Below are 51,359 nucleotides of genomic sequence, written 5' to 3'. Positions count from 1 at the left end.
GGTGAAACTACTCTTAAACACTTGATAGCAGATGCCAAAACGATGGCGAGGGAGGCCGACAGCGTTGCTCAAAGCAAAGCCGAAGCTCGGGAACTAGCCATTCGTAACTAGAGCACCTTGATTGCAATTGCAATTCGAAAAATTGCAATTGCAATGCCCGACCGAACGTCACCTGACACGCTGATTCCCGTCTAAACCAGTATCGGGAATCACTATGAATGCTACCCCTGTTGTTGCAAGCGCATCGGGCCTCGAGCTTAGCCCCGCAGATAGGCTCATCAGAATGCCTGATGTAGAGGCTATGACGGGGCTCGCTCGCCCTACCGTATACAAGCGTCTCAAGGACGACCCAACGTTTCCTAAACCAGTCCCTCTGAGCAACAGTAAGTCCCGTGGAGCACCAGTCGGCTGGGTATTCGCGGAGGTTCAGGCCTGGGTGCGCCAGCGCATCGCATTGCGCGAGGTGGCCGCCTAATGAGCAAAAAAAAGGCCGACCAACAGGCCAGCCACGAAAATATCCAAGTACATGATACCAGCGGCAGCGCACAACGCATCCGTCTTCTCGCGCACCTGCGCCAGCATGGTTCGATCAACACCTTTCAGGCCATCACACTGCTGAACATCCTGCGCCCGGGGGCGCGCATCGCCGAACTTCGGGCCAAGGGTCACAATATCGTCACCCACCTCAGCACGCTAAAGGACGACCACGGCCGCGAGCACCAGAACGTGGCCACCTACTTCTTGAGCGCTGGCCCTGCTCAGAAGGTGGCAGCATGACGGCCAGGATCATTCCGTTCGATTACCAGGGCCACGCCGTGCGCTTCGACGTAGACGGATGGCTGCATGCCACCGAGATCGCAGAGCGGTTCGGCAAGGAGCCACATGAGTGGCTGCGCCTACCCGACACGGCCGCCTACCTGGCAGCCATTTCTAAAACCGGGAAATTCCCGGAATTGGTCAGGACCAAGCGCGGCCGCTACGGCGGCACTTGGCTTCACCCGAAGCTGGCGGTTGTCTTTGCCCGGTGGCTCTCTGTGGACTTTGCCGTCTGGTGTGACGAGCAGATCGATGCCCTGCTGCGCGGTGGTCAAGGCAACTGGCAGCAGGCCCGCCTGCAGTCCGCGGTTGGCTATCGCGGGTTGTGTGACGCCCTGGCCATCTCCTGTGAGGAGCATGGCAAAACGCCGCAGCGCCACCACTTCATCAACGAAGCCCGGTTGATCAACCAAGTGATCACAGGGCAGTTCGCCGGCCGTAATCGTGACCAGCTCAGCGCTGAGGAGCTTCTGTTGGTCTCGCTCATCGAGATCCGCGACGTGCTGCTGATCGGCCAGGGGAAAGACTTCGAAGCCCGTAAAAAGGCTCTGCTGAGCTACGTCCAGAGCCTGCGCGCTAAACACCTCAGGAGTGAAGTCGCATGATGCTGGCGCTCAAGACAGAAGATGACCGGTCGATATTTTCTATTGCAGGCAGTCGTGTTGCTCGGTATGGTTTGCCCGTCGCTGCAAATTCAGCGGCCGGGCGTAGGAACCCGATGAGCAAAAGGCGCAACAGCGCCCAGATCACTACTGCCGGCGTTTTTTTTCGCCTGCAGTTCCGTGTTATGGCGGCTGTGTGCGGGCAGGCTTCGGCCTGGCCGGGTTCCTTTTGCCCCGGTATTCCTACCCCGTGCACAGCTGCCACCCAATCCCGTAGGAAGGATCGTGGCAGCTCCTCGACAGCAGAAGGAGCTCCACCCATGCACGCCCTCAATCCGTCCGCAATTTCCCCAGAACATCAGAAAGCCTACTGCTCGCGTCTGTTGAAGACGTTACTGCGCTATTCCTCCGCCATCGAGCTGGGCCGTATCACTGCAACTCTTGAGGGCGAAGTCAGCAAGACGCTGGCCACGCGATTCGTCCCTGGTCTCAACGATGCAAGCTATGACGTTTATCGCAGCTTCTGGCTGAAGGGTGGTGCCAAATGAGTATTCCTGCCCGCCTCCGCGCCCTTACTCACCGCCGTATGGCCCTGAGCGCCCTCCGTGCAAATTCGTCCCTTTCCGTCCGCCTCGCACGCTACAGCCATCACGTAGAGATTGCCCGCGCCCTTGAAGCGCAAGGTGGTGCCAGATGACTCATGCTCTCCGCGCAGCCGGTGCCGTTCCAGGCTTTATCGAATGCCGAGTCGTGATCAACGTACCGGGCCAGAAGCCATTTCGTCTTCCAGCAATTATTGGCCGCAGCTCAGCCTCCGCCATAGCCAGCTTGCTGCATTCAGATTTCCCCGACGCTTCAATCAGCATTCAAGAGCGTTGCCAATGCTCTTTGGACGGTCTGGATGAAGCCTTGCGTGTATCGGATGACGTCAGAGCCATGCTGGTGGAGTGCCAACACCAATCGCGCCCAGGTGCCGCGCTGCTGAAGCACTTCAAGAACGCGGCTTGTGTCGGGGGTGTCCAATGAGCTGCTTCCCAAACGCTGCAATCCTTGAAGGTGAGGTGCTACCTAAAGCGGTCCTCGACGCCCACGCAATGAGTTCAATGAACTTTGCCCGCGAAGAGTTCGACAGGCTGGAGCGCATCCTCTTGCCGCTGCTAGACCCGCTGCTGTGTCGGGAGGAAAACACCATCGCCTCTGACGTTGCCCGCCACCTTGAGCAGATCCGCATCTTCAGCGCCAACTTCTGCTGGAAGCACCGCCACTTGGGCGCCTCGTATGGCGTCGTAGGCAAGTGCGCTGACATGGACGGGAGGGCTACCGCATGAATCCCCCTATCCAGATGCCCGACGACACCCACGACGATCTGCGCGAGGTGCAAGGCATCCTTGTACTGCTGAGCCTGGCGCTTGCCGTCATTGCCTCGCCCGCCACCCCCGTCATCGTGGCCCGTGTCACCGCCGCGATAGCGCAGCACACCGCCATGGCCTGGGCCGAAATGCTGGAAGGTGTGATCGCTGAGAAAGGGGGTGACCTGTGAATGCCGTGATTAAAGCTCCCATCGTTTGTCGCGACGATTTCACGTTCACAAGCCGGGACGATTGCGGGCGGATGGTCAACTGGCCGCGCAACAACCCCGGTGTGGCCGCTGACTGGGAAAAGGGCATCGCCTTTTTCGACAGTGAAATTGCCGAACTGGCGGCCAACGATGAGACCGCAGCATATGAGGCCATCAGGTTTGCTATTGCTGGCATGGGCGGGCGTACGACCAATCTAGAGCTGGGCTTTGCAGACGCCGTGGCCAGGGCTGCCGCACTGGGCCTGCGAGTAGTACGCAACGGCGCCGAACGCTTCACGCCTAAAGACTTCGACGGGGAGTAACACCATGAAAATTCAAAACGGTGCTTCAGCGCCGATGGGATCGGCTTGCCTGAAGAAAGCTGCCGAGCTGTTTTACGTGACTCACCCCAAGGCTTCTAGGGCTGTGCTTGGGCCATTCCTCAGCCAGGCCGATGCCGAGTGCGGGCGCGTAGTTTTGCGTAGCGCTGACGCCATGGTGACGGCTTGCCTCGTCGATTCGCTGGACGAACTGACCTACTGGCACGCGGTGAACAATGGCCAGGTCTGCCGGGCATTCAATGGCGCTGATCGGGAGGGCGTGAGCCATGACTAAGGTCACGCCTATTCGCCGCAAGGGTGCCGGTGGTCCACCTACTGCTGGCGCTCACATCGACAGCGGCAGCTATGCGCTGCTGGTGGAAACCCTGATTGGCTTTTTGGAACTGCGCATTGTCGAGGATGATGCTGGCCGTCACTGCCCTGAGCTAGAGCGCCTGACCCAGCAACTGGAACGGCTCGCCCAGCGTTTCACTCCGCCGCAGGGGGCCGCATGACCGACGCCACGATCCTTTTCCGTGAAGCGCTCCAGTCGGTCTATGGGCTGCTCGACTGGCTGCCCCTGGGCGATGGCGACATTCACCGCTTCCACGTCCCCGGCGACAAGTCTGGCACCCTAAACGGCTGGTACTGCCTGTTTGCCGATGGCATCGCGTCGGGTGCGTTCGGGAGCTGGAAGACGGGCGGCACCAGCACCTGGTGTAGCCGTGAGCCGGTGGACGCCCGCGAAGCCGAGCAGGTGCGCCAGCGCATCGAGCAGGCCCGGCGCCAGCGGGAGGCCGAACGGCAGCGGCGCCAGCTCAAAGCGGCGAATCTGGCTCACCGTTGGTGGCGTGACGCCCGCCGCGCTGATCCTGACCACCCTTACCTGGTCGCCAAGGACATTCGTTCCCATGGCCTGCGCCAGCGTGGTCACGACCTGCTGATCCCACTGTATGCCGGGGGCGTGCTAGTCAACCTGCAACGGATCGCCCCGGACGGCGAAAAGCGCTTTCTGTTCGGCGGTCGGATTAAGGGCACCTATTCGCCACTGGGACGCATCACACCGGGCAAGCCTTTGTGCATCTGCGAAGGCTGGGCCACGGGTGCCACGCTTCACGAAAGCGGCTACACCGTCGCCTGTGCGATGAACGCCGGAAACCTGAAACCGGTGGCGCTGGCGCTACGGGCCGACTACCCCGGCACAGAAATCATCGTCGCCGGCGACGACGACCGCCAGACCGAAGCTGAAGGCAAGGGCAACCCAGGGCGCACCGCCGCCCATGAAGCCGCGGCCTCGTGTGGTGGCCTGGTGACCTTCCCCGAGTGGCCAGCCGATGCGCCGCTGACCCTTTCCGACTTCAACGACCTTGCCGCCTGGAGGTGCCGCCATGCGCCCGCCTGAGAACAACGTCATCAACCTGCGCCCAGAGGCGCCCAAGGTCGAGCCTGATCGTCCGTGCTGGGGCGTGTATGAGTACTGGGTGACCAATGAGAAAGGCCGCAGGCTCAAGCCCGGCGTGTACTGGCACGGCTTCAAGCGCAGCGCCGCCGACGATGACGGCGACGACGACAAGGCCGACCGCCCGATCACTGACGAGTGGATCGCCACGCCCGTGACCGTCGCCGCTCGCACCACCAACAGCGACGACGGCAGCGAGGGACGGTTTCTGCGCCTGCTCACCGATAGCGGCCCCAAGGAATGGATCATTCCCATGGAGGTGTTCGGCGGGAGCGGAGAGGACGCCAGGCGGACGCTGTTTGGCATGGGCGTCATCATCGCTCTGAAGAAGCGCGGCCAGTTCATGGAGTACCTGCTGGACCAGCGCCCTGCCGAGGTGTTCGCCACCACCTGCCGCCCCGGCTGGCATGAGTCGGGAGCCTTTGTGCTGCCTGGACGCACCATTGGCAGCGACAAGGTGCGCTATCAGGCCAGCGCCAAGGGGCAAAACCTGTTCAGCGTGCGCGGGAGCCTGGACGGCTGGAAGGTCGAAGTGGCGGCCAAGTGCGAGGGAAACCCGGTGCTGACCCTGGCGATCGGCTGCGCCCTCGCTGGCCCGCTGCTGAGCCTAGTGGGCGTGTTGGGTGGTGGTGTTCACCTGGTGGGCGACAGCTCAAGCGGAAAATCGCTGGCGCAGCTGATCGGCTCATCTGTATGGGGCGACCCCGGCATATTCGCCGCGTCATGGGACATGACCAAGGGTGGTCTGGAGATTGAGGCGTCGAGCCGCAACGACACCATGCTGCCCCTGGACGAGATCAAGCGGGCCGACCCCAAGCGCGTACAGGAGATGGCCTACTCGCTCGCCAACGGTCAGGGCAAGGGCACCATGACCCGTGACCGGGAAGCCCGCGGGAAACTGAGCTGGCGCCTGCTCGCGCTATCCAGCGGCGAGCGCTCCCTATCTGAGCACGCGGCCATCAGCGGTAACGCCGCCCATGCTGGTGCTGAGCTGCGCATGGTGGATGTGAACGCCGGCACCCGTACACACCGCGCCTTCGACGAATTGCACGGCCTGGAAGGTGCCGACTTCCACCGCCAGCTCACTGTGGCCGTGGGAGCGAACCACGGCCATATCGGGCCGGCATTCGTGGAGAGGCTGCTGGCGAGTGATGACCGCCCCGGCCTGCTCGAGGACTTCGCCGGAATCCGCGCCCAGTTCGTCGAGGACAACGCCCAGGCCGGACGGGTGGCCGATCGCTTCGCGGTGATCGCGCTGGCGGGCGAAATGGCCATTGCCTATGGATTGCTGCCCTGGACGCCGGGCACCGCTCTGGCCGACTGCCAGTTGCTGTACAGCGAGTGGCTGAGCCGGGTGGGCGGCGGCAACGCCGAGGATCGCCAGATACTAGCGGGCATCCTCGACTTCATCGACAAGCACGGCAGCAGCCGGTTTTCGGACGTAGAAGATCAAACGCCAGACGCCAAGGTTTTCAACCGTGCCGGGTACTGGGAGGTGATCGGCACCAAGCGGCTGTACTTGTTCAACAAGTCCGCGCTGACCGAGGCAGCCCATGGGCACGGATTGGCGCGTGTAGTGAAAGCACTGGAGGGCGCTGGCGCAATCGCCAAGCACGACACCGACCGAGACAGCCGCAGGACCAAGAAATACCGCCTGCCTGCTGGTGGGTCTGCCCGCCTGTATGTGATCGACCCCGATGCCATGGACAGCGAAGGCGGTGGCCTATGACCGCCGTCACCACCCAACGCCAATGCCCGAATACACAGGAACCTAAAAACGTGGGGAACAGGGGGAACGGGGGAACAGCCAGTAAATTCGGGGGCTGTAGCCGTTCCCCCTTATTGAAGTGTTGGGGAACAGGGGGAACACAAACATGTTTTTGAATATAAGCGCCTGTGTTTTTCCTGATGCTTGGTTATCACTGTTCCCCAGTTTTTCGGGTGGGGAACACGTACCCCCGCTGAAGGCCCCGGAAATACAGGGTGTTCCCCGCGTTCCCCCGTTCCCCCGATTTTTTTTCACAGACACATTTGGGCGTTATGGCAATTCAAGCGAGGTGGCTCCATGAGCCTCCTTGCTGACCTGCTCCATCACATGCCGCCAAACGTTGCTGGCGCTGGCGAATCACCCGTGGCGAAACGTGCCCAGGATCGCCCACACCTGGTGCTGGTCGAGCCTGCGCAATTGCCGTCCAGCCCGTACACGAACGCCGCCAATGCCACACCCGAGTGGCGTCAGGCCCGTGACCGGTACATCAACCACGTTATGACCTGCCGGGGCTGCTATGCGCCTGGTGGTCGACATTGCGTGACCGGTGCCGAGCTGCGCGCCACCTACGACAACACGCCCATGGAGGTCCACCCATGAAGCCCACACAGACCATGCGCCTGTGCGATATCGCCCTGAAGCCAGGGGCCAGCGCCAGCACGCAGATCATCACCACCCGGCGCATCTGCCGCAACATCAACCGCAACCTCGATTCGGTCCGCGATGAGCAGCGTGCCATGCGCCGCCAGGCAGGCAAGCTGAAAGCGTTCTTGCCGTTCACCCGCCAGGCCATTGCCGATCTGGAGCAAGAGGCACAAGCGCACCGAGAGGATGAGCGCAGCAAGGCCGTGGCCGCGTTGGCCGGATTCGGCCAATCACTGCTGTTCGACCATGACGGGCTGGCCGGTGTCCTGGGATTCGACCGTATGTGCGACCTGCTGAGCGTGAACGCCGTGGAGCGCGAGCAGGCCAGGCGGGATGGCGTCACCAGCCTGGAAGGCCTGGTGTTCACCCATGCGCTGGAGGACAGCGCAGAACGCCGGGGGCAAGAGTGGAATGACGCGCCGCTGTTCAACGCCTGCCATGCGGCGATGGCGGACTTCATCAGCGAGTGCCCCAAGCATCTGCTGCCTGATCCCTTCGCACCCGGGGCACCGTTCGGGCCGAAGCTGCCACCCAAGCTGAGCGTGGTGTGAGCCATGACCACGCCAATGAAACAGGCGGATTCAGCCGCCAAGACGAAACAACGGGTTTCAGATGAGCAGCGGCACCTGGTGCTGGAGTTGCGCCGCCGTCACTCGCTGCGCGAAGTGGCCGAAGCGACCGGCCTGCCGCTGGGAACGGTGAAGACCCTGGTTTCACGCTCCGGGATATTCCGCGACAACGGGCAGCACCGCGCCATGTTCACCCTGCCGCAGATCAGCGCCAGCACCGAGACCCTACCGAGCGTGCCCGAGCTGCCGCCGCAGGAGGTGGTGAGCGGCGACAAGGAGGTGGATGCGGTGCTCTGGCTGCGCTCGATCATCGGCACCGGCCATAGCGCTCTGATTGAGCGAGCCATGGAGGGCGCCAAGAAGATCAATACGCCGCTCGATCTGCTCGAAAAACGGTACCGGGATTACCTGGTGGCCACCAACCCCGGCCACCCATTCGCCGCCATGTCGTCGTTCGGGTTCGCTGACCTGGAAGCCCTTGCCACGCGGGCCATCGAGAAGCATCAACTGAGGCAGGAGGGCGCCGCCCGCTTTGGTGATGACCTCCTGGCCGATACCGAGGCGGAATCGTTTTGCATCGATGCGCTGCGCGGGCTGGAGACTACCGGCCAATTTGGTGACTTCGACAAGGGCGAGGTAGCCGCCCGGTTCAACGCCCACCCTGAACTGCTGCCTCACACCCTGGCTGATTGCCTGTACGAGCTGGGCTACTGGGACCACCTCTACCGGCTGCGCAACGCCGTCGATCGGGACGCCAGCGACGGGCCGCCCGAGGCAACGGCACGGGATTGGTTTGTGTTCGGCCTGCTGGCGCAGATCCGGCCCCGCAACAAGGCCGAGGCGCTGACGGTGTTCCGCTACCTGATCGCCAGCCAGCGCGATGACATGGCGGAGTCTGAGGCAATTCTTTGCAACCTGATTGGAGCCGCGCCAAGAAACGCAACTGCGCGAAAACGTGGCGCGACATAGAGCAACACCACCGGGCACCAGCCCATGACCAGCGCCAGTGGCGCCCATGCGAAAGAGATATCCATGAACGATCAATACCAAGGAGAAAGCAATCTATGACCACGTTCCAAGAACGATTCACAGAGGCCTGCAAGGCCACCGACTTCGCCGACAATTCGAAGGCCATCAGCGGTTACGACGTGTGGGATGTTCGGTGTGTCCGTGATGGTAAGCACGTCGATATTGACGGCCCTTTCTTCACCGAGGACGAAGCACGAATTTCAGCTGATCTACTCCGAGGTACATTCCGCGGAGCTAGGGCCTATTCCTCCTGCCACTGTGCGGCATGGAATCCTGATCCGAAACGGGAGCAACTGATCCGTGATCAGGCTCGCATGTCGCGCGCTCTACTGGCTTGCCGACTCAATCTCCCGTCCCCCACTAACCCAACTCAGGAGACTATCTAATGGCCGCATTAGCAATCGAGTACACCCCGCGAACGACCATCATACTGGGCGGCTTTCTCGGGAAGAAATACGGAAGGAAGCACCCTTACCTTCTTTCCGGCCATGGCGACATCCGGGAAGCGACGAGGGCGATAGATGTGAATCATCCGGGGTTCGCTCAGGATCTCGCGAGAGCCAAAGCCAGGGGGCTTGAATTCGCAGTATTCCGAAACGGCAGGAATGTCGGCGAAGAGGAGTTTGGCCTAGGCGGCTGTCGCGAAATCAGGATTATTCCGGTGATCTGCGGAAGCAAGCGGGCGGGTGTTTTGCAGACGGTTATTGGAGCGGCGCTAATAGTAGGTGGTTTGGTGCTGCAACAACCGTGGATGATGCAAATGGGGGGAGCGGCTCTTATCGGAGGAGTGATCCAGGCGATTAGCCCGCAAAGCCAAGGGCTCAAGACTAGTGCGGCGCCCGAGAACACACCGGGCTATGCCTTCGGCAGCGCCCGAAACACCACTGCCAGCGGCAACCCCGTGCCGCTCTGTCTGGGGCGTCGGCGATGGGGCGGAGCTATCATCAGTGCTGGTATTTACGCTGAAGACCAAATGTAGCGGGTGTTCATTCGCGGCGGGAGCGTGATAATTTCATGCTCCTTTCCGCGCTAAGAATGGATGAAGCATGATGCGTCTTGCAGGATTAATTTTGGCTGCCGCTACTTCGCTGGCCGGTTGCGCCACCTCCCCGATCCCTTCTAACCAGGCTGACCCAGTACCAACTTCCAGGTTGACTGGATATCAGGTCAAGCCAACGACTGGTCATGGAACGCTAGTTGTTACCAGGGATACCGGGTTTACGGGGTCTGCATGCAATACGCTGGTTTACATCGATGGCAAACAATCTGCAGAAATTGGTTCTGGAGAGACCGCGAAGTTTTACCTGCCTGCTGGTGAGCGCATTATCGGAGTTAACTCAACGTCCTTATGCGGAGGCGGGCTTAAGGAGAGGTCGTTTGTGATGGATGCTGGCGCAACCAAAAAATATCGGATCTCTATTGATACCAGCATGAGCATGGACCTCTCGCCGACAGCGTTCTAGCCTGCCATGGCCTCCCTCTACACCGCGCCACGAAATGCGACCTCACAGTTTTGTGGCGCGGGACAGACCAAAGCGTCTGAGTCGGACCATATCGTCTGTCTCGCTGAGCTGGCGCCCAGGTTGTGGGAACGAGGCGGTAACCAGTTCTGGTAACCACGCCTGGTAACCAGTCTGGCCTGGTTACCGGGAGGCGTTACACGGCCACACCCGCGCAGGGGCAGTTCCGGCCAGGAACTAGTATTTGCTAACAGGGCCGGCACCCGGACGGCGGTACTGGGCCGTTCTCATGTGAACATTTGTCAACGGCTGTCCGGGTCGCTGGCGCGGAACAGATCGCCCAGCATCCAACCTGGTATCCACGAAATGAGCAGATCCAGCAGGGCGTGGCGGGCCTGGTTCGCGCAGCGCTTCACGCACGATCTTCGCGCAGTCGGAGTGCGTGATGCCGCGGAGGTACGCAGCCAGGTACGCATTCTGACGCTGGTGCTGGGCAAGTTCGCGCCGGTGGTTCGCACTTAGGTTCGCAACCCCCTATGCACGAACCTTCCGTGCGAACCTGAGTGGCCTGCCTGTTGAGAAATGTTGAGGTTGCCAGCCGGCGGTTTCCACCCTGGTTTCCACGGTAATGGAGCCTTGCCAGCGGCAACCGGTCCAGTGCTCCGAGCATCGAATGAGCACATGAAAACCACAATGCTCGCTGCCCAGCGCCAGCCAGCACTTTGACCACGCTTTGACGGAATGTGAGACAGGCATGATACGGAACCAGCACCGGGTGGGCGTCAGAGGCCCGGCCTATGCGGGAGGCCGTCAAAGTAAGGGCTTTTGCCGTCTCATACCCCCGACAGACCCCTGACGGATTCTAGACAGGCACTAGACGGATCAGGAAGCATCTGACGGCCGTAGCCCACATGGGGCGCCGCGTGCGGCTGAATTCAAGCCGTAGTCCCGTCAAGAGTTCTCAGCGCGGATTCTGGACAGGTTCTGGACGGATCGGCGCCAGCACCAGCAGGTAGAACTCCAGGAAACCAGCGGCTGGCTTAGCGCGCGGGCAACCCGATCATGCCTGGGCCGCTCGCCTCGTCCAGAATGGCCCGTACCCTAGACCTGCCCTTGACAGACCTTGACGGAAATTCTTGACCCTTCTTGACGGATTCGACCGCTGGCGCTTGAGCGGGATCGGCTGTGAGCCTTGCTGTACAGGGGCTGGCGATAGAACTGCCTGAACTTCGGTAGCGGTTGCCGTCAAGAAATTCGGTGGCCTCGTCAATGGTAAAATGCAATGAAACCTCTTAGCTCTATGAGGTTTGCCGCCGTCAAGCTATATCCGACAAAAGGGCTTTGACATTTAAAGCTCAGGGTGTAAATTTAGTACTCTTTCTAAGTTTATAGCTGGAGCTAATCATGGCCGCATTTCAGAACCCTTTCAAGCCGGGCGCGGGGCACATGCCTCCCTACCTCGCAGGTCGGGAGGACGAAAAAAAGGAATTCGCGCGCCTATTAGGTCAGAAGACCATCCTAGAGAACCTGGTGCTCACTGGCCTGCGCGGGACTGGTAAGACCGTTTTACTCGAAACCTTCAAACCTATGGCTCAGCAAGCTAAGTGGTTGTGGGTAGGTACCGACCTTTCTGAGAGCGCTAGCTTAAATGAAGGCAGTATCGCTACCCGGTTGCTCACGGATCTCTCGGTGGTGACATCCGGAGTAAAAGTTGGCGAGTTTCAAGTGTCTGAAGGGATTGGTTTTTCTAGAACTGAATCCATGGTGAGTCAAACTTTAAATTTTCAGACACTTCAGAGTATATATGAATCAACGCCGGGTCTTGTAGAAGACAAAGTTAAGCGAGTGCTGGAGATCGTTTGGAGTGCTATTGCTGGCTTGGGTGTTTCTGGAATAATATTTGCTTATGACGAAGCGCAAAATCTATCTGATCATGCGCAGAAAGATCAATTCCCCCTTTCTATGCTGCTGGACGTGTTTCAGTCAATACAGCGAAAAGGGATTCCCTTCATGTTGGCGCTTACGGGGCTACCAACGCTTTTCCCAAAATTGGTTGAAGCGCGGACCTACGCTGAGCGTATGTTTCGGGTGGTAATGCTCGACAAACTGAGCGAAAGTGCAGTTCAGGACGCGATTCGGATTCCGCTGCAAGAATGCCCGGTTAAGCTATCTGACCCCTCAATGCGGCAAATTGGGCAGCTTTCTGGAGGATACCCATACTTTGTTCAGTTTATATGTAGAGAAGTGTATGACGTATTCATACAGCAGATGGATAACGATGAGCAGATTGGCGTCCCCGCTGATGAAATTCTACGCAAGCTAGACAGCGATTTTTTTGTTGGACGTTGGGCACGGGCGACAGACAGACAACGTGAGTTGCTTGGTGTTATTGCTGAACTTGAGCATTGCGACGGCGAGTTTTCCGTTCAGGATGTAACAGTCAAGTCGAAGGAGATGCTAGAGAAACCGTTCAGTAGTAGCCACGTTAATCAAATGCTTTCGAGCCTGGCTGATTCTGGTTTGATTTATAAGAACCGTCACGGTAAATACTCATTTGCTGTGCCGCTTCTTGGTCAATTTATTAGGCGGCAAAAAGAATATATGTAATTTTAGTTTTATAAAAAGTTAGAGCCGGCGAAGGCGGCGCTTCGTCGGCTCTGTGTGAGCTGTTTAGAAGGAGCTCACCCTTGCAGTGCGGCTGCTCACGGAATGTTAGTCGTTTCCGTGACGTTAGCCCACTTTTCCGGCTGGTTTGCAAATCGCCTAGGCTGACCTCTAATGGCCGCCGGCTGACCAACCCGCCTATTTAGGTCAGCTCCAGTTATGGGGATTTATTTTGGCAGCTGTCAATCCTTGCCCATCAGCTATGGTTTCTCGACAGATGATCGGAGAGCCACGGATGCGAGAACTACAGATTGTTGCCGAGGTGCTCGAGCGCCTCAGTCATAACCAGGACGCGCTGAGGGCCTCAGTGGAGGAACTGACCAAGTGGGTTGGCGAGCGGGGATCGGATGCGGTTGTGGGTAACGTCAACGGCGCGCTGGCGACCATGGATGACAATATCGATGCCGTGCGACAGGGAATCGCAGAGCTGGTGGCTGCGAGCATCCGATAGCCCTGCAGAGCCGGCTGGCCAGCCTCGGCGAAACTACCAATATTGATCGACTCGACGAGTGCCCGTGTGTGGAAAACGACACGCTGTGCAGATGTTGACATGGTGGCCTGGCCCCTAAGGCGGTACAGCGCCGGGCAAGTGCGGGCGCCGCCGTCCGAGTGAACCATGTAGGCCTGGTCGCGGCGCGGGAGCAGACCCATGGTGACCTGATGCTGGCGGCGAAGATGCGCCAGACCGGGGCGGGCCAGCGGGTCTGACGAGAAAGAGGAGGAGCAACGAAAATGTGCAGGCGGCGCAGGTACAGCAGGTGACCGATCGGCCTGCCGTGAACTACCCGGATGCTGGGTAGTTATCAGATAATCCGGTGCCCAGCTCGCCACGTTGAGCACCATCACATCGAGGGCCGCGACATGTCCGTTATCGATTGCGACTACCTACCCCAACCGGAGCCGGTCCAGTTCCCGCCAGAGCTGGCGCTACTGATTGTCAGGAAGGCCGCTGCCATGGCCGAGGCATTCGAGAGCAAGGCGCTCGACCAGATGACCATGGACGCCAGCTGGGCACTTCGCGATGGAATGGAGCCGCGCAGGATCATCAGGCAGATGGGGCTGTAGATACTGGCAAACTTTCCGGTATCCGTTCAGACAAAGGGGTTGCTGTCATCGCAACGCCCGCCGGCGAGCAGACACGGTCGTTGGATGGTGAAGCGCCAAGCCACCATTCCGGGGTGCTGGTGCCCGGCTATACACCACCTCCCAAGCATCATCATGTTAGAGGCTCTTGGCATGGAGCTGCGTAGGAAGGATGATGGCCCTAAGCCATTGAGTTTGGAGGGAGCAACTGTGACATGAGGTCCGATGATGAAGAGTACAAGCTGTACGAGAAGATCTACCTCGCTGAGGCTGACCGTAAGGAGAAGTTAATCTCCAGGCTGAATCTGCCGCTCGCGCTGATCGTAGCCCTCTTGAGCTTCCTCTCTTACCTCCTTCCCAAGGCACCGGCGACAGAAACGACCGCGGGTATCTTTTTCTGGATTCTGTACCTAGGGGCAGGGATTTTCGTTGTCAGAGCGATGTGGCATTTCGCTTGGGCCTGGCGCGTCCGCTTTGATGACCTAGCCATACCGGTGGCCGAGAAGCTTGAGGCACATCGGAAGACGCTGATCGACTACTACGACGGAAGCGTTGAGCAGGCAAACAGCTTCTTTATGCAGATCATGATGGACTACTACGTCATGGGAGCGACGAGGAATGCCACCAACAACGATCGACGAAGCAACGAGCTCGACGGTTTGTCGAGGAACGTCATCTACGCTGTGATTTGGTCGTTGATCTCCTTCCTACCGATCTTTATATCAACCCACCCATAGGAGCACTTCATGTCCGAGCGAAAGCCGCCACCACCTCCGCCGCCACCAATGAGAAACATCAAGAGTGATGTGGAGCTGCCAAGGCGCGTACCTCCGCCGCCGCCACCGCCGCCGCCCTCAAGAAAAGGGTAATAACAAGCCCTCTTAGGAGGGCTCGTTCATGGTTCCCTGATCGGAGTACTTTTCGTTTTAGGTATATGTTTAGGTATACAGTGGTGGCATTCCGTCATCGAAGTTCCCGATTTTATTGGGTTGGAGGTGCCTGATTCGACTCCTGTCTCCGGCACCATCTAACTGTTCCGATACGTCTCCCCTTGTATACGGAACCCCCTGAAAAGCCCGCCAAGTGCGGGCTTTCTTGTTTCTGGCTGTCTCGTTCTGTCTCTAGGCATAGGAGTTGGCCGCATTCGTCGGGCCACACGTTTCCCCGGCGCTGATTGAGCGCACCCGAAACCGCCGCCGCGTACATCGCCGCGACTCCAGACTGAGGGGTTAAACATGACCAGTTTTCAACAGCGCCTCGCTGCGCTGACGGGGTCGGCTTGCCCGACGAAAGCCACCGAGCTGTTTTACGTGGGCCATCCGGAGACCAAGCGGGCCTTGCTGGGGCCGTTCTTGAGCCAAGCCGATGCCGAGTGCGGGCGCGTAGTTTTGCGTAGCGCTGACGCCATGGTGACGGCTTGCCTCGTCGATTCGCTGGACGAACTGACCTACTGGCACGCGGTGACCAATGGCCAGGTCTGCCGGGCCTTCGCTGGCGCTGATCGGGAGCGGGTGAGCCATGGGTAAGGTCACGCCTATTCGTCGCAAAGGTGCCGGTGGCCCACCTACTGCTGGCGCTCACATCGACAGCGCCAGCTATGCGCTGTTGGTGTAAACCCTGGTGGGCTTTCTGGAGCTGCGCCTTGCCGAGGGTGATGCGGGCCGTCACTGCCCTAAGCTGGAGCGCCTGACCAACCAACTGGAACGGCTGGCCCAGCGTTTCACACCGCCGCAGGGGGCCGCATGCCCGTCCAGAATGGCGCCAGCCTTGACCTGCCCTTGACCATCCTTGACAGAAATTCTTGACCTTTCTTGACGGATTGACCCGCTGGCGCTTGAGCAGAATCGGCTGTATGCCTTGCTGTGCAAGGGCTGGCGCTGAGTTTGGCTGACCTGTAGGAGCGGAGGCCGTCAAGAATTTCCGGGCGTGCTCGTCAAGGGAAAACCGGGCAGTCACGGACCTGACAAAGCCTGATATTCCGGGCGTGCGAAGGGGGCGACCAAAGTGACCAGGCCCATTAGCATTCGACTTGACCAGACATTCCATGACCATCACGCTGCCTTGCAATGATCGGCAGCGATCGGCCAATTTCTGCCGCTCGCCGCGACCGTGGAGCGGTCATCAGGGCGGCAGCTATATGTTTCAACTTAGCTAGTCCCGCGCGGGCTTCCCAAGCTGGCCTCATCGACAATATGCTTCGAATCCGTATGAAAGATTAAGCCACTGAGCCATGTCCATAACTCACCGCCATCCGACGACGACGACCGTCAAAAAGTTGTACGCCAACGCATATCGTTGTGCCTTCCCGAGTTGTAGGCGTCCGCTTTATAGAGTTGATCCAGAAACGGGAGACCGGACGTTGAATTCGAATGTGTCGCATATTTGCGCGCGAAGCGAGAACGGTCCGAGGTGGGACGAAAGTCAGTCGGAAGCCCGCAATCGCCACTTCGACAACTTGCTCCTGTTATGCCTGGAACATGCGTGGGAGATAGACCAGCCTGGCCGCACACACTTGTTTACACCCGAGGTGTTGCGTAAATGGAAAGCTGAACAGCTTGCGGATTTTGACGCCTTTGGTCGGCAGGGGTGGGCTCTCACTGACGACATGGCCGAAACTGCTTTACAAACTTCGATTAGCCTTACGGCGGCAGCTATCTCATTAGGGGGAGAAGGCGGCCGCGCGCCAGGTGCCGGCGGAGGTGGCGGTGGCGCCATCGGGGCGAACGCGAGAGGAGGAGATGGCGGCCCAGGTGGAAAGGTAACTGTTGAGGGGGTCTCTAATCCGACCGAGGCGATACTTGCTCTTCTCGATTTGGGGCGAACGATGCTGAACGATAAAAAAAATGGCCCAATTCCTGGCGCAGGCGGCGGAGGTGCCGGCGCGATCGGTGAGAATGCCGCTGGTGGGAAAGGTGGGGGCGGCGGCGACAGTGTAATTGCACATATCTCAGAAGAAGAAATGGCGGCGCTTCGCTCGGAAGGTTTCGAACGCATTGAATGCATAGTCCCCGAGGGAGGACAAGCCGCGAAATATCCGGGAGAACATTCGGAGGACGGCGGAGAAGCGGTAGTGAACTTCGTCACTGCCGATGGGCGAGTTCTGCGCACGATCCGAGCAGCTGGAGGAAAGGGCGCTCAATCCGCATGTGTAATCCCTGCCGGTTCTCGTCAAATTACTCCCTCGGATATCTCCGAAGGTTTTCAGGTCAGTGCAATTTTGCCCGCAGATGTCGTGTATTTCCGGGACGGGGTTTGCAGCGTGCTAGGGGGAGGCTTCACGTTCACTAGCGTCGAGACTCTTCCAGTTGATCTATCCTGGTGTTTGTTACTTAAGGTGGATTTCGGGGCTTCGGTCGGTGATACGTCCTTTGCCATATTTGTGAGCGTCGACGATCCATATGGAAAAGAGGAGCTCCGATTACCAGTGATCGTCAAGCGAGATGACTCCGGGGAGCCGGCGAGCCTCTGTTATGTGATGCTGAGATTCAACGCACAAAAGCCTGGACCTCACGCGATTCGAGTTCTGTCTGGCCCGTTTGTCTTAGCTCGGACGTCGATTGAGGTCAGACTGCCTTCAACGTGACACGTTAGGACCGCTGATCGCAGGCCGCATCGACCGGCAGAAATGGGTCGTTCTCTGCCTGTCATGTCCCAACGATGTACTGGCCAAATGCGATTCAAATGACAGGTTGGGTCGAATGCAAATAGGTGGTGAAATTAGGTGCAAATTCGCACGGAGAGCTGAATCGCCCCTGGTTTCCTAGACACTCTCCAAGCTCAAACTTGGGCGTCATGCATGCCTCTTCGCATTCTGAGCAGGACTTCCGCATTCGCTCTCGGCCACAGTATGACGACGGCGTGTTCCTCGCAAGACTTTCACTCCACCTCAACGTCAGTCCCCTACCGGCTACAGGGCGGGCATCCCTATGATCGCCTGCCCATCGTCCAACGCCACGAAATGGGTCCTAAATACCGTGGCCTTTCGAGCGCAATAACGGGACGATCTCCCCGACAAGAACCTCAGCAACCCTGATACAGGTCCTAGCGCAGGTATCCCCATGACCGACCAAGAACGCTTGTCCACCATCCAACGCTACGCCTGGACCCTCGAACTTCTCGGTGAAGCGCTCGTCCAGCATGACGAGGTGCTGGAGTGCGAGCACAACCCGCAGCTGAGCTTTCGCAACACGGCGGGTATTCATCAGGCCATCCGGATCATCAGCCAGTTGGCCAGTGAGCAGTGTGGAAAGTTGCTCAAGCCTGACGACTGATTAGCGCAGACTGGCTCCATTGGCCATGAATTTAAATAGAACCGCTCTATATCGCCATTCCCATCAAACCGCACTTTCCCAACGTTAATACACGAAATAAAAATAACAATTATCATTGACTAATGGCCATTTGACACTATTTAAAGCTGTGCCTATAAACCCATGCGGTCTTTTTTTGTTAAACAAAAACTGTTTAGGGGAAAGCGGCATGGATCAGGATTTTCACTTCTACGGTACTTACCACTCAGCACTGTGTGGCGGCTTCAACAAGGACGATGCAACTCTTATTGCCAAGGCAGCCAACTTCATCGACTTCTTCAGCGAGAGCACCTATGCCTCTTACTGGAGCCTGGTCAGCGACACCCAAAAATCTGCCAAGTACAACGTCGTGGCCAAGATGGACAACCCGCGCTACACCTACCAGGGCGGGCTGCTGGGCACGATGGGGGAGCCTGAAGATGGCCTGTGGTGCTCGTACCACTTCATCCCCGGCAACTACAACGACCCGGCCGGCACGCCCAGCCGAGAAGAAACCCATGGCGCCGAAGTGGCCAACTACCTGCCCAAGTTCATCAAGCGCGACACCTTCGGCGGCGAGCAGATACTGAGAAAGTACAACGCCAGCAAGGTGAAGGATCTGCAATACGGCAAGATGCTCAACCGGCCGCAAAGCGCACTCTCGCGCAGGCTTGTTCAAGATGCCGTGCTCTGCGCCACCGATGACGACCGGCTGGAGAAGATCATCAGCCTGGCCATCGGCGGGGCAGAGGTGTTGAAGGACAATCGCGCAGACGTGCTGCGCAGGTTCAGGCTGATCCTGCTGGGGGTCAGGGCGCATGTGATCGCCGACACCTGGGCCCACCAGGACCACTGCGGCCTCGACAACGTGATGAACACCTACTGGGATGCGGACTACGACCCGGACTCCTGGGAATGGTCCAAGATGGGCTACGGCCCACAGGCCATCTATTACATGGACGGCTCGTCGAAAAACTGGAACAGGAAAGTCCTGAAGTCATCCGACACCAAGGGCGTGCCGTTCGCGAACCCCAACTTCGAAGCGGCCCCCAGCGGTACCAGTTATCTGGGCCACGGCTGGCTCGGGCACTTCCCCGACTACAGTTTCGCCAAGTTCAGGTACAAGCCTTGCTGGTCCAACCCCAAGCAGATGGTCGAGCGCGATAACCCCAAGGAATATGAATCCGCCTGGCTCGAGTTGACCAGTTTGTTTTGCCAGGTAAAAACAGGCAGGAAGTTGCAGTTGGATGACCGCATCAAAGGCGAAATGAGCAAAGCTCGCCAGGCCATCGAGGCCCCCTGCGACCTTACCAAGGGCACTTCGGGAAGAAAGAGTTCGGAGCTCGCCTGGAAGCGCATTCTTACCGAAAAGCCAACTTCGGAAATCAATGTGGACCTGGAGCCCGACACCCATGCGGTTCTGGAGGGCATGGTCCAGATCAGTACCGAGATCCATCGCTTCGGCACCAACTACGTGAATATCCAAAGCGATCTGTACCTGTTCCAGATTGCCGCCGACTATCACTTCCAGTTCGTGAAGCACTACGTTCAGGCCAATGATATCTATCACTTCACAAGCTCGTGGTCGCGGCAGCGGAGTACGTTGTCGGATGCCATCGTGAACCTGTTCGAGTAGCGCCGGATAACGGCTATCAACCCCCCGGCGCGATGCCGGGGGCTTGCCGTTCGGCACCGTCGCGCCATCCACCCCTTGCATTCGCCCAAGGGTCAGGAATATAGTTGACTGATTACTCAGTCTTCTTAAGCGAACCTCCCTCCATGGCACGTCCCCTCAGCCCCGAAAAACGTGAAGCCTTGCTGTTGTCTGCAATGCAGGCGGTCGCCGAGCTGGGCGTGATGGCCAGCACGTCGAGCATTGCGCGGCGCGCCGGGGTTGCCGACGGCACCTTGTTCACCTACTTCAGCAGCAAGGAGGTGCTGTTCCAGGAGCTCTACCTGCACCTCAAGCAAAGCCTGGTGACGGCCATGATGTCGGACTTCCCGGCCCAGGCCGACTACCGCCAGCGCATGGAGTACATCTTCAATCGCTATGTCAGCTGGGGCCTGAACAATGCCCTGGAGCGCGTGGTGCTGGCACGGCTGTCGGCGTCGGGGCAGGTGACCGCAGAAACCCGCGCACTGGGCGCGCAGCCGTTCCAGGCCGTGTCCAGGACGATGGAGGGCGGGGTAGAGGACGGCGTGCTGATCGATGCCCCGATCAGCTTCATTTCTTCCGTGATCGAGAGTATCGCCACCACCACCATCGAACACATCGAGAAGTCCCCGGAGGAGGCCGACCGCCACCGCCAGCTGGGCTTCCATATGCTGTGGCGCGCCATTACGGCGTAAAAGCCTTGCTTTTTAACTGAGTGATTAATCACTCACAACTTGTAACAGGAGTATCTTCATGGCTGTTCAAAAGTGGTTCATTACCGGTGCTTCGGGTGGCCTGGGCCTGGCCCTTACCGAAAAGGCGCTGGCCCAGGGGCATACCGTGGTCGCCGCCGTGCGTCGTGTGGAGGCGATGCAGGCGTTGCAACAGGCGTATCCAAAGCGCCTTCATGTGGAAGCGCTCGACGTGACCGACCGCGAACAGGTACGCGCCGTTGCTGCCCGCCATCCCGATGTGGAGGTGGTGGTCAACAACGCGGGCGGGGCGGTGATCGGTGCGATGGAAGAGATGACCGACGCCGAAGTCGAGCAGCAGATCGCGCTCAACCTGATGGCGCCGATACAGGTCACCCGCGCCTTCATGGCGGCGATGCGCGCACAGCAGCGCGGTACCTTCATCCATGTCAGCAGTGTCGGCGGCCGCACCGCCTACCCGGGCGGCTCGCTGTACCACGCGGCCAAGTACGGTCTGGAAGGCTTCGCCGAAGCGGTGGCGCAAGAGCTGGCCGAGTTCGGCATCAACACCCTGATCATCGAGCCAGGTTCGATCAAGACCGGCTTCGTGGCCAACATCCGCTGGACCGAGCAGCTCGACGCCTACAAGGGCAGTGCGGTCGGCAACCTGCGCGGGTGGATCGAACAGCATGGCGAAGACACCGCCTCGGGCGACCCGCTGAAAATGGCCGACGCCATCTACACCCTCAGCCAGATGCAGAAGCCGCCGCTGCGCACCGTGCTCGGCGGGGATGCCTATGCGGCGCTGGAGGCCGGCTATGCCCGCAGCCTGGCGGACATTCAGGCACAGAAGGCGCTTGCCGAGTCGGTGATGCTGGAAGGCAAGGCCGGCTTTCGGCCCGAGTGAGCAGCCCCTCTTTTACGTTGCCCATGCGCCGCGTCGGCGCTTTGAAAAGGTTGAATGATCATGTCTGAAGTCTGGTTGATTACCGGTGCGTCCCGAGGCCTGGGGCGCGCCATTCTGGAGGCGGCGCTGCACAGCGGCGCCAAGGTGCTAGCCACTGCACGCGACATCACACGCTTCGTCGAGCTGCAGACGCAGTACGGCGCCAACCTGGCCACGTTCGAACTGGACGTGACCGACGAACAGCAGGCCAGGCACGCCGTGGCCGAGGCCGTGCGCCGTTTTGGCCGGCTGGATGTGCTGGTCAACAACGCGGGCTTCGGCCATATCCAGCCGTTCGAGCATATCCCCACCGATGATTTTCGCGCCGAGGTCGAGACCAATCTGTTCGGCGTGGTCAACCTCACCCGTGCGGCCATTCCGGTGATGCGTTCCCAGGGCCGCGGCCATATCTTTCAGGTGTCATCGGCCGGCGGTCGCATCGCAAGCCCGGGCCTGTCGGCCTATCAGGCGGCCAAATGGGCCGTGGGCGGGTTCAGCGACGTGGTCGGCAAGGAGGTCGCGCCGTTCGGCATCCAGGTGTGCACCCTGGAGCCCGGCGGCATGCGTACCGACTGGGGCCACCAGGCCCGCAGCACGCTCACCGAGCTGGCCCCGGACTACATGGCGTCGATGGCCGCGTTCAAGGCCTTGATCGAGTCCTACGTGGGCAACGAAGTGGGCGACCCCGAGCGCATTGCACAGCTGATCGTGGCGCTGGCCGCTCGTGAAGGGCTGCCGTCGCGTCTGCTGTTGGGGTCGGACGCCTTGTATGTGGTGGAGGTGGAAGAGGCCGCCCGCAGCGAAGCGATGCAGCGCTGGAAGCCGGTCAGCCTCGCGGCCGATTTCGGCACGGCACCGCCGCAATGGCCGTCGGCATGAAGCCGGCGCACCCTTCAAACTGAGCGAGGCCAGCCTACGCCATGAACATAGTGATCTTTGGTGCATCCGGCATGATCGGCAGCGGGGTGCTGCGCGAATGCCTGGCGGCGCAGGATGTGGAGTCCGTTCGCTTGATCGGGCGCTCACGCCTGAACGCCCAGCACCCCAAGCTCCGGCAGGTGGTCAGGCCGGCCTTCGCCGATAACCCGTCCACGCTGCTCGACGACGACCTGCGCGATGTGGATGCGTGTTTCTTCTGCCTGGGCGTTTCGGCGGCGGGCATGACCCAGGCGCAGTACACCCACATGACCTACCGCCTGACCCTGGCGGTGGCCCAGCGCGTGTGCGAGCTCAACCCGCATGCCACCTTCATCTACGTCTCCGGGGCGGGCGCCGACAGCAGCGAAACCAGCTCGACGATGTGGGCGCGGGTGCGCGGCATGACGGAGAACAGCCTGCTGCGCCTGCCGTTCAGGCGCGTGCACATCCTGCGCCCGGCGGTGATTCAGCCGTTGCATGGGGCCATCTCCAGAACCCGCGCGTACCGCGTGTTCTACCGGCTCACCGGCCCGCTGCTGAGCCTGGCGCGTGCGCTGTTGCCCGAAAAGGTGCTGAGCACCGAGGTCATCGGCCAGGCAATGCTGTCGATCGCCCGCCATGGTGCCACCCAGCCCGTGCTCGATTCGGCGCAGATCTACCACACGGCCTTGCGCGAAAAACCGGCCCCCAACGGCGGGTGACGCGCTGGGGAGGTTGATGGCAGGCGCTGAAAAATCCGGTTGCAGATAACATATGGATATCCGTATATTCGGTTATCCATATGTAAGGGCCGCCCACAATGATTACCCCACCCGACCTGTTCAAGAGCCTGGCCGACGAAACCCGCGCTCGCGCTGCGCTGCTGATCGCAGAGCAGGGCGAGTTGTGCGTGTGCGAGCTGATGTGCGCCCTGGGCGACAGCCAGCCCAAGATCAGCCGTCACCTGGCGCAGCTGCGTACCAGCGGCCTGTTGCTCGACCGCCGCCAGGGGCAGTGGGTCTATTACCGTCTCAACCCGCAACTGCCCGGCTGGGTGCACGACCTGCTGCAGGTGACGCTGCGCGCCAATGCCGACTGGCTCAAGGACAACACCACACGCTTGCACAACATGGACGGTCGCCCCGTTCGTGCTGCTGCCTGCTGCTGAGCCAGGAGCGCCCCGATGCTGACTGCCATCGCTGTTTTCCTGCTCACCCTGACCCTGGTCATCTGGCAACCCCGCGGCCTGGGCGTCGGCTGGAGCGCCAGCCTCGGCGCACTGCTGGCCCTGGCGCTGGGCGCGGTGTCGCTGCACGACATCCCCACGGTGTGGGCGATTGTGTGGAACGCCACCGCCACCTTCATCGCGATCATCGTCATCAGCCTGCTGCTCGACGAGGCCGGCTTCTTCGAATGGGCAGCCCTGCACGTGGCCCGCTGGGCGCGCGGCAACGGGCGCCGGCTGTTTGCCTTCATCGTGCTGCTGGGCGCTGCGGTCTCGGCGCTGTTCGCCAACGATGGCGCGGCGCTGATCCTTACCCCTATCGTCATGTCGATGCTGCTGGCGCTGCGTTTCTCCCCGGCTGCGACCCTGGCGTTCGTCATGGCCGCAGGCTTCATTGCCGACACTGCCAGCCTGCCGCTGGTGGTCTCCAACCTGGTGAACATCGTCTCGGCCGATTACTTCGGCCTGGGCTTTGGCGAATACGCAGCGGTGATGGTGCCGGTGAACCTGGTGAGTGTGGCGGCCACCTTGCTGGTGCTGTTTCTGTACTTTCGCCGCGACATACCGGGGGTGTACGAGGTACAGGCACTGAAGGCGCCGGTGCTGGCGATCCGCGACCGCGCCACCTTCCGCGTGGGCGGGGGCGTGCTGGTGGCGCTGCTGGTGGGCCTGTTCCTGCTCGAGCCGCTGGGCATCCCGATCAGCGCCGTGGCGGCGGCCTGTGCAGTGGTGCTGTTCATTGTCGCTGCGCGCGGGCATGTGATCTCCACCCGGCGCGTGCTGCGCGATGCGCCCTGGCAGATCGTGGTGTTTTCGCTGGGTATGTACCTGGTGGTGTACGGCCTGAAAAACGCCGGCCTTACCGACCTGCTCACCCAGTTGCTGGACCGTCTTGCCGCCTATGGCGTGTGGGGCGCGTCGCTGGGCACCGGGCTGCTTGCCGCAGTGCTGTCCTCGGTGATGAACAACCTGCCCAGCGTGCTGATCGGCGCGCTTTCGATTCACGCCAGCGAAGCACAGGGTGTGGTGCGCGAGGCGATGGTCTACGCCAATGTCATCGGCTGCGACCTGGGCCCCAAGATCACCCCCATCGGCAGCCTGGCCACATTGCTCTGGCTGCATGTGCTGGCGCGCAAGGGTACGCGCATCACCTGGGGCTACTACTTCAAGGTCGGCCTGCTGCTGACCGTGCCGGTGCTGTTGATCACGCTTTCGGCCCTGGCCCTGCGCCTGAGCCTTTGACCATTCTGCCTGCCAAAGGGAGTACACCACCATGCGAGTTCTGTTCATGTGCACGGCCAACAGCTGTCGCAGCATCCTCTGCGAAGCGATGTTCAATCACCTCGCCCCGGCGGGCTTCGAGGCGCTGAGCGCCGGCAGCTTCCCCAGGGGGCAGGTGTTGCCGCGCAGCCTGCTGACCCTGCAGCAGGCCGGCATCAGCACCGCGGGCCTGAGCAGCAAGGGCAACGAGGCCTTCGCGGCCAACCCGCCGGATATCGTCATCACCGTGTGCGACAAGGCCGCAGGCGAGGCGTGCCCGGCGTTTTTCGGCCCGGCGCTCAAGGCCCACTGGGGCCTGACCGACCCTTCCGAACAACCCGGCACCGACGACGAGGTGGAGGCGAACTTTCACCATGCGCTGGCGCGTATCGAGCGTCGCTGCCGGGCGTTTTTCGCGCTGCCATTCAGCCAGCTCGATGCCCACGCGCTCAAGCGTGAACTCGACCGCATTGCCACGCTCTGACCCGGAGGCCCCATGCACCACGACCTGCCCAACCTCGACCCGAGCCTGTTCGAAGGCCTGCCCACCGCCCTGCAGGCCGGCGAGCGAAAGCCGCGCATCCTGTTGCTGTACGGTTCCACCCGCGAGCGTTCCTTCAGCCGCTTGCTGACCGAGGAGGCCGCGCGCCTGCTCCAGCATTTTGGCGCCCAGACTCGCATCTTCGACCCCAGCGGCCTGCCACTGCCGGACGACGTACCGGTGGAGCACCCCAAGGTTCAGGAACTGCGTGAGCTGGTGCTGTGGTCCGAAGGCCAGGTGTGGTGTTCGCCTGAACGGCACGGCGCGATGTCGGCGGTGTTCAAGGCGCAGATCGACTGGGTGCCACTGGCCCTCGGCGCCATTCGCCCCACCCAGGGCAAGACCCTGGCCGTGATGCAGGTGTGTGGCGGCTCGCAGTCGTTCAACGTGGTCAATCAGCTGCGCGTGCTGGGGCGCTGGATGCGCATGTTCACCATCCCCAACCAGTCGTCCGTGCCCAAGGCGTACATGGAGTTCGACGAGCAGGGCCGCATGAAGCCCTCGCCGTATTACGACCGGGTGGTGGATGTGATGGAAGAGCTGGTCAAGTTCACGCTGCTGCTGCGCGACAGCCAGGCGCACCTGGTGGACCGCTATTCCGAGCGCAAGGAAACGGCGCAGGCGTTGTCCGATCGCATGCGCCAGGCGTCGATCTGACGCCAGGGCGCAACCGGTGGGCAGCCCTCAGGCAGCCCGCTCCAGCGCCCCCAGCAGGTCGACGAATTCGCGCGACAGCTTGTGCCGCGGTGCCATGTGCACCAGCGGTACCGACAGCTCGTGGGATTCGCGCATCTTCACCGAGCTGCTCAGGTACACCGGCAGCACCGGCAGGCCCTCGGCCAGCAGTTCATCAACCAGGCTCTGGTGCAGCGCGGTGCGCGCGACGAACTGGTTGGCCACCACGCCTTCCACCTGCAGTGACTCGTTGTGGTCCTGGCGCAGTTCTTCCACCTGTTCGATCACGCTGTACAGCGCCTGGCGCGAAAAGCTGTCGCAATCGAACGGAATCAGCAGGCGGTCGGCGGCCACCAGCGCGCTGAAGGTGTAGAAGTTCAGCGACGGCGGGGTGTCGATGTAGATGCGCTCGTAGTCTTCGGACAGTTCAACCAGCAGCTTGCGCAGCTTGTTGATCTTGAACTTGCTCTCCAGCTTGGGCTGCAGGTCGGCCAGGTCGGGGCTGGCGGTCACCAGGTCGAGGTTGTCGTAGCGGGTGGGGGTGATGCACACGCGCCCGCGCTTGCTGCCCGGTGCGCTGGAGAGGGTCTGCTTGAAGAAGTCGCTGATGCCGGCCGGGATGGCGTCGCCGAGCAGGCCGGTGAGGTAGTGGGTGGTGTTGGCCTGGGGGTCGAGGTCCACCAGCAGCGTCCGATACCCTTCGGTGGCGCTGACGGCGGCAAGGTTGCAGGCGATGCTGGTCTTGCCCACGCCCCCTTTCTGATTGAATACGACACGGCGCATTGAGTTTCGAGTCCTTGTCAAAGGCCCGCTGCAACAGGGCTGCAGCGGGAACAGCTTCCATACTATGACCAAAAGGTTGCAGTTTTAAGACAACTGCGGGGCGGGCACCTCAGTCGGCGAGCGGGGCAACGATGGCCTTGCGGCACACCTCGATGATTTCGTCGGCCAATGGCGCATCGTCCGGGCAGGCGCGCGACAGCATGATCGCGCCCACCGCCTGGGCAAAGCGCTCGATCATCCTGGCGCGTGCGGTGTGCGGGTCTTGATCGCCGTTTTCGGCACCTGTGTGCTCGGCCCGCTTGAGCAGGCCCTCCAGGCCGTCGGCAAAGGTCGCCTTGATTGCGGCCGGCTGGCGCGCCGCGTCGCCACACAGGGCGGCCATGGTGCAGCCGGTACTGCGTGCATCGCGGTGTTCGCGCGACAGGTAACGCTGGAAAAATTGCGCCACGTCCAGCGCTTCTTCGGCGCTGGCAGTCTTGGCCAGCCCGCAGGCAGCAGCCTCGGCCATCAGGTCGGCCTTGGAGCCGAAGTGCTTGTAGAAGCCGCCGTGGGTAAACCCTGCCGCCGCCATCAGGTCTGCCACGCCCACCCCGTCATAGCCGCGCTCGCGAAACAGTTCGGACGCGGTTTCGACGATGTGCGCGCGATTGGCCTGCGCCTGTGCCTTGGTGACCCTCATGTGCAGATTCCTCGCTACGTGTGCCGTCAGTCAGGTGCCCACTATACATTGATGTCAACCATCATCAAAACCGTTGACGGTTAAGATTATGGTCATCATCATAGCGGCTCGTTACCCACCCATCGAGAGCGCAACCCCATGACTACCCTTGCCACTGTTCTCATCACTGGTGCTTCTTCCGGTATCGGCGCTACCTACGCCGAGCGTTTTGCCCGTCGTGGCCATGACCTGGTGCTGGTAGCCCGCGACAGGCCTCGCCTCGACGTGCTGGCCAGCCGCCTGGCCCAGGCTAACGGCGTGGCCGTCGAGGTGTTGCAGGCCGACCTCACCCTGGCCCAAGACCTTGCCAGGGTCGAAACCCGCCTGCGCGAAGATGCCCGCATCGGCGTCCTCATCAACAACGCCGGGGCGGCGCAGTCGGGGGCCTTCGTCGAGCAGAGCGCCGACAGCGTCACGCGCATCATCACGCTCAACACCCTCGCGCTGGCGCGTCTGGCCCATGCCATCGCGCCACGGTTGGCGCAGGCCGGGGAGGGGGCCATCGTCAATATCGGCTCGGTGGTAGGGCTGGCACCGGAGCTGGGTATGACGGTGTATGGCGCCACCAAGGCGTTCGTGCAGTTCCTGTCGCAGGGGCTGAGCCTGGAGCTCTCGCCCAGCGGCGTATACGTGCAGGCGGTGTTGCCTGCGGCCACGCGTACCGAGATCTGGGAGCGCTCGGGCATCGACATCAACACCCTGACGCAGGTGATGGAGGTGGACCACCTGGTGGATGCGGCGCTGGTGGGGTTCGATCGCCGCGAGGGGGTGACCATCCCGCCGTTGCATGACGACGCCCGCTGGACGGCCTTCCAGGCGGCCCGCCACACCCTGATCTCTGACATCCGCCAGGCCGAAGTGGCGGCGCGCTATACCGAGCTTGCCTGAGGCGGGCGCGGGCCGGCGCGCCGATGATCGGCGCCAGTGCCCGCGCAACCTGCCGGTGGGCGAACCCACAATGATAAGTCGCTGCGCCCCTGGGGCTGGATGACCTGTTCGGGCTGGTACTGCGCCGCACCGCGCGTTACGTTAGCCAGAAACAGACGGTCTACGCCTCGCGCATCACCCACAAGGGCTGGCCCACCCGCTGGCCGATGCTGCGCTGCGAAGGGCCCTGAAGGAGCCGGCACCGATGAATCAACCCCTCACCACCCAGGCGCCCAGCGTTGCCCAGCCGTTTCGCGAAGAGGCGGCAGACGGCTTCACCCTGGGCGGCTTCACCTGGCGCCATGGCACGGCGGACCCCACGCGGGCGGTGGTCATCATCAACGCCGCCACCTCGGTGCGCTGCCGTTTCTATTCGCGTTTTGCCGACTACCTGTTCGCCCATGGCGCCGACGTGATCACCTACGACTACCGCGGCATCGGCGAATCGCGCCCTGCCGCCTTGCGGGGTTTTCAGGCCAGCTGGTCGGACTGGGGCCGGCTGGATTTCGAGGCGATGCTCCAGCGCGCCCGGCGCGAGTTCCCTGGGCAGCCCATCGATGTGGTCGGGCACAGTTTCGGCGGTTGCGCGCTGGGCCTGGCGGCGTCGGCGGCGAGCATCCGGCGGGTGGTCACGGTGGGCGCGCAGTTCGCCTACTGGCGTGACTATGCCCCGGGCAGCCGCTGGCAACTGCTGTGCAAATGGCACTTTGCAATGCCGCTGCTGACCCGCGTGTTCGGCTACTTTCCCGGCAAGCGCCTGGGCTGGATGGAGGACACCCCGGCCGGCGTGGTGCGCGACTGGGTGACACCCGCCGCTACCTATGAACAGCGGCCCAGCGGTCGCGCGCTGGGGGCGTTGGGCTTTGGTCAGGTGCAGGCCAGTATCCTGGCGATCAGCCTGACCGACGACCCGTTCGGTACGGTGCCGGCCATCGAGCGCCTGCTGGGCTACTTTACCGCCAGCGCGTGCACGCACCTGCGCATCGCCGCGCAGCAGGTCGATGCCAAGGGGGTCGGTCATTTCGCGTTCTTTCACAGCCGCTTTCAGGCGCAGCTGTGGCCCATAGCCCTGGGCTGGCTGCGCAGTGCACAACTGCCGGCGCAGGTGCCCGGGCAGGTGATCGAACCCCAGGCATGAAAAAACGGCCCAGGCGGGCCGTTCTTGTGCAGCGGTGTGGCGTCAGCCCTTGCGTTGCAGCGGCGCGCCGGCGAACGTCACGCCGGCCAGGCCGTGCTGCATCAGCGCACGGATATTGGCGTGGTCGCTGCCCTCGGGGGTGGCCAGCACCGAGCGGTAGTGCTCGCCGAACGCCAGCAGCGCGTGCTGCTCGCTCAGGCCTTCGAGCAGTGCCAGGCCCAGGGTCTTGCACGACCCTTCGTTCTGCCCGGCGGCGTTTTCCACACCGCCATTGGTGAAGGCCTGTGGCTGGTAGGTGTAGCCCTGGGCGATGAACGCCAGCGTGTCGGCGAATACATGTTCGCCACTGTCGAGTTGGCTGCGCAGGGTGTTCAGGTCAGTCATGGGGTTTTCCTTTGGCGAACGCCGCTTGCTGTTCGGCGCTGGCTTCTTTCTGGTATTGGGTTTTCCACTCGGCGTAGGGCATGCCGTAGACCACTTCGCGGGCGTCATCCAGGCTCAGGTCGATCTGGCGCTCGTCGGCGGCGGCCTTGTACCACTTGGACAGGCAGTTGCGGCAGAAGCCGGACAGGTTCATCAGGTCGATGTTCTGCACATCGGTGCGCTCGCGCAGGTGCGCTACCAGGCGGCGGAAGGCCGCCGCTTCGAGTTCGAGTTGCTGTTGCGGGTCCATGGGGGTTCCCTTCACGGTGCAGCGGCTCATCCGGCCGCGATGCGGTTCTTCAAATGGCGGCCACCGTTGATGACCACGTTGCTGCCGGTGCTGTACTGGCTGTCGAGCAAAAACATCACGGCCTCGATCAGCGGCTGGGCACCGGGTTCGAATTCAAGCAGGGCCTTCTTCAGCGCCTGCTGGCGGTACTGCTCGTCGCCGTCTTCCTTGAAGATCAGCAGGCCGGGCAGGATGGCGTTGACGCGCACGCTGGGGGCGTACTTCTCGGCGAACGACAGCACCATGTTCTGCAACGCCGCCTTGGTGGCGGCATAGCCGATATGGCTCTTGCTGCCGCGCGAGGAGGTTTCGTCGCAGATGTGGATGATGTCCGACTTGTCCAGCTTGAGCAGTTGCTCACCCAGTGCCAGGTTCAGGTGGTACGGCGCTTCCACGTGCAACTTGAACATGGTGTTCAGGTTGGCCAGGTCATCGTCGAGCCACAGCGAGGCGTTGTGGATGATCGCCCGCAGGCCGTCATAGCGGCTGCGCAGGTGGTCGATCAGGGCCAGGCGGTCCTGCTCCAGGCACAGGTCGGCCTGGAACTGCACGATGTTCGGGTGGGGCGCCTGCGCGCTGATGCTGCGGCTGGCGCTGACGACCGTGTGGCCGGCCTGCGCCAGTTTGATGGCCAGCGCGAGCCCGACTCGCTGGCTGGCCCCGGTAACAAGAATTGGGCTGTTCATGTAATGGGCGGTCAACTTCAGATATTCGCTTGGGTAGGCCCCAGCATACCCGAACTCGCCGCCGTTGCACGCCCCGGGGCGCTGCGTCAGCGGGTGCCCACGGGCGGCGCGGCAACGCTCTGCGGGGCAGGCTTGGGGTGCAGCCAGCTGGCCAGCAGGTGGGTCGACAGCGGGATGAACAGGTAGACCATCAGCGGGGTCAGGGCCAGGGTGCTCAGCAGTACCCGTGGCACCAGGCCGAGCTCGCCCAGCCAGTGGCCGAACAGCAGGTTGAAGGCCAGCGACACCGGAAAGAACGCCAGCCAGATGGCCACGGCCTGTTTCCAGCGCGGTGGACGTTGTGCCAGGGCCGGGCCGAACCAGCCGTCGATGCCGCTGACCCGGTGCTCGTGGGGCTGCTGGAACAGGCCGTTGCCGCGGGCCAGCCAGGCGCTGCGCGAGGCGGAAAACTCCCAGGCATGCAGGGTTTTCTCGTCGGCGAAGCGGAAGATGATCTGGAATTCGTCGTCGTTTGGCGGCGGGGCCAGTACGCCGGAACCCAGGTAGCCGGGAAAGTCGGTAGCCAGCTGTTCGCCTTCGCGCAGCCAGGCGATCAGGTCTTCGTAGCGACCCTCGGCAACGCGGCGCGCCACCATCAAGGTAACCGGAGGGGTAGACATCGTGTATCTCCTGGTAAAAACCGGCGCGGCGGGTAGCCACGGCCATGCAACGCTGCCCGGGGTGGTGGGTGGCGTTCGAGTGTTCGTGTGGGAACAAGCAAGGATTATTCCGCAAATAAGCTGACTCGTCAGTGCTGATGTGTCGGCTGCCCGGCGCATGGTGCTTGCGGCGGGCTGGTACAAGGGGAGTAGAATTGCCTTTCACTACGCAATCACGGTCTTTACGGCGATGATCGAGCCTGATTCGGCTTCCCTCCCTGATGCTCCCCACCGCCAGGAGGAGCTTTTCCCCATCCGTGAAGTGGCGCGCCTGACCGGCATCAACCCGGTCACCCTGCGTGCCTGGGAGCGCCGTTATGGGCTGATCCAGCCGGTGCGCACCGAAAGTGGGCACCGCCTGTATTCCCAGGCCGACATCGATGACGTGCGCAGCATTCTGGGCTGGATCGAGCGCGGCGTGGCGGTGAGCAAGGTCGGCAAGATCCTTGCGCGCAACCAGGCGACCCAGCAGCAGGCCCCCTCGGCCCAGGCGCCCGGCACCCAGGCGGACTGGAAGCAGTGGCAGGTGCAACTGCGCCAGGCCGTCAAGGCATTCGACGAGAGGCGCCTGGAGCAGGTGTACGGGCAGGTCTTCGCCAGCTATCCGCTGGTGGTGGTGTTCCAGGACATCCTGATGCCGGTATGGCACGACCTGTGCGCGGCCGGCGAGGCATTCGGTGCGCAAAGCGAGTGGCTGTTTCTCGATGGCTTCCTGCGTGCCCGGGCCTTGCAGCGCCTGCAACTGGCCCGCGAACAGCAGGAGGTAAGCGTGGTGCTGGCGGCGATGCCGGGGCACTGCCGCGAGCTTGAGTTGCTGGTGGCGGCCCTGATGCTGGGCAGCAGCGAGGTGGTGATCAGGGTGTTGGCCGTGGGGCAGCCGCTGGAGGAACTGAGCCTGGTGTGCGAGCGCATGGCGCCGCAGGCACTGGTGCTGTTCTCCAACCATTCACCGACGGCCGAGCTGCCCAAGCGCTTGATGCGCCTGGCCCAGGGCCTGGATTGCCCGTTGCTGTTCGCGGGGGAGGCGGCGGAGCTGGCCCAGGATGCGCTGATGCGCTCGCAGGTGGCGTGCCTGGGCAGTGAGGGGCGCTTGATGCGTCGGCGCCTGCAGCAGTACCTGGCAGAGCACCTGGATACCTGAAACCCCTTCGCCGGCAAGGCCGGCTCCTGCAGGCAGTTGCAACCCTGCAGGGGCCGGCCTTGCCGGCGAAAGCCGCGATGCGGTGTTAATCCGGATGCAATTCGGGATGCGCCAACCGGTGCTGGCGCAGGATGTACTGGCGCAACCGCTCGATCTCTTGGGGTTGGTGCTGGCTCAGCCGATACGCCGCCAGCCCGTCGGCTGTCTTGCGCTGCAAGGTGCCCTGCAGGTTGATCGGCGCGTCGGCCTCGGGGCTGAACCACAGGTTGAAGGTCTTGGGCGGCTTGCGATTGCGCGGTACCTGCACCAGCACACCGCGAAACGACATCTCGCACACCTTGAGGTCGGTGCTCAGGCCCAGCTCGTCGTCCAGCGCAACCGGCGGCTCCAGCGTGAGGCGCCAGGGGCGCATCATCGGCCCGTCTTCATAGATGCTCGGTGCGCCCAGTTGCAGGCTCACCGCATGGAACTCGTCTTCCACCAGCTGCAGCGGAAAGCTCATCTGCTGGTTCTCGAAATTCGCCTGCAGGGTCACCTGCTCCTGGGCCACCAGCCGGGTCAACAGCTGCTGCACCTCGCTGCCGCCATCAAGGCGCAGGCTGGAGGTGACGTCCGTCAGGTTCAGCTGTGGCGAACGGTGCATGGTCTGAATGAAATCCAGCTCATCCTGGGTCAGGAGGGCATCTGATTGCATGGGCGAACTCGGCAATTTCAATCGGGAATCATTTCTTCGTGGGGTGATGGACAACGATTCGCTGGCTTTGTTAAGACCGTCCGTCGGGTTTCTGCGCGTCGAGCAGGGCGTACGCCCGGGCCAGTTCCTGCTCCAGTTCCAGCACCCGCTGCTCGGCGGCCACCTGGCGGCTCACGTCCTTCTGGATACCGATGAAGTACTTGAGCTGGTCGGCCTCGTTGAACACCGGGGTGATCGACAGCTCGTTCCAGAACGGCGTGCCGTCCTTGCGGTAGTTGAGCAGCACTTCCCGGCATGGCTGGCCGCTGCGGATGGCGTCGCGGATGCGTGCCCGGGCCGCAGCGTCGCGCGGCTCGCCCTGCAGGAAGCGGCAGTCGCGGTACAGAATGTCGTTGGCCGCGTAGCCGGTCAGGCGTTCGAAGGCCGGGTTCACATAGATCAGGATGGTGTCGTCGTCGCCTTCCTGTTCGGCTACCACGATCCCGTCGTTGGAGGCATCAATCATGCGTTGCAGCAGCTTGGCGTTGATCATCGTGTCGAACCGAATGTGAAAGGGGCACCCAGGCGAAGGATTCTAGTGGATTGCCGAGCGGTCGGCATCTGCATGCGGGCCAATTGCCAGCGTCCGGTACCCGCATCAGGTGGTAGTATCCTACGCTTTTACTCAGCTTCGGGATTAGTTATGAAAGTTGCCATTCTTTCCGGCTCGGTCTACGGCACTGCCGAGGAAGTTGCACGCCATGCCGCCTCGCTGCTCCAGGCGGCGGGTTTCGAGACCCTGCTGGCCAACCGTGCCAACCTGCAGGACGTTCAGGGCTTTGCCCCGCAGGCCTTTCTGGCGATCACGTCCACCACCGGCATGGGCGAGCTGCCCGACAACCTGGTGCCGCTGTACAGCGAGATCCGCGATGTGCTGCCAGGTGCCTGGCGCGGCTTGCCCGGTGCGGTGATCGGCCTGGGCGACTCCTGCTATGGCGACACCTACTGCGGCGGCGGCGAGCAATTGCGCGAGCTGTTCGCCGAACTGGGCCTCGACGAAGTGCAGCCGATGCTGCGTCTGGACGCCAGTGAAACCGTCACTCCCGAAACCGACGCCGAGCCCTGGCTGGCCGAGTTCATCGCCAGGCTGCGCGGCTGATCACAGCGGTTGCGGGCGCTCGCGCAGCAGCGCCAGCCAGGCCTGCGCCGCCCGTGACAGGTAGGCGCCCTGGCGCCAGATGAAGGCGATGTCCCAGCGCAGGTCGCTGGGCTCGCTCAAGGTCACACGCACCACCCCCGGCCGTTCCAGGCCCCGCGCCACCACCCGTGGCAGCAACACAACGCCCTGGCCTGCCGCCACCAGTGCCGCCAGAAAATCCGCCTGGCCGCTGCGTCCGCCTTCCTTCGGGGTAAAGCCATAGGCCTGGCAGGCCGCCAGCAGGCGATCATTGAGCACGAAGCTGCGCTGGTACAGCAGAAACGGCGTGTCGGCCAGTTGCCCCAGGTTGATGCTGGCGGCAGTTGCCAGTGGGTGGGCTACTGGCAGCAGTGCATCCAGCGGTTCGTTGCAGAAGGGCTGGCACTCGAAGCCCGGTGTGGTGGGCGTGAGGCTGCCGCCCAGCTCCAGCTCGCCGCTGCGCACGGCGTGCTCCACGTTCAGGCTGCCGCCTTCGAGCAGTTGCACGGTGATGTTCGGGTAGCGCCGCCGGTACTCGGCGAACAACCCGGCAAACAGCGCGTCGCTGCCCAGCAGCGGCAGCCCCAGGCGCAACTCGCCCCGCGCCAGCTGGCCAAGGTCGTCGAGTTCGTTGTGCAGTTCCTGGCGCAGCCGCAGCATGGCCTCGCCGCGGGCCAGCACGATCTTGCCGGCATCGGTCAGGTGCAACTGCGAGCCATGGCGATCGAGCAGGGCCATGCCCAGGTCGTGCTCCAGCTGCGCCACCTGCTTGCTCACGGCCGACTGGCTGATATGCAGGGTTTGCGCGGCCTGGGTGAAGCCGCCGCGATGAACCACTTCGACAAAACTGCGTAGTTGCTTGAATTCCATTGCCTGAATTCCATTATGGAATGGAGGCCAGTCTAACAATTCGCTTTTTGCATGGGCAGCGGGATTTTAAACTGCAGACCTCAGAGGACCCCTTCGATGACTGCCGTTTCATTCAAGAAATTTTCGCGCCTGCTCGCCGAACTGGGCGTGCTGCTGGTGCTGTACCTGCTCGGTTGCCAGCTGTCGGCCTGGCTGCACTGGCCGATCCCGGGCGGTGTGGTGGGCATGGCGCTGTTGCTGCTGGTGTTCGCCACCGGGCGGGTCAAGCCGGCCACCCTGCAGACCGGCGCCACCCTGCTGATGGCAGAGATGCTGCTGTTCTTCATTCCGGCGCTGATGAGCCTGCTCGACTACGGCCCGCTACTGCGCAGCGAAGGCTGGCGCATTCTGCTGGTGATCGGTGCAAGCACGCTGCTGGTGATGCTCGCCACTGCCTTCACGGTGGAGTGGGCGTGCCGCTGGAGGCTGCGCCATGACGCTTGAGCCGATGTCGCTGTTCTGGCTGGCGCTGACTCTGCTGGCCTACCTGGGCAGCCGCTGGCTGTACCGACGTACCGGGCGCTACCTGCTGTCGCCGCTGATCCTGGTCCCGGTGGTGCTGCTGGCGGTGGCGGTGCCATTGCACACCGGTTACGCCGAGTATGCGCGCAACACCCACTGGCTGATGTCGGTGCTGGGCCCGGTCACCGTGGCCTTTGCGGTGCCTATCTGGCAGCAGCGGGCGCTGCTGGCACGCCACTGGCCGGCCCTGTCGCTGGGCATGCTGGTGGGCAGTGCGGCGTCCATCGGTAGTTCGTGGGCCCTGGCCCATGCGTTGTCGCTGGACAATCAGGTGAGCCTGTCGCTGCTGCCACGCTCGATCACCACACCCTTTGCCATGCCGCTGGCCCACGACCTGGGCGGTGTGCCGGAACTCACCGCGGTGTTCGTGATGTTCACCGGGGTGCTCGGTGCCCTGATGGGCGGGGTACTGCTCAAGTACCTGCCCTTGCGCACGCCGCTGGCACGCGGGGCGCTGTTCGGGGTGGGGGCGCATGGTGCCGGGGTCAGCCGAGCCCATGAGGTGGGCGGCGAAGAGGGCTCTGTGGCGGGGCTGGTGATGGTGCTGACGGGCATTTTCAACCTGTTCATGGCGCCACTGTTACGTCACCTGCTGTAACTATTTACTGCCCTGACCCGATGGGCCAATAAGCTGGCTGGCAATGCAACACCCGCCATCGAATAGCGCCTCTAGACTGACCGGCAGCAGAGCACACCCATGTGCCGAGGTGATTGCAATGACCGCCGCCAACCCTTTGCCCGACAACGCGCTGCCCCCAGGAAGTTGCAGCCCCGAACCAGGACCTGCGTGATGCCCCTCGCCGAGATTCCCTTGAGTGTCTGGCGTACCCGTGGTCGCAGTTTCACGTTTCGCCAGCAATCGATTCGCTACTGGAGCGCAGGGCAGGGCGAGCCCCTGCTTCTGCTGCACGGCTTCCCCACCGCCAGCTGGGACTGGCACTACCTGTGGCAACCCCTGGCCCAGCGCTTTCGCGTGATCGCCTGCGACATGCTCGGCTTCGGTGACTCGTCCAAGCCGTTGCACCACACCTACAGCCTGCTGGAACAGGCAGACGTACAGCAGGCCCTGCTCGAACACCTGCAGGTTCAGGAGCCGGTGCACCTGCTGGCCCATGACTATGGCGCCACGGTGGCCCAGGAACTGCTCGCCCGTCACCACGAGGGGGCGGCCCAGGTGGCCAGTTGCGCGTTTCTCAACGCCGGCCTGTTCCCGGAGTGCCACCGTGCGTTGCTGGTGCACAAGCTCCTGCTCAGCCGGCTTGGCTGGCTGGTGGCGCGCTCGTTCGGGCGCGACGACCTGGTCAGGAATGTCACCCACCTCTATGGCCGCAGCACACGCCCCAGTGAAAGCGTGCTGGATGACTGCTGGAGCCTGATCGCCTCCAACCGCGGCAATCGCATCCTGCACAAGCTGGCAGCCTATGTACCCGAGCGCGTCACCTGGCGCGAGCGCTGGGTGGCGGCCTTGCAGCAGTCAGGCGTACCGCTGCGCCTTATCAATGGCGCCGCCGACCCGGTATCGGGTGCGCATGTGGTGGCGCGCTACTGCGAACTGGTGCCCCAACCCGACACCGTGACCCTGCAGGGCATCGGCCATTATCCGCACACCGAGGCACCGGTACAGGTGCTGCGCCACTACCTGGCATTTCGGCAGCAACCCCTGCCAAGCCTGGCGCACAAGGTCGCCTGGTCCTGATCATCCCGCTGCCTTATTGCCTGCCATTCAGCGTCCGCCCGGTTGATTGTCCGGGGCCGGGCGCTGGCTGACACTGGCTGCCATATTCCTTGCAGTTAACGGAGTGCCGAGATGACCGAGTCGATTCGCCTGGATGAAAAAGTAGTGATTGTGACCGGCGCTGGCGGGGGCCTCGGGCGTGCCCATGCGCTGCTGTTCGCCCGTCATGGTGCCCGCGTGGTGGTCAACGACCTGGGAGGCTCCACCCATGGTGAAGGCGCCAGCGCATCGGCGGCCGACCGTGTGGTGGCCGAGATTCGCGAGGCGGGCGGCACGGCGGTGGCCAGCCATGACTCGGTCACCGATGGCGAGCGTATCGTCCAGCAGGCGCTGGACACCTTCGGCCGCGTGGATGTGCTGGTCAACAACGCCGGCATCCTGCGGGACAAGACCTTTCACAAGATGGAGGACAGCGACTGGGACCAGGTGTACCGCGTGCATGTGGAGGGTGCCTACAAACTCACCCGCGCCGCCTGGCCGCACCTGCGCGAGCAGAACGCGGGGCGGGTGATCTTCACCTCGTCCACCTCGGGCATCTATGGCAATTTCGGCCAGGCCAACTACGGCATGGCCAAGCTGGGCCTGTACGGGCTGACCCGCACCCTGGCGCTCGAGGGGCGCAAGCACGGCATCCTGGTCAATGCCATCGCCCCCACCGGTGGCACGCGCATGACCGAGGGGCTGATTCCGCCGCAGGTGTTCGAACAGCTCAAGCCCGAGCTGATCAGCCCGCTGGTGGTGTACCTGGGCAGTGATCGCTGCCAGGACACCGGCGGGCTGTACGAGGTCGGTGGCGGCTGGGTGGGCAAGGTGCGCTGGGAACGCAGCCTGGGGGTGGGCTTCGACCCGCGCCAGGGCATGAGCGTGGAAGACATCGCCGCAAGTTGGGATGCCATCGGCGATTTCGAGGGCGCGGTGCACCCGCAGGACAGCCTCGAGGCGTTGCAGCAGATGATGGCCAATCTGCACAGGCACGCAGGCTGAACCGGGCAGCACAAATAAAAAAGGCCGCTGCAAAAGCAGCGGCCAAGCAAGACGTAGATCAAGGAGCTTCAAAATCAACGTCGGTGAACCTGAAGGGGGAGGGTTCAACGTGTCAGGTGGTTACTCTAGGGGGAGAGGATTAACCTGACATTAACCGCCAAACCATCGGCCCAGCGCCTGGCGAAACCGCGTTTCGCTGCAAGCCCGGCCAGCATAGCCAGCCCCCCTACCGAAAAAAATAGACGTTTCGGACATTCACTGTTGCAAAGTGGGTAACAGTGCACCAAAACAGGTCACTGTGGCTCATAGCCCATGCGCCAGCTGATTGCCTGCGCCGCCGCCTGCAGCTGCTGCGCCGCCGGGCCCTGTTCATCGGCATGGAAAATCGAGGTAGGGCCCACCACGGTCAGCACGGCAGCGATGTTGCCCATGGCGTTGAACACCGGTGCCGACAGCGCATCCACCCCCGGCATCAGCAGGCCATGCACATGGTGCAGGCCGCGTGCGCGGATCTGCGCAAACAGCGCTTCGTAGTCTGCGGCGTCCTGGCCCAGGGCAAGCAGTTCCTGGTCGCGCAACTCGATGGTCTCGCGCTGGGGCAGGTAGGCCCCGAACACCAGCCCGGTGGACGAACTGAGCAACGGCAGCACCGAGCCGATCTGCGTCACCACCGTCACGGCGCGCACCGCAGGTTCGATGTTCACCACCGTTGCGCCCTGGTTGCCCCACACCGCGATAAAGCAGCTTTCATTGAGCGCGTCACGCAGCTGTGACAACGGCATGGCCGCCACTTTGAGCACGTCCATCCCGCCCAGCGCGGCCAGGCCCACGCGCAGGGCTTCACGGCCCAGCCCGTAGTGGTTGGTGGCCGGGTTCTGCTCGGCAAAGCCGCTGGCGATCAGGGCCTGCAGGTAGCGATGCACCTTGCTCGCGGGCATCTGCACATGCTCGGCCAGGCGCGACAGCGAGGTGGCCGGCGACAGCTGGGCCAGCGCCTTGAGAATGTCGGTACCGACCTCCGCCGAGCGGACCTTCTGTTTGCCGTTGCTGTCGGCGGTGCTGGTTTTGCTCATGGGAAAGGGGTCCGTGTTGACAGGTGGGCGTCTTTATAGCTTGACGGGTTACAGGTATCAAATTACGTTATGCGTAATCAGTTTACGATAATAATAACGCTACCTGACTGGAGGCTCGATGAACGTCGATTCCACTCCCGCCCTCGCTTACCAGAGCGGCTTCGGCAACGAATTTGCCAGCGAGGCATTGCCCGGCGCCCTGCCGGTTGGCCAGAACTCCCCGCAAAAAGCCCCGTATGGCCTGTATGCCGAGCTGTTTTCCGGCACCGCGTTCACCATGGCGCGCAGCGAGCAGCGGCGTACCTGGCTGTACCGTATCCGGCCATCGGCACTGCACCCGGCATTCGAACGCCTCGAGCGCCAGTTGAGCGGCGGCCCGCTGGGCCCGGTAACCCCCAACCGGCTGCGCTGGAGCCCGCTGGACATCCCGGCCGAGCCCACCGACTTCATCGACGGCTGGGTCGCCATGGCGGCCAACTCGGCGGCGCAAAAGCCGGCCGGCATCAGCATCTACAACTACCGCGCCAACCGTTCCATGGAGCGGGTGTTCTTCAACGCCGATGGCGAACTGCTGCTGGTACCCGAGCAGGGTCGCCTGCGCCTCGTCACCGAGCTGGGCGTGCTGGACGTGGAGCCGCTGGAAATCGCCGTGCTGCCCCGTGGCCTGAAGTTTCGCGTCGAGCTGCTCGACAGTCAGGCGCGTGGCTACATTGCCGAAAACCACGGCGCGCCGCTGCGCATTCCGGACCTGGGCCCGCTGGGCAGCAACGGCCTGGCCAACCCGCGCGACTTCCTCGCGCCGGTGGCCCACTACGAAGAGCAGCAGGGCCCGGTGCCGCTGGTACAGAAGTTCCTCGGCGAGCTGTGGGGCTGCGAACTGCAGCACTCGCCGCTGGACGTGGTGGCCTGGCACGGCAACAACGTGCCGTACAAATACGACCTGCGCCGCTTCAACACCATCGGCACGGTCAGCTTCGACCATCCCGACCCGTCGATCTTCACCGTGCTCACTTCGCCTACCAGCGTACCGGGCATGGCCAACATCGATTTCGTGATTTTCCCGCCGCGCTGGATGGTGGCCGAGAACACCTTCCGTCCACCGTGGTTCCACCGCAACCTGATGAACGAGTTCATGGGGTTGATCAAGGGCGAGTACGACGCCAAGGCCGAAGGCTTCCTGCCCGGCGGCGCCTCGCTGCACAGCTGCATGAGCGCCCACGGCCCGGACGCCGAAACCTGCGCCAGGGCGATTGCCGCCGACCTTGCGCCGAGCAAGATCGACAACACCATGGCGTTCATGTTCGAGACCAGCCAGGTGCTGCGCCCGACCCGCCATGCGCTTGAATGCCCGCAACTGCAGGCCGACTACGACACGTGCTGGGCCACCTTGCCGAGCACCTTCACCCCGAATCGGAGATAACCATGAACCAGTCCGCCATTGCCCGCAGTTGGGTCGAGCACGCCAACGGGCATAGCGATTTCCCGCTGCAGAACCTGCCGCTGGGTATCTTCAGCCGTGGCAGCGACGAGCGTCGCTGCGGTGTGGCCATCGGTGACGCGATTCTGGACCTCGACGCGGTGCTGGCCGCCGGGCTGTTCGACGGCCAGGCCCGCAATGCGGTGCAGGCCACCCGTGGTGGTGCGCTGAACGCCTATTTCGCCCTGGGCCGTGAGGCCCGCGTGGCCCTGCGCGAGCGCCTGCTCGAACTGCTGGGTGCCGACAGCCCGCACCAGGCTGCGCTGAAGCCGGCCCTGTACCCGGCCGCCGAGTGCCAACTGCACCTGCCGGCGCGCATCGGCGACTACACCGACTTCTATGTAGGCATCGAGCACGCCAAGAACGTCGGCAAGCTGTTCCGCCCCGACAACCCGCTGCTGCCCAACTACAAGTATGTGCCGATCGGCTACCACGGCCGTGCCTCGACCATTCGCCCGTCGGGTACCGATGTCCGTCGGCCCAACGGCCAGACCCTGCCCGCCGGGCAAACCGAGCCGAGCTTCGGCCCGTGCGCGCGGCTGGACTACGAACTGGAGCTGGGCATCTGGATCGGCCAGGGCAATGCCATGGGCGATGCCATCCCGGTAGCGCAGGCAGGCGAACACGTGGCCGGCTACTGCCTGCTCAACGACTGGTCGGCCCGCGACATCCAGGCCTGGGAATACCAGCCGCTGGGCCCGTTCCTGTCCAAGAGCTTCATCTCCACCGTGTCGCCCTGGGTGGTCACCGCCGAGGCGCTGGAGCCGTTCCGCTGCGCCCAGCCGGCACGCCCCGAAGGCGATCCGCAGCCGCTGGCGTACCTGCTCGACCCGCGTGACCAGGCGGGTGGCGCGTTCGACATCGAGCTGGAAGTGCTGCTGCTGACCGAGCGCATGCGCGAGCAGAACCTGCCGGCGCATCGCCTGACCCTGAGCAACACCCTGAGCATGTACTGGACCGTGGCGCAGATGGTTGCGCACCACAGTGTCAACGGCTGCCAGTTGCAGCCAGGCGACCTGTTCGGTTCGGGCACCCTGTCGGGCGCCAAGCCTGGCCAGTTCGGCAGCCTGCTGGAGATTACCGAGGGCGGCAAGGTGCCGATCGAACTGGCCAGTGGCGAGGTGCGCAGGTTCCTCGAAGACGGCGACGAGATCATCCTGCGCGCGCGCTGCAAGCGTGATGGCGTGGCCTCGATCGGTTTTGGCGAGTGCCGCGGCAAGATTCTGCCGGCACATTGAGAGGGTACGAGCATGGAGCTGTATACCTACTACCGTTCTACCTCGTCGTACCGCGTGCGCATTGCGCTGGCGCTCAAGCAGCTGGATTACCAGTCGCTGCCGGTCAACCTGCTCAAGGGCGCGCAGCGCGAGGCCGAGTTCCTGGGGCTGAACCCCCAGGGGCGCATCCCGGCGCTGCGTATCGACTCGGGCGAGCTGCTGGTGCAGTCGCCGGCGATCATCGAGTACCTGGAGGAGGTTTATCCACAGCCTGCGCTGTTGCCGCAGTCGCCGGTGGCGCGGGCGCAGGCGCGCGCCGTGGCGGCGCTGATCGGTTGCGACATCCACCCGCTGCACAATGTCAGCGTGCTCAACCAGCTGCGCGAGCTGGGGCATGACGACACCCAGGTGAACGCCTGGATCGGCCACTGGATCACCCAGGGGCTGGCGGCGGTGGAGCAGATGATCGGCGAGGCGGGGTTCTGTTTCGGCGATGAGCCGGGGCTGGCGGATGTGTACCTGATCCCGCAGGTGTATGCGGCCGAACGGTTCAATGTGGACCTGTCGGGCTGGCCACGGATTCGCCGGGTGGTGGCGCTGGCCGGTGAGCATGATGCGTTCGTGCAGGCGCATCCTTCGCGTCAGCCGGATACCCCCTGATGGCCCATTCGCCGGCCAGGCCCGCTCCTGCAGGCGCTGCGCGGCCCGTGTAGGAGCCGGCCTGGCCGGCGAAGCTTTCAGTGCACCGAAGGCGTCGGCGGCGGCAGGTGGCTCAGCCGCTCGGTCAGGCGCAACCGCTGGATCGGGTCATCCGTCAGCATCAGCGCATGCTCCAGGTCAAACCGCTCTGCCTGCGGGCAATCCAGCCGCTGATACAGGGTCGCCCGCGCCAGGTAATCGCTGGCGCTGGCCGAGCCCAGCAACAACACCCGCTCGGCATCCTTCAACGCCGCCAGGTCATCATCATTGCTCGCATGCAACTGACGCAGGTTGCGCGACAGTCGTTGCAGCATCTGCTGTGCGCTGGCCGTCACCAGATGCTCGGCGCTCAACGGCAACTGCGGGCCGAACTGGCGGCTGAGCAACTCGCGACAATCGGCCGGGTACAACCGGCGCCCGCCGCAGGGGTCCAGCAGGTGATCGGCCCCCGGCACGCGCAACAGGAAATGCCCCGGAAAATTCACCCCCTCCAGTGGTATCGACAGCCCGCGGGCCAGCTCCAGCGTGAGGATCGCCAGTGCCAGCGGTTGCCCGCGACGACGTTGCAGCACCTTGTTCAGCAGCGCCGCCTGCGGGCGCAATGGGTGGTATTCGTCCTGCTGGAAGCCCGCCGCGCTGAGCGCCCGCAGCAACGGCTGCGCCAGTTCGCTCACCGGCAGCATGGGCAGGCTCTGGCTGACCTGCTGCTGCACGAGCTGCAACTCGCCCAGCACCTGGGCCGGCTGCACGCTGGCATCGTGTTCGGCAGCGATCCACAGCGCCGCCTCGAACAGGGCGGCGGGGTTGCGTTCCAGGCAGGCCAGGCAGGCTTGGCGTGGGGTCATGGCAGTCTCCGCTCAAGCTTCTGTTGTAGCGCCGGCAGGGGCGTTCGTCCAGTGCCGCAACGTGTGCCTTCGCGCCGCCTATACTGGTGGGAGCACTGACTCACGAGGGCTGGGCAATGTTCGCTCTCATGCAAAGCACGCGCACCCACTCACTGCACCTGTGCGTCGACCCGGCCACGGGCCTCAAGGCGGTGATCGCCATTCACAACCAGCGGCTGGGCCCGGCCATGGGCGGTTGTCGCTATCTGCCTTACCCGGACGACGACACCGCAATGACCGATGCCATTCGCCTGGCCCAGGGCATGAGCTACAAGGCTGCCCTGGCGGGCCTGCCGCTGGGCGGTGGCAAGGCGGTGATCATCCGCAACCCCCATGTGGAAAACCGCGCCGCGCTGTTCGAGGCCTTCGGGCGCTTCGTCGACAGCCTGGAGGGGCGCTACATCACCGCGACCGATAGCGGCACCTCGACCCTGGACATGGACTGCATCGCCCAGAGCACCCGGCACGTCACCAGTACCACCACCGCCGGCGACCCTTCGCCGCATTCGGCCATGGGCGTGTTCGCCGGCATCCGCGCCACGGCGATGGCGCGCCTGGGCACCGACAACCTGGAAGGGTTGCGCGTGGCTGTGCAGGGGTTGGGGAATGTCGGGTTTGCCCTGGCCGAGCAGTTGCATGCGGCGGGGGCGGTACTGCTGGTCAGCGACCATGACCCGGGGCGGGTGCAACTGGCCATGGAGCAGTTGAATGCGCTGCCGGTGGCCAGCGAAGCGCTGGTCAGCACGCCTTGCGACATCTTCGCGCCGTGCGGGCTGGGCCCGGTGCTCAACAGCCAGAGCGTCATGCAGCTGCGCTGTGCCGCGGTGGCCGGCTCGGCGAACAACCAGCTGACCCACCTTCAGGTCGCCGACCAGCTCGAAACCCGCGGCATTCTGTATGCCCCGGACTACATCATCAATTCCGGCGGGCTGATCTACGTGGCGCTGACCCACCAGGGCCAGGACCTTGGCACCATCACCGCGCACCTGGCGCGCATCCCCACGCGGCTGACCGAGGTCTTCGCCCACGCCCAGGCCGAGAAGAGTTCGCCGGCCCGCGTGGCCCAGCAACTGGCCGAGAAGCTGGTGTACAACGCCTGATGCCTACTCGGCGGGCTGCTCGGCAAGCAGCTCGGACAACGCGTCGGGCTGGCTCTTGAAGGCCTTGGCGAACACATCGCGGTTCTTCGCCATGTAGATACCCGCTTCCTCGACCTGCTGTTCGCTCAGCGACGGCACGGCCTTCTGCAGCACCTCGGCGAGCAGTTCGGCCAGCTCGAGCATCTTGTCGTGACGGTCTGCTTCAGCTTTATCCATGAACAAGCGCTCCAGATCGCGGCTGCTGCGGTATACCACTTCGACGGCCATTCATCACCTCACATGCCTTTCGATAATTGATGTGTACGAGTACTGTGTTTTTATACAGGTAAAAGCATAAGGCAAACCACCACGTTTGGGTAGTGGCATTTTTATAGCTCAATTTGCTCGCAATGGTGGGGTGGCGGGTGTCTTGCGGCAATCGGTCGCCTTCTCAAGCTGTGCCGCTGGCCTTTTTACTGCATGCAGGCAAAGCGTCACCTGGGTGGCGCATCCTCCCTTCGTCGTTTCCAAGGAATTCGCATCGTGAACATCAAATGGGCTGAAAAAGTGCGCAAGGGCCTGCATGGCTCGGCGGATTCGCTGGGCAACCTGTGCGTGGAGGCCTTTCATTACCTGGCACTGTTCGGCATCGGTGCCATCACCGCCTATGCGGCGGTGTCGGCATTCATCGAGATGATCGGCAAGGGTGGGGTGAGCGTCGATGACATCCTGCTGCTGTTCATCTACCTGGAGCTGGGGGCGATGGTGGGGATCTACTTCAAGACCAACCACATGCCCATCCGCTTCCTGCTGTACGTGGCGATCACCGCGCTTACGCGCCTGCTGATCGGCGATGTGTCGCACCACAAGGCCCCCGACGTGGGCCTGCTGTATGTGTGCGGCGGGATCCTGCTGCTGTCGTTCTCGATCCTGGTGGTGCGCTACGCCTCGTCGCGCTACCCCTCCACCAAGGCCATCGACGCCAGCGGCAAGGAAATCGAAGAGGCCAAGTAGCCTTGGCTCACGCCCCCGCGCGGCGCTCGCTGGCGGCGCGCAGGCCCGGGGTGCGTGCACCGTCGCGGGTCATGCTGGCCAGAATCTCCATGGCGCTGTGGCCCTGCTCGATGGCAATACCAAAGCGCACGCTCTCGATCAGGCGCGCCAGGCGCTTGGGGTCATTGCGCTGGGCCGGGCTGATCAGGCGCTTGGCCACCACGCCCTGATCGTCGGACAGGGTCAGCATGATGCTGCCATCGAGCCGCTCGATACTCAGGTTGACCCGGTAGGTGTCGGCAAATGCAGCGTTGATCTGTTGGAAGGGGTTGACCATGGGGCTGTACCTGGCAAAGACATGTTCTGATTGACCGGGCCCTGGCCAGGTTGGTTCAGGTGGCGTTGCGAGGCAGGTGCCGAGTGGTCAATAAAAAAGGCGAGCCGTGGCTCGCCTTCTTTCATTGCCTTGGCTGTCAGGCCTGACGGGCCTGCAGGGCTTGCTCGTTCTCCAGGAATTCTTCCTGCAGCAGGGCATCGGCTGCCGGGGCGGTTGCGACCTTCTGGGTCACGCCACGTTTGCCGCGCAGTTTGCCGAACAGGTGCTCGAGGGAATGCTCGAGTTTGGTCGCGGCGCCTTCGATGGCCTGCTCCAGGCTATCGGCCTTGTGGCTGACGGAAATCGGTTGATGGCCTTTGGGGCGTGCCTCCATCTGGCAGCGCATGTCGTGGGGGCCTGGCTTGTCGCCGTTCTCATCGCGCAGGTGGACTTCGATGCGGGTGAGGTCTTCTTCGTAGCGTTCGAGCGTGCTTTCTACCGTAGTGCGTACCCACTCTTCGAGACGGGCACTGCTTTGGATATGGTTGTCGCTGTTGACTTGGATTTGCATAGTTCAATCCCTTATTCAGCTAGCTCGCAAGAGAACGATGCGGGCCATTGCGGCCTGTGGAAATCATCGCCTCTTGACTACAAGGTCAGGCAGTTGGCAGAACTTTTCAAGTGCTTGAAGAAGAAAAATATTTTGTGGCAATTAAACAGGTGAAAGGTTGTCTGGGGGTGTCCTGAGTCAATGCGCGGCCCCCCGGCAAGGTGCGCTCCTGTAGGAGCCGGCCTTGCCGGCGAAGCAGGCGCTACCGATCAGAATGCGACCGATGTCTGCAGATAGACCGTCCGTGGCTCACCCACATACTTGCCCTTGTTGTTGTCGTCGAACGAGCGCGTGAAGTACTGGTGGTTGAAGATGTTCTTCACCCCCACCGCCACGTTCAGGTTCGACAGCTGCGGCCCGAAGTCATAGCCGGCGCGGCTGCTGAACAGCATGTAGCCCGGGATGCGCCCGGCCGCGCCGTCTGCGCTTTGGGCCGAGGTGTTGGCGTTGTCGGCGAACTGGCTGCTCTGGTAGGTGCTGTCCAGGTTCAGCTTCCACGGCCCGTCGGTGTAACCCAGCCCCAGCGTGCCCTTGTGCCTGGAGGAGAACGGCACACGATTGCCCTTGTTCGGCCCATCTTCGCGGATGGTCGCGTCAACGAAGGCATAGCTGGCGTACACATCGAACCCGGCCAGCGCCGGCGTGAGGCCGTCCAGGGCGTACTTCACGCTTGTTTCCAGGCCCTGGTGGCGGGTTTCACCACGGGCGATCACGTCGTCGGTGGTCTGGTTGCTTTCGTACTGGTTGTCGAAATTGATCAGGAACAGCCCGGCCTCGGCCTGCAGGTTGCCGTTGTCGTAGCGCGTGCCCAGCTCCCAGGTGCGGGCCTTCTCGGGCTTCACTTCACCCTGGTTCACGCGGTTGGGCATCTGGCTGTACTGCACGCTGCCGAACGAACCCTCGGTGTTGGCGTAGAGGTTCCAGCTGTCGCTCAGGTGGTACATCACGTTCAGCGCCGGCAACGCGGTGTTGTAGTCGCCCTTGTATTCCAGGCCCTTGAGCTTGTTGCTCTGCTGCGACTTGATCATCTCGTAGCGGATACCCGGGGTGATGGTCCACTGGCCGATGTCGATGCGGTCATCCAGAAACAGCGCATGGGCATCGGTGCCGCCACGGGTGTCGCGGTCGTTGGGGCTGGAGGTGGTCGGCAACTGGCCGGCGCTGACGCTCTCCATGTAGCGCAGCTCGTGCCCGGCCTCGTTGATGTAGCGGTAGCCAAGGCCCACCTCGTGGTGGCTGTCGCCCAGCGCAAAGCCCTGGGTGAAACGGGTTTCGATGCCGCGCACCCAGTACTCGCGCGGCGACAGCGAGATCGACCTGTTCTGCACCAGGTAGCCACTGCGCAGGGTCTTGGTGAAGAAGCTGTTGACGCTGAACTGGCGCTCACCTTCCTTGTAGTCGTAACCGGCGTTGAACATCGTGCGCCGGCCCCAGAACTTGTCCTGCAGGCGGGTCGACTGGTACGGGTCGGCGTCGTAGTCGACCACGTTGAGGCCGCCGGGCATCTGCGCCTCGCCCTCGTAGTACTGCGCCATGGCATGCAGGCTGTTGGCCTCGTCCAGTTGCAGCTTGCCCTTGAGGATCAGGTCGTCGATCTGCGTGTCGCTGTGCTCGCGCCAGTCGCCACCGCGGGTGCCCGAATACAGGATCGCGCCGCCCAGGCCGTTGTCGGCGGTGCCGCCGGCCAGCAGGTTGGCGCTGCTCTTGAAACCGTCGTGGCTGGAGGAGGGGCTGGTCTGGGTCTGCAGGCTGGCCTTCAGCGTGGGTTCGTCAGGGATCGCGCGGGTCACGAAGTTGACGATGCCGCCCACGTTCTGCGGCCCGTAGCGCACGGCGCCGCCGCCACGCACCACGTCCACCGCGTCCATGTTGCCCAGGCTGATCGGCGCGAACGACAGCTGTGGCTGGCCATAGGGCGCAAACGGCACCGGAATGCCGTCCATCAGCACTGTGGAGCGCGAGGCCAGGCGCGGGTTGAGCCCGCGGATGCCGAAGTTCAGCGCCATGTCGTGGCTGCCGGTGCCGTTGTTTTCCGGCGCATTCACCCCGGGTATGCGGTTGAGCACTTCCCGTGCGCTGCTGGCGCCGGTGCGTTCGAACTCTTCACGGCGGATCACGTCCCGTGCGCCGGGGTGTTCGAACACGTTGTCCTGGGTGGCTTCACCCAGCCAGTCGCCGACCACGCTGGAGCTGCCCAGCTCCAGCGGCGCGCCGGCGGCCGGGGCCAGCGGTTGCAGGCTGTAGGCGTTGTCGCCTTCGGCGCGGGCCTGCAGGCCGGTGCCTTCAAGCAGCGCGGACAGGCCCTGTGCAGTGGAATACTCGCCTTCCAGGCCACGGCTTTTCACGCCCTGGGTCACCTGCGAGCCGAACGAGATCAACACGCCGCTTTCACGCCCGAACTGGTTCAGGGCGTCTTCCAGCGACATCGGGGCGATGTGGTAGGTGCGTGCCTGGGCGGCGTGCAGGGGCGCAACGGCGCCGAAGGTGAGGCTGGCGCCCAGCAGCAGGGCATGGGCGAGGGGGCTTAGGCGAAGCGGCATGCAAAGGGTCCTTGAGAAGGTCGGGGCAAAGGGTTCTGCCTTCTCTGTCACGCGAGATGAAAAAACGGCTCAAGGTTCTGAAAATAATCTCAGGCGCGGGCTTCTACCGTGACCCAGTAGCGGGTGAAGCGCCGCACGCGCACCGGCAGCGACACCTCCAGCAGGTCCAGGATGCGTTCGCTGTCGGCCAGCGGGTAGCTGCCCGACAGCAGCAGGTCGGCCACCGCCGGATCGCACGTGAGCTGGCCGCGACGGTAGCGGGCCAGGTCGTCGATGAAGTCCCCCAGGCGCGTATGCGCAGCCACCAGCATGCCGTCGACCCAGGCGCCGGTGTTGGCATCCACCGCATGGGTGGCGCCCCAGCGTGGCCCGTCGAAACGCGCCTGCTGCCCGGCTTCCAGCGCATGCCCGGCAAGCATCGCCCGGCCCTGCAGCACCGCCACCTGGCTGTGGTCGGCCCACTGGCGCACGTTGAAGCGTCCGCTCGACAGCTGCAGCAGGCCGTTGCCGGTCACCACGCGCAGGGGGCGGGGGTCGTCGGCCACATTGAGCAGCAGTTCGCCTTCGAGCAGGTGGATCAGCCGCTGTTCGCGGTCCAGGCGTACGTCGGCGGCGCTGGCGGTGTTCAGGTGCAGGTGCGTGCCGTCGTCCAGGCGCATCTGGCGGCGCTGGCCCAGCGGGCTGCGGTAGTCGGCCAGCAGGGGCGGCAGCGGGTTGTGCTGCTGCAGGGCCAGCCCGCAGGCGCCGCCCACCCCGAGCAGCAACAGCGCCTTGAGCGCGCGCCGCCGGCTGGCCGAGCGTGGCGCCTGCAGGGCGGCGTGCGCCAGTGGCGAAGACAGCCCGCGCAGGCGCTGATTGACCCGCTGTATGTGCTCCCAGGCGCGACGGTGTTCTTCGCTGGCCTGCAGCCAGCGCTCCATGGCCAGTTGCTGGCGGCTGTCGAGGGCACCGCCCTGCAGTTCGATCAGCCAGTGCACCGCCTGTTCTGCCACCTTTGGCGAGAATTCCTGGGCGTTCACAGGGCGAAGTAGCAGCGCATGGCCGCCTTGTTCAGATGGCGCTTCACGGTGGCCAGCGAAATGCCCAGCTGCCGGGCGATGTCGGCGTAGCCCAGGCCGTCGACCTGAGCCATCAGGAAGGCGCGCTTGACCACCACGGGGAGGCCGTCGAGCAGCCGGTCGAGTTCGATCAGGGTTTCCAGAATGATCGCGCGATGTTCTTCGCAAGGCGCCACCGCTTCGGGTAGCTGGGCCAGTGCCTGGTAGTAGGCGCGTTCCAGGTCCTGGCGGCGGTAGTGGTTGAACAGCACGCGCTTGGCCACCGTGGTGAGGAAGGCGCGAGGTTCGTTGAGCGTTGGTGTTTCGCGCGCCTGCAGCAGGCGCATGAAGGTGTCCTGGGCCAGGTCGGCGGCGCTGTGCGGGCAGCCCAGGCGCTGTCGCAGCCAGCCGGTGAGCCAGTTGTGATGGGCGCTGTAGAGGCCTTCGAGCGAAGCAGGGGCGGGCTGGGCACTGGGCAC

The 51,359-nt window shown here is 63.0% G+C and carries 64 protein-coding genes; 47 read left to right on the top strand and 17 right to left on the bottom strand.

Features of this window, described 5'->3' with window-relative positions:
* Window positions 1–214: 214 nt before the first annotated feature.
* The 33 genes from JZZ72_RS18550 to arsH all read left to right on the top strand — a co-directional run bounded on the left by JZZ72_RS18550 (window position 215) and on the right by arsH (window position 26,134).
* Complete coding sequence (locus JZZ72_RS18550) at window positions 215–475, top strand: helix-turn-helix transcriptional regulator (RefSeq protein WP_210014871.1); 261 nt, start codon at window positions 215–217, stop codon at window positions 473–475.
* The gene (locus tag JZZ72_RS18545; protein WP_210014870.1) at window positions 475–777 is read left to right on the top strand and encodes a helix-turn-helix domain-containing protein; all 303 of its coding nucleotides are present in this window, start codon (window positions 475–477) and stop codon (window positions 775–777) included. The genes JZZ72_RS18550 and JZZ72_RS18545 overlap by 1 nt, the downstream gene beginning before the upstream one ends.
* A complete protein-coding gene (locus JZZ72_RS18540; RefSeq protein ID WP_210014869.1) occupies window positions 774–1,421 on the top strand; it encodes a KilA-N domain-containing protein in 648 nt (215 codons plus the stop codon). The genes JZZ72_RS18545 and JZZ72_RS18540 overlap by 4 nt, the downstream gene beginning before the upstream one ends.
* A 317-nt stretch (window positions 1,422–1,738) precedes the next feature.
* A complete protein-coding gene (locus JZZ72_RS27855; protein WP_236066299.1) occupies window positions 1,739–1,966 on the top strand; it encodes a hypothetical protein in 228 nt (75 codons plus the stop codon).
* Window positions 1,967–2,111: 145 nt separating this feature from the next.
* Window positions 2,112–2,444, top strand: coding sequence for a hypothetical protein (locus JZZ72_RS18530; protein WP_210014867.1), 333 nt, complete (start codon window positions 2,112–2,114; stop codon window positions 2,442–2,444).
* Window positions 2,445–2,512: 68 nt separating this feature from the next.
* The gene (locus JZZ72_RS18525) at window positions 2,513–2,746 is read left to right on the top strand and encodes a hypothetical protein (protein ID WP_236066298.1); all 234 of its coding nucleotides are present in this window, start codon (window positions 2,513–2,515) and stop codon (window positions 2,744–2,746) included.
* A complete protein-coding gene (locus tag JZZ72_RS18520) occupies window positions 2,743–2,958 on the top strand; it encodes a hypothetical protein (RefSeq protein WP_210014866.1) in 216 nt (71 codons plus the stop codon). Before JZZ72_RS18525 ends, JZZ72_RS18520 begins: the two co-directional genes overlap by 4 nt.
* On the top strand, window positions 2,955–3,299 hold the full coding sequence (locus tag JZZ72_RS18515) for a hypothetical protein (RefSeq protein ID WP_210014865.1): 345 nt from the start codon (window positions 2,955–2,957) through the stop codon (window positions 3,297–3,299). Before JZZ72_RS18520 ends, JZZ72_RS18515 begins: the two co-directional genes overlap by 4 nt.
* 4 nt (window positions 3,300–3,303) lie before the next feature.
* Window positions 3,304–3,591 (top strand): hypothetical protein, encoded by a 288-nt coding sequence (locus JZZ72_RS18510; RefSeq protein WP_159388132.1) that lies wholly within the window; start codon window positions 3,304–3,306, stop codon window positions 3,589–3,591.
* Window positions 3,584–3,811 carry a hypothetical protein gene (locus JZZ72_RS18505; protein WP_210014864.1) on the top strand — a complete coding sequence of 76 codons (228 nt, stop codon included), beginning with the start codon at window positions 3,584–3,586 and terminating at the stop codon, window positions 3,809–3,811. Before JZZ72_RS18510 ends, JZZ72_RS18505 begins: the two co-directional genes overlap by 8 nt.
* Window positions 3,808–4,698 (top strand): toprim domain-containing protein, encoded by an 891-nt coding sequence (locus JZZ72_RS18500; protein ID WP_210014863.1) that lies wholly within the window; start codon window positions 3,808–3,810, stop codon window positions 4,696–4,698. Before JZZ72_RS18505 ends, JZZ72_RS18500 begins: the two co-directional genes overlap by 4 nt.
* Window positions 4,685–6,484 carry a DUF927 domain-containing protein gene (locus tag JZZ72_RS18495; protein WP_210014862.1) on the top strand — a complete coding sequence of 600 codons (1,800 nt, stop codon included), beginning with the start codon at window positions 4,685–4,687 and terminating at the stop codon, window positions 6,482–6,484. Before JZZ72_RS18500 ends, JZZ72_RS18495 begins: the two co-directional genes overlap by 14 nt.
* Window positions 6,485–6,820: 336 nt before the next feature.
* Complete coding sequence (locus JZZ72_RS18490) at window positions 6,821–7,123, top strand: hypothetical protein (protein WP_210014861.1); 303 nt, start codon at window positions 6,821–6,823, stop codon at window positions 7,121–7,123.
* Window positions 7,120–7,719: a hypothetical protein gene (locus JZZ72_RS18485; protein ID WP_210014860.1), complete on the top strand. Its 600-nt coding sequence runs from the start codon at window positions 7,120–7,122 to the stop codon at window positions 7,717–7,719. Before JZZ72_RS18490 ends, JZZ72_RS18485 begins: the two co-directional genes overlap by 4 nt.
* 3 nt (window positions 7,720–7,722) lie before the next feature.
* Window positions 7,723–8,706 carry a hypothetical protein gene (locus JZZ72_RS18480; RefSeq protein WP_236066297.1) on the top strand — a complete coding sequence of 328 codons (984 nt, stop codon included), beginning with the start codon at window positions 7,723–7,725 and terminating at the stop codon, window positions 8,704–8,706.
* A gap of 445 nt (window positions 8,707–9,151) precedes the next feature.
* Complete coding sequence (locus JZZ72_RS18475; protein ID WP_054916624.1) at window positions 9,152–9,745, top strand: tail assembly protein; 594 nt, start codon at window positions 9,152–9,154, stop codon at window positions 9,743–9,745.
* Window positions 9,746–9,812: 67 nt separating this feature from the next.
* Complete coding sequence (locus JZZ72_RS18470; protein WP_236066296.1) at window positions 9,813–10,229, top strand: DUF2846 domain-containing protein; 417 nt, start codon at window positions 9,813–9,815, stop codon at window positions 10,227–10,229.
* A 1,401-nt stretch (window positions 10,230–11,630) separates the two neighbouring features.
* Window positions 11,631–12,833 (top strand): ATP-binding protein, encoded by a 1,203-nt coding sequence (locus JZZ72_RS18465; protein WP_236066295.1) that lies wholly within the window; start codon window positions 11,631–11,633, stop codon window positions 12,831–12,833.
* Between the two features lie 292 nt (window positions 12,834–13,125).
* The gene (locus tag JZZ72_RS18460) at window positions 13,126–13,341 is read left to right on the top strand and encodes a hypothetical protein (RefSeq protein WP_210014859.1); all 216 of its coding nucleotides are present in this window, start codon (window positions 13,126–13,128) and stop codon (window positions 13,339–13,341) included.
* A 410-nt stretch (window positions 13,342–13,751) separates the two neighbouring features.
* Window positions 13,752–13,955 (top strand): hypothetical protein, encoded by a 204-nt coding sequence (locus JZZ72_RS18455; RefSeq protein ID WP_210014858.1) that lies wholly within the window; start codon window positions 13,752–13,754, stop codon window positions 13,953–13,955.
* Between the two features lie 233 nt (window positions 13,956–14,188).
* Window positions 14,189–14,710: a hypothetical protein gene (locus JZZ72_RS18450; RefSeq protein WP_210014857.1), complete on the top strand. Its 522-nt coding sequence runs from the start codon at window positions 14,189–14,191 to the stop codon at window positions 14,708–14,710.
* 498 nt (window positions 14,711–15,208) lie between these two features.
* Entirely contained in the window at window positions 15,209–15,499 is a 291-nt protein-coding gene (locus tag JZZ72_RS18445) for a hypothetical protein (protein ID WP_210014856.1), read from the top strand.
* 833 nt (window positions 15,500–16,332) lie between these two features.
* The gene (locus JZZ72_RS18440; RefSeq protein ID WP_210014855.1) at window positions 16,333–17,556 is read left to right on the top strand and encodes a hypothetical protein; all 1,224 of its coding nucleotides are present in this window, start codon (window positions 16,333–16,335) and stop codon (window positions 17,554–17,556) included.
* Window positions 17,557–18,031: 475 nt separating this feature from the next.
* Window positions 18,032–18,244, top strand: coding sequence for a hypothetical protein (locus JZZ72_RS18435; RefSeq protein WP_078479484.1), 213 nt, complete (start codon window positions 18,032–18,034; stop codon window positions 18,242–18,244).
* Between the two features lie 208 nt (window positions 18,245–18,452).
* Window positions 18,453–19,898, top strand: a complete 1,446-nt coding sequence (locus JZZ72_RS18430) for a DUF6765 family protein (RefSeq protein WP_100633454.1) — start codon at window positions 18,453–18,455, stop codon at window positions 19,896–19,898.
* A 143-nt stretch (window positions 19,899–20,041) separates the two neighbouring features.
* Window positions 20,042–20,611: a TetR/AcrR family transcriptional regulator gene (locus tag JZZ72_RS18425; protein ID WP_210014854.1), complete on the top strand. Its 570-nt coding sequence runs from the start codon at window positions 20,042–20,044 to the stop codon at window positions 20,609–20,611.
* Window positions 20,612–20,669: 58 nt separating this feature from the next.
* Window positions 20,670–21,515 (top strand): SDR family NAD(P)-dependent oxidoreductase, encoded by an 846-nt coding sequence (locus JZZ72_RS18420; protein ID WP_058540835.1) that lies wholly within the window; start codon window positions 20,670–20,672, stop codon window positions 21,513–21,515.
* A gap of 60 nt (window positions 21,516–21,575) precedes the next feature.
* The gene (locus JZZ72_RS18415; RefSeq protein WP_210014853.1) at window positions 21,576–22,433 is read left to right on the top strand and encodes an SDR family NAD(P)-dependent oxidoreductase; all 858 of its coding nucleotides are present in this window, start codon (window positions 21,576–21,578) and stop codon (window positions 22,431–22,433) included.
* Window positions 22,434–22,474: 41 nt separating this feature from the next.
* On the top strand, window positions 22,475–23,173 hold the full coding sequence (locus JZZ72_RS18410; RefSeq protein WP_043860441.1) for a Rossmann-fold NAD(P)-binding domain-containing protein: 699 nt from the start codon (window positions 22,475–22,477) through the stop codon (window positions 23,171–23,173).
* Window positions 23,174–23,271: 98 nt separating this feature from the next.
* A complete protein-coding gene (locus JZZ72_RS18405; protein WP_058540837.1) occupies window positions 23,272–23,619 on the top strand; it encodes a metalloregulator ArsR/SmtB family transcription factor in 348 nt (115 codons plus the stop codon).
* 15 nt (window positions 23,620–23,634) lie between these two features.
* Complete coding sequence (locus JZZ72_RS18400; RefSeq protein WP_043860439.1) at window positions 23,635–24,918, top strand: arsenic transporter; 1,284 nt, start codon at window positions 23,635–23,637, stop codon at window positions 24,916–24,918.
* 31 nt (window positions 24,919–24,949) lie between these two features.
* Window positions 24,950–25,420 (top strand): arsenate reductase ArsC, encoded by a 471-nt coding sequence (locus JZZ72_RS18395; protein WP_210014852.1) that lies wholly within the window; start codon window positions 24,950–24,952, stop codon window positions 25,418–25,420.
* A 12-nt stretch (window positions 25,421–25,432) separates the two neighbouring features.
* Window positions 25,433–26,134, top strand: a complete 702-nt coding sequence (gene arsH, locus JZZ72_RS18390; RefSeq protein ID WP_043860437.1) for an arsenical resistance protein ArsH — start codon at window positions 25,433–25,435, stop codon at window positions 26,132–26,134.
* Window positions 26,135–26,161: 27 nt separating this feature from the next.
* Here arsH and JZZ72_RS18385 read toward each other — a convergent pair whose 3' ends face one another.
* Together JZZ72_RS18385 and JZZ72_RS18380 are read right to left on the bottom strand one after the other, a co-directional pair.
* Complete coding sequence (locus JZZ72_RS18385) at window positions 26,162–26,935, bottom strand: ParA family protein (protein WP_043860436.1); 774 nt, start codon at window positions 26,933–26,935, stop codon at window positions 26,162–26,164.
* A gap of 109 nt (window positions 26,936–27,044) precedes the next feature.
* Window positions 27,045–27,614, bottom strand: a complete 570-nt coding sequence (locus JZZ72_RS18380; protein WP_210014851.1) for a TetR/AcrR family transcriptional regulator — start codon at window positions 27,612–27,614, stop codon at window positions 27,045–27,047.
* 138 nt (window positions 27,615–27,752) lie between these two features.
* Here JZZ72_RS18380 and JZZ72_RS18375 point away from each other — a divergent pair, with 138 nt between their 5' ends.
* The 3 genes from JZZ72_RS18375 (at window position 27,753) to JZZ72_RS18365 (ending at window position 29,718) form a co-directional block, all read left to right on the top strand.
* Window positions 27,753–28,541: an SDR family NAD(P)-dependent oxidoreductase gene (locus tag JZZ72_RS18375; RefSeq protein ID WP_210014850.1), complete on the top strand. Its 789-nt coding sequence runs from the start codon at window positions 27,753–27,755 to the stop codon at window positions 28,539–28,541.
* An 89-nt stretch (window positions 28,542–28,630) separates the two neighbouring features.
* The gene (locus JZZ72_RS18370) at window positions 28,631–28,771 is read left to right on the top strand and encodes a nucleotidyltransferase family protein (protein ID WP_116055232.1); all 141 of its coding nucleotides are present in this window, start codon (window positions 28,631–28,633) and stop codon (window positions 28,769–28,771) included.
* 14 nt (window positions 28,772–28,785) lie between these two features.
* Window positions 28,786–29,718: an alpha/beta hydrolase family protein gene (locus JZZ72_RS18365; RefSeq protein WP_210014849.1), complete on the top strand. Its 933-nt coding sequence runs from the start codon at window positions 28,786–28,788 to the stop codon at window positions 29,716–29,718.
* A gap of 42 nt (window positions 29,719–29,760) precedes the next feature.
* Here the strand turns inward: JZZ72_RS18365 and JZZ72_RS18360 are convergent, their stop codons facing one another.
* The 4 genes from JZZ72_RS18360 to JZZ72_RS18345 all read right to left on the bottom strand — a co-directional run bounded on the left by JZZ72_RS18360 (window position 29,761) and on the right by JZZ72_RS18345 (window position 31,775).
* Entirely contained in the window at window positions 29,761–30,102 is a 342-nt protein-coding gene (locus JZZ72_RS18360) for a HopJ type III effector protein (RefSeq protein WP_210014848.1), read from the bottom strand.
* Window positions 30,095–30,391, bottom strand: coding sequence for a DUF1244 domain-containing protein (locus tag JZZ72_RS18355; RefSeq protein WP_043860431.1), 297 nt, complete (start codon window positions 30,389–30,391; stop codon window positions 30,095–30,097). Before JZZ72_RS18355 ends, JZZ72_RS18360 begins: the two co-directional genes overlap by 8 nt.
* Before the next feature lie 26 nt (window positions 30,392–30,417).
* The gene (folM, locus tag JZZ72_RS18350) at window positions 30,418–31,116 is read right to left on the bottom strand and encodes a dihydromonapterin reductase (RefSeq protein ID WP_054914885.1); all 699 of its coding nucleotides are present in this window, start codon (window positions 31,114–31,116) and stop codon (window positions 30,418–30,420) included.
* Window positions 31,117–31,202: 86 nt separating this feature from the next.
* Window positions 31,203–31,775: an antibiotic biosynthesis monooxygenase gene (locus tag JZZ72_RS18345; protein WP_043860429.1), complete on the bottom strand. Its 573-nt coding sequence runs from the start codon at window positions 31,773–31,775 to the stop codon at window positions 31,203–31,205.
* Between the two features lie 229 nt (window positions 31,776–32,004).
* Between JZZ72_RS18345 and JZZ72_RS18340 the strand changes: the two genes are divergently transcribed.
* Window positions 32,005–32,955, top strand: coding sequence for a MerR family transcriptional regulator (locus JZZ72_RS18340; protein WP_043860428.1), 951 nt, complete (start codon window positions 32,005–32,007; stop codon window positions 32,953–32,955).
* Between the two features lie 85 nt (window positions 32,956–33,040).
* Here JZZ72_RS18340 and JZZ72_RS18335 read toward each other — a convergent pair whose 3' ends face one another.
* Both JZZ72_RS18335 and JZZ72_RS18330 read right to left on the bottom strand, forming a co-directional pair.
* On the bottom strand, window positions 33,041–33,649 hold the full coding sequence (locus tag JZZ72_RS18335) for a hypothetical protein (RefSeq protein WP_043860427.1): 609 nt from the start codon (window positions 33,647–33,649) through the stop codon (window positions 33,041–33,043).
* Between the two features lie 70 nt (window positions 33,650–33,719).
* On the bottom strand, window positions 33,720–34,181 hold the full coding sequence (locus JZZ72_RS18330) for a PAS domain-containing protein (RefSeq protein ID WP_210014847.1): 462 nt from the start codon (window positions 34,179–34,181) through the stop codon (window positions 33,720–33,722).
* Window positions 34,182–34,331: 150 nt separating this feature from the next.
* Here JZZ72_RS18330 and JZZ72_RS18325 point away from each other — a divergent pair, with 150 nt between their 5' ends.
* The gene (locus JZZ72_RS18325) at window positions 34,332–34,787 is read left to right on the top strand and encodes a flavodoxin (RefSeq protein WP_043860425.1); all 456 of its coding nucleotides are present in this window, start codon (window positions 34,332–34,334) and stop codon (window positions 34,785–34,787) included.
* Here JZZ72_RS18325 and JZZ72_RS18320 read toward each other — a convergent pair whose 3' ends face one another.
* Window positions 34,788–35,675, bottom strand: a complete 888-nt coding sequence (locus tag JZZ72_RS18320; protein ID WP_210014846.1) for a LysR family transcriptional regulator — start codon at window positions 35,673–35,675, stop codon at window positions 34,788–34,790.
* A gap of 96 nt (window positions 35,676–35,771) precedes the next feature.
* On the opposite strand from JZZ72_RS18320, the gene JZZ72_RS18315 reads away from it, so the two are divergent.
* The 4 genes from JZZ72_RS18315 (at window position 35,772) to JZZ72_RS18300 (ending at window position 38,955) form a co-directional block, all read left to right on the top strand.
* Window positions 35,772–36,158: a CidA/LrgA family protein gene (locus tag JZZ72_RS18315; RefSeq protein ID WP_043860423.1), complete on the top strand. Its 387-nt coding sequence runs from the start codon at window positions 35,772–35,774 to the stop codon at window positions 36,156–36,158.
* On the top strand, window positions 36,148–36,834 hold the full coding sequence (locus tag JZZ72_RS18310) for an LrgB family protein (RefSeq protein WP_043860422.1): 687 nt from the start codon (window positions 36,148–36,150) through the stop codon (window positions 36,832–36,834). Before JZZ72_RS18315 ends, JZZ72_RS18310 begins: the two co-directional genes overlap by 11 nt.
* Before the next feature lie 192 nt (window positions 36,835–37,026).
* Window positions 37,027–37,932, top strand: coding sequence for an alpha/beta fold hydrolase (locus JZZ72_RS18305; RefSeq protein WP_043860421.1), 906 nt, complete (start codon window positions 37,027–37,029; stop codon window positions 37,930–37,932).
* Window positions 37,933–38,043: 111 nt separating this feature from the next.
* On the top strand, window positions 38,044–38,955 hold the full coding sequence (locus JZZ72_RS18300; RefSeq protein ID WP_043860420.1) for an SDR family oxidoreductase: 912 nt from the start codon (window positions 38,044–38,046) through the stop codon (window positions 38,953–38,955).
* A gap of 293 nt (window positions 38,956–39,248) precedes the next feature.
* Here JZZ72_RS18300 and JZZ72_RS18295 read toward each other — a convergent pair whose 3' ends face one another.
* Window positions 39,249–40,028, bottom strand: coding sequence for an IclR family transcriptional regulator (locus JZZ72_RS18295; RefSeq protein WP_043860419.1), 780 nt, complete (start codon window positions 40,026–40,028; stop codon window positions 39,249–39,251).
* 118 nt (window positions 40,029–40,146) lie between these two features.
* Here JZZ72_RS18295 and hmgA point away from each other — a divergent pair, with 118 nt between their 5' ends.
* From hmgA to maiA, 3 genes are read left to right on the top strand one after another with little or no spacing between them, the layout of a single operon-like run.
* Window positions 40,147–41,448, top strand: coding sequence for a homogentisate 1,2-dioxygenase (gene hmgA / locus JZZ72_RS18290; protein WP_043860418.1), 1,302 nt, complete (start codon window positions 40,147–40,149; stop codon window positions 41,446–41,448).
* A 2-nt stretch (window positions 41,449–41,450) separates the two neighbouring features.
* Complete coding sequence (fahA, locus tag JZZ72_RS18285) at window positions 41,451–42,743, top strand: fumarylacetoacetase (protein WP_043860417.1); 1,293 nt, start codon at window positions 41,451–41,453, stop codon at window positions 42,741–42,743.
* Between the two features lie 12 nt (window positions 42,744–42,755).
* Window positions 42,756–43,382, top strand: a complete 627-nt coding sequence (gene maiA / locus JZZ72_RS18280) for a maleylacetoacetate isomerase (RefSeq protein WP_058540845.1) — start codon at window positions 42,756–42,758, stop codon at window positions 43,380–43,382.
* Between the two features lie 77 nt (window positions 43,383–43,459).
* On the opposite strand, the gene JZZ72_RS18275 is transcribed toward maiA, so the two are convergent.
* The gene (locus JZZ72_RS18275) at window positions 43,460–44,266 is read right to left on the bottom strand and encodes a SirB1 family protein (RefSeq protein WP_043860415.1); all 807 of its coding nucleotides are present in this window, start codon (window positions 44,264–44,266) and stop codon (window positions 43,460–43,462) included.
* A 116-nt stretch (window positions 44,267–44,382) separates the two neighbouring features.
* Between JZZ72_RS18275 and JZZ72_RS18270 the strand changes: the two genes are divergently transcribed.
* Entirely contained in the window at window positions 44,383–45,405 is a 1,023-nt protein-coding gene (locus JZZ72_RS18270; protein WP_054914877.1) for a Leu/Phe/Val dehydrogenase, read from the top strand.
* Window positions 45,406–45,408: 3 nt separating this feature from the next.
* On the opposite strand, the gene JZZ72_RS18265 is transcribed toward JZZ72_RS18270, so the two are convergent.
* A complete protein-coding gene (locus tag JZZ72_RS18265) occupies window positions 45,409–45,672 on the bottom strand; it encodes a YebG family protein (protein WP_043860413.1) in 264 nt (87 codons plus the stop codon).
* A 255-nt stretch (window positions 45,673–45,927) separates the two neighbouring features.
* Between JZZ72_RS18265 and JZZ72_RS18260 the strand changes: the two genes are divergently transcribed.
* Entirely contained in the window at window positions 45,928–46,398 is a 471-nt protein-coding gene (locus JZZ72_RS18260) for a phosphate-starvation-inducible protein PsiE (RefSeq protein WP_043860412.1), read from the top strand.
* Window positions 46,399–46,405: 7 nt separating this feature from the next.
* Here the strand turns inward: JZZ72_RS18260 and JZZ72_RS18255 are convergent, their stop codons facing one another.
* The 5 genes from JZZ72_RS18255 to JZZ72_RS18235 all read right to left on the bottom strand — a co-directional run bounded on the left by JZZ72_RS18255 (window position 46,406) and on the right by JZZ72_RS18235 (window position 51,359).
* A complete protein-coding gene (locus tag JZZ72_RS18255; RefSeq protein ID WP_054914876.1) occupies window positions 46,406–46,714 on the bottom strand; it encodes a DUF3509 domain-containing protein in 309 nt (102 codons plus the stop codon).
* A gap of 136 nt (window positions 46,715–46,850) precedes the next feature.
* Window positions 46,851–47,264, bottom strand: coding sequence for an HPF/RaiA family ribosome-associated protein (locus JZZ72_RS18250; protein ID WP_043860410.1), 414 nt, complete (start codon window positions 47,262–47,264; stop codon window positions 46,851–46,853).
* A 248-nt stretch (window positions 47,265–47,512) separates the two neighbouring features.
* The gene (gene fecA / locus JZZ72_RS18245; protein WP_210014845.1) at window positions 47,513–49,843 is read right to left on the bottom strand and encodes a TonB-dependent Fe(3+) dicitrate receptor FecA; all 2,331 of its coding nucleotides are present in this window, start codon (window positions 49,841–49,843) and stop codon (window positions 47,513–47,515) included.
* Between the two features lie 89 nt (window positions 49,844–49,932).
* Window positions 49,933–50,862 (bottom strand): FecR domain-containing protein, encoded by a 930-nt coding sequence (locus tag JZZ72_RS18240; protein ID WP_058540849.1) that lies wholly within the window; start codon window positions 50,860–50,862, stop codon window positions 49,933–49,935.
* On the bottom strand, window positions 50,859–51,359 hold the full coding sequence (locus JZZ72_RS18235) for a sigma-70 family RNA polymerase sigma factor (protein ID WP_054914873.1): 501 nt from the start codon (window positions 51,357–51,359) through the stop codon (window positions 50,859–50,861). Before JZZ72_RS18235 ends, JZZ72_RS18240 begins: the two co-directional genes overlap by 4 nt.

The sequence above is a fragment of the Pseudomonas palmensis genome, assembly GCF_017848315.1.
GTDB classification, from domain to species: Bacteria; Pseudomonadota; Gammaproteobacteria; order Pseudomonadales; family Pseudomonadaceae; genus Aquipseudomonas; species Aquipseudomonas palmensis.
Note: the sequence above shows the minus strand (reverse complement) of the source record. Positions and strands in the feature narration are given on the sequence as shown.

What these genes read in the sequence shown, in the direction of transcription:
- JZZ72_RS18550 (WP_210014871.1), top strand. Translation starts at nt 215, where the DNA reads ATGAATGCTACCCCTGTTGTTGCAAGCGCATCGGGCCTCGAGCTTAGC.
- JZZ72_RS18545 (WP_210014870.1), top strand. Translation starts at nt 475, where the DNA reads ATGAGCAAAAAAAAGGCCGACCAACAGGCCAGCCACGAAAATATCCAA.
- JZZ72_RS18540 (WP_210014869.1), top strand. Translation starts at nt 774, where the DNA reads ATGACGGCCAGGATCATTCCGTTCGATTACCAGGGCCACGCCGTGCGC.
- JZZ72_RS27855 (WP_236066299.1), top strand. Translation starts at nt 1,739, where the DNA reads ATGCACGCCCTCAATCCGTCCGCAATTTCCCCAGAACATCAGAAAGCC.
- JZZ72_RS18530 (WP_210014867.1), top strand. Translation starts at nt 2,112, where the DNA reads ATGACTCATGCTCTCCGCGCAGCCGGTGCCGTTCCAGGCTTTATCGAA.
- JZZ72_RS18525 (WP_236066298.1), top strand. Translation starts at nt 2,513, where the DNA reads ATGAGTTCAATGAACTTTGCCCGCGAAGAGTTCGACAGGCTGGAGCGC.
- JZZ72_RS18520 (WP_210014866.1), top strand. Translation starts at nt 2,743, where the DNA reads ATGAATCCCCCTATCCAGATGCCCGACGACACCCACGACGATCTGCGC.
- JZZ72_RS18510 (WP_159388132.1), top strand. Translation starts at nt 3,304, where the DNA reads ATGAAAATTCAAAACGGTGCTTCAGCGCCGATGGGATCGGCTTGCCTG.
- JZZ72_RS18505 (WP_210014864.1), top strand. Translation starts at nt 3,584, where the DNA reads ATGACTAAGGTCACGCCTATTCGCCGCAAGGGTGCCGGTGGTCCACCT.
- JZZ72_RS18500 (WP_210014863.1), top strand. Translation starts at nt 3,808, where the DNA reads ATGACCGACGCCACGATCCTTTTCCGTGAAGCGCTCCAGTCGGTCTAT.
- JZZ72_RS18495 (WP_210014862.1), top strand. Translation starts at nt 4,685, where the DNA reads ATGCGCCCGCCTGAGAACAACGTCATCAACCTGCGCCCAGAGGCGCCC.
- JZZ72_RS18490 (WP_210014861.1), top strand. Translation starts at nt 6,821, where the DNA reads ATGAGCCTCCTTGCTGACCTGCTCCATCACATGCCGCCAAACGTTGCT.
- JZZ72_RS18485 (WP_210014860.1), top strand. Translation starts at nt 7,120, where the DNA reads ATGAAGCCCACACAGACCATGCGCCTGTGCGATATCGCCCTGAAGCCA.
- JZZ72_RS18480 (WP_236066297.1), top strand. Translation starts at nt 7,723, where the DNA reads ATGACCACGCCAATGAAACAGGCGGATTCAGCCGCCAAGACGAAACAA.
- JZZ72_RS18475 (WP_054916624.1), top strand. Translation starts at nt 9,152, where the DNA reads ATGGCCGCATTAGCAATCGAGTACACCCCGCGAACGACCATCATACTG.
- JZZ72_RS18470 (WP_236066296.1), top strand. Translation starts at nt 9,813, where the DNA reads ATGATGCGTCTTGCAGGATTAATTTTGGCTGCCGCTACTTCGCTGGCC.
- JZZ72_RS18465 (WP_236066295.1), top strand. Translation starts at nt 11,631, where the DNA reads ATGGCCGCATTTCAGAACCCTTTCAAGCCGGGCGCGGGGCACATGCCT.
- JZZ72_RS18460 (WP_210014859.1), top strand. Translation starts at nt 13,126, where the DNA reads ATGCGAGAACTACAGATTGTTGCCGAGGTGCTCGAGCGCCTCAGTCAT.
- JZZ72_RS18455 (WP_210014858.1), top strand. Translation starts at nt 13,752, where the DNA reads ATGTCCGTTATCGATTGCGACTACCTACCCCAACCGGAGCCGGTCCAG.
- JZZ72_RS18450 (WP_210014857.1), top strand. Translation starts at nt 14,189, where the DNA reads ATGAGGTCCGATGATGAAGAGTACAAGCTGTACGAGAAGATCTACCTC.
- JZZ72_RS18445 (WP_210014856.1), top strand. Translation starts at nt 15,209, where the DNA reads ATGACCAGTTTTCAACAGCGCCTCGCTGCGCTGACGGGGTCGGCTTGC.
- JZZ72_RS18435 (WP_078479484.1), top strand. Translation starts at nt 18,032, where the DNA reads ATGACCGACCAAGAACGCTTGTCCACCATCCAACGCTACGCCTGGACC.
- JZZ72_RS18430 (WP_100633454.1), top strand. Translation starts at nt 18,453, where the DNA reads ATGGATCAGGATTTTCACTTCTACGGTACTTACCACTCAGCACTGTGT.
- JZZ72_RS18425 (WP_210014854.1), top strand. Translation starts at nt 20,042, where the DNA reads ATGGCACGTCCCCTCAGCCCCGAAAAACGTGAAGCCTTGCTGTTGTCT.
- JZZ72_RS18420 (WP_058540835.1), top strand. Translation starts at nt 20,670, where the DNA reads ATGGCTGTTCAAAAGTGGTTCATTACCGGTGCTTCGGGTGGCCTGGGC.
- JZZ72_RS18415 (WP_210014853.1), top strand. Translation starts at nt 21,576, where the DNA reads ATGTCTGAAGTCTGGTTGATTACCGGTGCGTCCCGAGGCCTGGGGCGC.
- JZZ72_RS18410 (WP_043860441.1), top strand. Translation starts at nt 22,475, where the DNA reads ATGAACATAGTGATCTTTGGTGCATCCGGCATGATCGGCAGCGGGGTG.
- JZZ72_RS18405 (WP_058540837.1), top strand. Translation starts at nt 23,272, where the DNA reads ATGATTACCCCACCCGACCTGTTCAAGAGCCTGGCCGACGAAACCCGC.
- JZZ72_RS18400 (WP_043860439.1), top strand. Translation starts at nt 23,635, where the DNA reads ATGCTGACTGCCATCGCTGTTTTCCTGCTCACCCTGACCCTGGTCATC.
- JZZ72_RS18395 (WP_210014852.1), top strand. Translation starts at nt 24,950, where the DNA reads ATGCGAGTTCTGTTCATGTGCACGGCCAACAGCTGTCGCAGCATCCTC.
- arsH (WP_043860437.1), top strand. Translation starts at nt 25,433, where the DNA reads ATGCACCACGACCTGCCCAACCTCGACCCGAGCCTGTTCGAAGGCCTG.
- JZZ72_RS18385 (WP_043860436.1), bottom strand. Translation starts at nt 26,935, where the DNA reads ATGCGCCGTGTCGTATTCAATCAGAAAGGGGGCGTGGGCAAGACCAGC.
- JZZ72_RS18380 (WP_210014851.1), bottom strand. Translation starts at nt 27,614, where the DNA reads ATGAGGGTCACCAAGGCACAGGCGCAGGCCAATCGCGCGCACATCGTC.
- JZZ72_RS18375 (WP_210014850.1), top strand. Translation starts at nt 27,753, where the DNA reads ATGACTACCCTTGCCACTGTTCTCATCACTGGTGCTTCTTCCGGTATC.
- JZZ72_RS18365 (WP_210014849.1), top strand. Translation starts at nt 28,786, where the DNA reads ATGAATCAACCCCTCACCACCCAGGCGCCCAGCGTTGCCCAGCCGTTT.
- JZZ72_RS18360 (WP_210014848.1), bottom strand. Translation starts at nt 30,102, where the DNA reads ATGACTGACCTGAACACCCTGCGCAGCCAACTCGACAGTGGCGAACAT.
- JZZ72_RS18355 (WP_043860431.1), bottom strand. Translation starts at nt 30,391, where the DNA reads ATGGACCCGCAACAGCAACTCGAACTCGAAGCGGCGGCCTTCCGCCGC.
- folM (WP_054914885.1), bottom strand. Translation starts at nt 31,116, where the DNA reads ATGAACAGCCCAATTCTTGTTACCGGGGCCAGCCAGCGAGTCGGGCTC.
- JZZ72_RS18345 (WP_043860429.1), bottom strand. Translation starts at nt 31,775, where the DNA reads ATGTCTACCCCTCCGGTTACCTTGATGGTGGCGCGCCGCGTTGCCGAG.
- JZZ72_RS18340 (WP_043860428.1), top strand. Translation starts at nt 32,005, where the DNA reads ATGATCGAGCCTGATTCGGCTTCCCTCCCTGATGCTCCCCACCGCCAG.
- JZZ72_RS18335 (WP_043860427.1), bottom strand. Translation starts at nt 33,649, where the DNA reads ATGCAATCAGATGCCCTCCTGACCCAGGATGAGCTGGATTTCATTCAG.
- JZZ72_RS18330 (WP_210014847.1), bottom strand. Translation starts at nt 34,181, where the DNA reads ATGATCAACGCCAAGCTGCTGCAACGCATGATTGATGCCTCCAACGAC.
- JZZ72_RS18325 (WP_043860425.1), top strand. Translation starts at nt 34,332, where the DNA reads ATGAAAGTTGCCATTCTTTCCGGCTCGGTCTACGGCACTGCCGAGGAA.
- JZZ72_RS18320 (WP_210014846.1), bottom strand. Translation starts at nt 35,675, where the DNA reads ATGGAATTCAAGCAACTACGCAGTTTTGTCGAAGTGGTTCATCGCGGC.
- JZZ72_RS18315 (WP_043860423.1), top strand. Translation starts at nt 35,772, where the DNA reads ATGACTGCCGTTTCATTCAAGAAATTTTCGCGCCTGCTCGCCGAACTG.
- JZZ72_RS18310 (WP_043860422.1), top strand. Translation starts at nt 36,148, where the DNA reads ATGACGCTTGAGCCGATGTCGCTGTTCTGGCTGGCGCTGACTCTGCTG.
- JZZ72_RS18305 (WP_043860421.1), top strand. Translation starts at nt 37,027, where the DNA reads ATGCCCCTCGCCGAGATTCCCTTGAGTGTCTGGCGTACCCGTGGTCGC.
- JZZ72_RS18300 (WP_043860420.1), top strand. Translation starts at nt 38,044, where the DNA reads ATGACCGAGTCGATTCGCCTGGATGAAAAAGTAGTGATTGTGACCGGC.
- JZZ72_RS18295 (WP_043860419.1), bottom strand. Translation starts at nt 40,028, where the DNA reads ATGAGCAAAACCAGCACCGCCGACAGCAACGGCAAACAGAAGGTCCGC.
- hmgA (WP_043860418.1), top strand. Translation starts at nt 40,147, where the DNA reads ATGAACGTCGATTCCACTCCCGCCCTCGCTTACCAGAGCGGCTTCGGC.
- fahA (WP_043860417.1), top strand. Translation starts at nt 41,451, where the DNA reads ATGAACCAGTCCGCCATTGCCCGCAGTTGGGTCGAGCACGCCAACGGG.
- maiA (WP_058540845.1), top strand. Translation starts at nt 42,756, where the DNA reads ATGGAGCTGTATACCTACTACCGTTCTACCTCGTCGTACCGCGTGCGC.
- JZZ72_RS18275 (WP_043860415.1), bottom strand. Translation starts at nt 44,266, where the DNA reads ATGACCCCACGCCAAGCCTGCCTGGCCTGCCTGGAACGCAACCCCGCC.
- JZZ72_RS18270 (WP_054914877.1), top strand. Translation starts at nt 44,383, where the DNA reads ATGTTCGCTCTCATGCAAAGCACGCGCACCCACTCACTGCACCTGTGC.
- JZZ72_RS18265 (WP_043860413.1), bottom strand. Translation starts at nt 45,672, where the DNA reads ATGGCCGTCGAAGTGGTATACCGCAGCAGCCGCGATCTGGAGCGCTTG.
- JZZ72_RS18255 (WP_054914876.1), bottom strand. Translation starts at nt 46,714, where the DNA reads ATGGTCAACCCCTTCCAACAGATCAACGCTGCATTTGCCGACACCTAC.
- JZZ72_RS18250 (WP_043860410.1), bottom strand. Translation starts at nt 47,264, where the DNA reads ATGCAAATCCAAGTCAACAGCGACAACCATATCCAAAGCAGTGCCCGT.
- fecA (WP_210014845.1), bottom strand. Translation starts at nt 49,843, where the DNA reads ATGCCGCTTCGCCTAAGCCCCCTCGCCCATGCCCTGCTGCTGGGCGCC.